Source organism: Epilithonimonas arachidiradicis (assembly GCF_003610695.1).
Taxonomy (GTDB): domain Bacteria; phylum Bacteroidota; class Bacteroidia; order Flavobacteriales; family Weeksellaceae; genus Epilithonimonas; species Epilithonimonas arachidiradicis.
The window spans coordinates 115,344-173,014 of the sequence record NZ_RAQH01000007.1; the positions used below are offsets into that span (position 1 = coordinate 115,344).

58 protein-coding genes and 1 tRNA gene (2 of these 59 cut by a window edge) are annotated in these 57,671 nt (G+C 35.8%); 34 read left to right on the forward strand and 25 right to left on the reverse strand.

Features of this window, described 5'->3' with window-relative positions:
- Together mobB and mobA are read right to left on the reverse strand one after the other, a co-directional pair.
- On the reverse strand, positions 1–384 hold the start of the coding sequence (gene mobB, locus BXY58_RS11980) for a conjugal transfer protein MobB (protein WP_120214097.1). It extends 876 nt beyond the left edge of the window; only the first 384 of its 1,260 coding nucleotides appear in the window; it begins with the start codon at positions 382–384; its stop codon lies off the left edge, out of view.
- Positions 385–391: 7 nt separating this feature from the next.
- Positions 392–820: a conjugal transfer protein MobA gene (gene mobA / locus BXY58_RS11985; RefSeq protein WP_120214098.1), complete on the reverse strand. Its 429-nt coding sequence runs from the start codon at positions 818–820 to the stop codon at positions 392–394.
- A gap of 618 nt (positions 821–1,438) precedes the next feature.
- On the opposite strand from mobA, the gene BXY58_RS11990 reads away from it, so the two are divergent.
- The 3 genes from BXY58_RS11990 to BXY58_RS12000 are packed head-to-tail and all read left to right on the forward strand — an operon-like array spanning position 1,439 to position 3,237.
- Positions 1,439–2,206, forward strand: coding sequence for a ParA family protein (locus BXY58_RS11990; protein ID WP_120214099.1), 768 nt, complete (start codon positions 1,439–1,441; stop codon positions 2,204–2,206).
- Between the two features lie 3 nt (positions 2,207–2,209).
- On the forward strand, positions 2,210–2,605 hold the full coding sequence (locus BXY58_RS11995; protein WP_120214190.1) for a DUF3408 domain-containing protein: 396 nt from the start codon (positions 2,210–2,212) through the stop codon (positions 2,603–2,605).
- 11 nt (positions 2,606–2,616) lie between these two features.
- A complete protein-coding gene (locus tag BXY58_RS12000; protein ID WP_120214100.1) occupies positions 2,617–3,237 on the forward strand; it encodes a hypothetical protein in 621 nt (206 codons plus the stop codon).
- A gap of 101 nt (positions 3,238–3,338) precedes the next feature.
- Here the strand turns inward: BXY58_RS12000 and BXY58_RS12005 are convergent, their stop codons facing one another.
- Positions 3,339–5,210 carry a hypothetical protein gene (locus tag BXY58_RS12005; RefSeq protein ID WP_120214101.1) on the reverse strand — a complete coding sequence of 624 codons (1,872 nt, stop codon included), beginning with the start codon at positions 5,208–5,210 and terminating at the stop codon, positions 3,339–3,341.
- A 169-nt stretch (positions 5,211–5,379) separates the two neighbouring features.
- Here BXY58_RS12005 and BXY58_RS12010 point away from each other — a divergent pair, with 169 nt between their 5' ends.
- From BXY58_RS12010 to BXY58_RS12060, 11 genes are all read left to right on the forward strand, one after another.
- Positions 5,380–5,685: a DUF4134 domain-containing protein gene (locus BXY58_RS12010; protein WP_120214102.1), complete on the forward strand. Its 306-nt coding sequence runs from the start codon at positions 5,380–5,382 to the stop codon at positions 5,683–5,685.
- Between the two features lie 10 nt (positions 5,686–5,695).
- On the forward strand, positions 5,696–6,028 hold the full coding sequence (locus tag BXY58_RS12015) for a DUF4133 domain-containing protein (RefSeq protein WP_120214191.1): 333 nt from the start codon (positions 5,696–5,698) through the stop codon (positions 6,026–6,028).
- Positions 6,025–8,535, forward strand: a complete 2,511-nt coding sequence (locus tag BXY58_RS12020; RefSeq protein WP_120214103.1) for a TraG family conjugative transposon ATPase — start codon at positions 6,025–6,027, stop codon at positions 8,533–8,535. Before BXY58_RS12015 ends, BXY58_RS12020 begins: the two co-directional genes overlap by 4 nt.
- A gap of 21 nt (positions 8,536–8,556) precedes the next feature.
- Entirely contained in the window at positions 8,557–9,189 is a 633-nt protein-coding gene (locus BXY58_RS12025; protein WP_120214104.1) for a DUF4141 domain-containing protein, read from the forward strand.
- A 1-nt stretch (position 9,190) separates the two neighbouring features.
- Positions 9,191–10,183 (forward strand): conjugative transposon protein TraJ, encoded by a 993-nt coding sequence (traJ, locus tag BXY58_RS12030; protein WP_120214105.1) that lies wholly within the window; start codon positions 9,191–9,193, stop codon positions 10,181–10,183.
- Positions 10,184–10,196: 13 nt separating this feature from the next.
- Complete coding sequence (gene traK / locus BXY58_RS12035; protein ID WP_120214106.1) at positions 10,197–10,820, forward strand: conjugative transposon protein TraK; 624 nt, start codon at positions 10,197–10,199, stop codon at positions 10,818–10,820.
- Between the two features lie 10 nt (positions 10,821–10,830).
- The gene (locus BXY58_RS12040; protein WP_229728443.1) at positions 10,831–11,100 is read left to right on the forward strand and encodes a hypothetical protein; all 270 of its coding nucleotides are present in this window, start codon (positions 10,831–10,833) and stop codon (positions 11,098–11,100) included.
- A gap of 3 nt (positions 11,101–11,103) precedes the next feature.
- Positions 11,104–12,402, forward strand: coding sequence for a conjugative transposon protein TraM (gene traM / locus BXY58_RS12045; RefSeq protein ID WP_120214107.1), 1,299 nt, complete (start codon positions 11,104–11,106; stop codon positions 12,400–12,402).
- 16 nt (positions 12,403–12,418) lie between these two features.
- Positions 12,419–13,321, forward strand: a complete 903-nt coding sequence (gene traN, locus BXY58_RS12050) for a conjugative transposon protein TraN (protein ID WP_120214108.1) — start codon at positions 12,419–12,421, stop codon at positions 13,319–13,321.
- Between the two features lies 1 nt (position 13,322).
- The gene (locus BXY58_RS12055) at positions 13,323–13,883 is read left to right on the forward strand and encodes a conjugal transfer protein TraO (protein WP_120214109.1); all 561 of its coding nucleotides are present in this window, start codon (positions 13,323–13,325) and stop codon (positions 13,881–13,883) included.
- A gap of 73 nt (positions 13,884–13,956) precedes the next feature.
- Positions 13,957–14,334: a DUF3872 domain-containing protein gene (locus tag BXY58_RS12060; RefSeq protein WP_229728448.1), complete on the forward strand. Its 378-nt coding sequence runs from the start codon at positions 13,957–13,959 to the stop codon at positions 14,332–14,334.
- A 726-nt stretch (positions 14,335–15,060) separates the two neighbouring features.
- On the opposite strand, the gene BXY58_RS12070 is transcribed toward BXY58_RS12060, so the two are convergent.
- The 4 genes from BXY58_RS12070 to BXY58_RS12085 are packed head-to-tail and all read right to left on the reverse strand — an operon-like array spanning position 15,061 to position 17,031.
- Complete coding sequence (locus tag BXY58_RS12070; RefSeq protein ID WP_120214112.1) at positions 15,061–15,288, reverse strand: hypothetical protein; 228 nt, start codon at positions 15,286–15,288, stop codon at positions 15,061–15,063.
- Positions 15,263–15,472, reverse strand: coding sequence for a hypothetical protein (locus BXY58_RS12075; protein ID WP_120214113.1), 210 nt, complete (start codon positions 15,470–15,472; stop codon positions 15,263–15,265). The genes BXY58_RS12070 and BXY58_RS12075 overlap by 26 nt, the downstream gene beginning before the upstream one ends.
- Before the next feature lie 48 nt (positions 15,473–15,520).
- Positions 15,521–16,594, reverse strand: a complete 1,074-nt coding sequence (locus BXY58_RS12080; RefSeq protein ID WP_120214114.1) for a DUF932 domain-containing protein — start codon at positions 16,592–16,594, stop codon at positions 15,521–15,523.
- Between the two features lie 35 nt (positions 16,595–16,629).
- Positions 16,630–17,031: a single-stranded DNA-binding protein gene (locus BXY58_RS12085; protein WP_120214115.1), complete on the reverse strand. Its 402-nt coding sequence runs from the start codon at positions 17,029–17,031 to the stop codon at positions 16,630–16,632.
- Between the two features lie 481 nt (positions 17,032–17,512).
- On the opposite strand from BXY58_RS12085, the gene BXY58_RS12090 reads away from it, so the two are divergent.
- The 10 genes from BXY58_RS12090 (at position 17,513) to BXY58_RS12135 (ending at position 27,584) form a co-directional block, all read left to right on the forward strand.
- Complete coding sequence (locus BXY58_RS12090) at positions 17,513–17,773, forward strand: helix-turn-helix domain-containing protein (protein WP_120214116.1); 261 nt, start codon at positions 17,513–17,515, stop codon at positions 17,771–17,773.
- Positions 17,774–17,798: 25 nt separating this feature from the next.
- A complete protein-coding gene (locus BXY58_RS12095; protein WP_221408302.1) occupies positions 17,799–18,125 on the forward strand; it encodes a hypothetical protein in 327 nt (108 codons plus the stop codon).
- Positions 18,126–18,298: 173 nt separating this feature from the next.
- Positions 18,299–18,814 (forward strand): phage tail protein, encoded by a 516-nt coding sequence (locus tag BXY58_RS12100; protein WP_120214117.1) that lies wholly within the window; start codon positions 18,299–18,301, stop codon positions 18,812–18,814.
- 11 nt (positions 18,815–18,825) lie between these two features.
- Positions 18,826–20,475, forward strand: coding sequence for a hypothetical protein (locus BXY58_RS12105; protein ID WP_120214118.1), 1,650 nt, complete (start codon positions 18,826–18,828; stop codon positions 20,473–20,475).
- A gap of 3 nt (positions 20,476–20,478) precedes the next feature.
- A complete protein-coding gene (locus BXY58_RS12110; RefSeq protein WP_120214119.1) occupies positions 20,479–21,417 on the forward strand; it encodes a hypothetical protein in 939 nt (312 codons plus the stop codon).
- A gap of 851 nt (positions 21,418–22,268) precedes the next feature.
- On the forward strand, positions 22,269–22,448 hold the full coding sequence (locus tag BXY58_RS12115) for a DUF3606 domain-containing protein (RefSeq protein WP_120214120.1): 180 nt from the start codon (positions 22,269–22,271) through the stop codon (positions 22,446–22,448).
- A gap of 308 nt (positions 22,449–22,756) precedes the next feature.
- The gene (locus BXY58_RS12120; protein WP_120214121.1) at positions 22,757–23,809 is read left to right on the forward strand and encodes a nucleoid-associated protein; all 1,053 of its coding nucleotides are present in this window, start codon (positions 22,757–22,759) and stop codon (positions 23,807–23,809) included.
- A 5-nt stretch (positions 23,810–23,814) separates the two neighbouring features.
- Positions 23,815–25,311 (forward strand): hypothetical protein, encoded by a 1,497-nt coding sequence (locus tag BXY58_RS12125; RefSeq protein WP_120214122.1) that lies wholly within the window; start codon positions 23,815–23,817, stop codon positions 25,309–25,311.
- Positions 25,256–26,293, forward strand: a complete 1,038-nt coding sequence (locus tag BXY58_RS12130; protein WP_120214123.1) for a nucleoid-associated protein — start codon at positions 25,256–25,258, stop codon at positions 26,291–26,293. The genes BXY58_RS12125 and BXY58_RS12130 overlap by 56 nt, the downstream gene beginning before the upstream one ends.
- Positions 26,294–26,306: 13 nt before the next feature.
- Entirely contained in the window at positions 26,307–27,584 is a 1,278-nt protein-coding gene (locus BXY58_RS12135; RefSeq protein ID WP_120214124.1) for a phosphoribosyltransferase-like protein, read from the forward strand.
- 10 nt (positions 27,585–27,594) lie between these two features.
- Here the strand turns inward: BXY58_RS12135 and BXY58_RS16865 are convergent, their stop codons facing one another.
- On the reverse strand, positions 27,595–27,777 hold the full coding sequence (locus BXY58_RS16865) for a hypothetical protein (protein WP_147366844.1): 183 nt from the start codon (positions 27,775–27,777) through the stop codon (positions 27,595–27,597).
- Between BXY58_RS16865 and BXY58_RS12140 the strand changes: the two genes are divergently transcribed.
- Positions 27,768–28,919, forward strand: a complete 1,152-nt coding sequence (locus tag BXY58_RS12140; protein WP_120214125.1) for a reverse transcriptase family protein — start codon at positions 27,768–27,770, stop codon at positions 28,917–28,919. The two genes, BXY58_RS16865 and BXY58_RS12140, sit on opposite strands and share 10 nt — an antisense overlap.
- A gap of 475 nt (positions 28,920–29,394) precedes the next feature.
- Entirely contained in the window at positions 29,395–30,066 is a 672-nt protein-coding gene (locus BXY58_RS12145) for a RipA family octameric membrane protein (RefSeq protein ID WP_120214126.1), read from the forward strand.
- Positions 30,067–30,349: 283 nt separating this feature from the next.
- Here BXY58_RS12145 and BXY58_RS12150 read toward each other — a convergent pair whose 3' ends face one another.
- The 3 genes from BXY58_RS12150 to crcB form a co-directional block, all read right to left on the reverse strand.
- Positions 30,350–31,567: a site-specific integrase gene (locus BXY58_RS12150; protein WP_120214127.1), complete on the reverse strand. Its 1,218-nt coding sequence runs from the start codon at positions 31,565–31,567 to the stop codon at positions 30,350–30,352.
- Between the two features lie 251 nt (positions 31,568–31,818).
- Positions 31,819–31,906 (reverse strand) — tRNA-Ser (locus BXY58_RS12155).
- Positions 31,907–32,017: 111 nt separating this feature from the next.
- A complete protein-coding gene (gene crcB, locus BXY58_RS12160) occupies positions 32,018–32,383 on the reverse strand; it encodes a fluoride efflux transporter CrcB (RefSeq protein WP_120214128.1) in 366 nt (121 codons plus the stop codon).
- A gap of 185 nt (positions 32,384–32,568) precedes the next feature.
- Here crcB and BXY58_RS12165 point away from each other — a divergent pair, with 185 nt between their 5' ends.
- Positions 32,569–34,080 carry an acyl-CoA dehydrogenase family protein gene (locus tag BXY58_RS12165; RefSeq protein WP_120214129.1) on the forward strand — a complete coding sequence of 504 codons (1,512 nt, stop codon included), beginning with the start codon at positions 32,569–32,571 and terminating at the stop codon, positions 34,078–34,080.
- A 58-nt stretch (positions 34,081–34,138) separates the two neighbouring features.
- Here BXY58_RS12165 and BXY58_RS12170 read toward each other — a convergent pair whose 3' ends face one another.
- Complete coding sequence (locus BXY58_RS12170) at positions 34,139–35,083, reverse strand: beta-1,6-N-acetylglucosaminyltransferase (protein ID WP_120214130.1); 945 nt, start codon at positions 35,081–35,083, stop codon at positions 34,139–34,141.
- 344 nt (positions 35,084–35,427) lie between these two features.
- On the opposite strand from BXY58_RS12170, the gene BXY58_RS12175 reads away from it, so the two are divergent.
- From BXY58_RS12175 to BXY58_RS12185, 3 genes are all read left to right on the forward strand, one after another.
- Complete coding sequence (locus BXY58_RS12175; protein WP_120214131.1) at positions 35,428–35,850, forward strand: cold shock domain-containing protein; 423 nt, start codon at positions 35,428–35,430, stop codon at positions 35,848–35,850.
- 78 nt (positions 35,851–35,928) lie between these two features.
- The gene (locus BXY58_RS12180) at positions 35,929–36,909 is read left to right on the forward strand and encodes a catalase family protein (RefSeq protein ID WP_120214132.1); all 981 of its coding nucleotides are present in this window, start codon (positions 35,929–35,931) and stop codon (positions 36,907–36,909) included.
- Positions 36,906–37,166 (forward strand): SemiSWEET transporter, encoded by a 261-nt coding sequence (locus BXY58_RS12185; protein ID WP_120214133.1) that lies wholly within the window; start codon positions 36,906–36,908, stop codon positions 37,164–37,166. The genes BXY58_RS12180 and BXY58_RS12185 overlap by 4 nt, the downstream gene beginning before the upstream one ends.
- On the opposite strand, the gene pdeM is transcribed toward BXY58_RS12185, so the two are convergent.
- From pdeM to BXY58_RS12220, 6 genes are all read right to left on the reverse strand, one after another.
- A complete protein-coding gene (gene pdeM, locus BXY58_RS12190) occupies positions 37,163–37,807 on the reverse strand; it encodes a ligase-associated DNA damage response endonuclease PdeM (RefSeq protein WP_120214134.1) in 645 nt (214 codons plus the stop codon). The two genes, BXY58_RS12185 and pdeM, sit on opposite strands and share 4 nt — an antisense overlap.
- Before the next feature lie 125 nt (positions 37,808–37,932).
- A complete protein-coding gene (locus BXY58_RS12195) occupies positions 37,933–40,377 on the reverse strand; it encodes a ligase-associated DNA damage response DEXH box helicase (protein WP_120214135.1) in 2,445 nt (814 codons plus the stop codon).
- Between the two features lie 174 nt (positions 40,378–40,551).
- A complete protein-coding gene (locus BXY58_RS12200; RefSeq protein ID WP_120214136.1) occupies positions 40,552–42,132 on the reverse strand; it encodes an ATP-dependent DNA ligase in 1,581 nt (526 codons plus the stop codon).
- A gap of 262 nt (positions 42,133–42,394) precedes the next feature.
- On the reverse strand, positions 42,395–43,414 hold the full coding sequence (locus BXY58_RS12210) for a ligase-associated DNA damage response exonuclease (protein ID WP_120214138.1): 1,020 nt from the start codon (positions 43,412–43,414) through the stop codon (positions 42,395–42,397).
- A gap of 87 nt (positions 43,415–43,501) precedes the next feature.
- Positions 43,502–44,008, reverse strand: a complete 507-nt coding sequence (locus BXY58_RS12215; RefSeq protein ID WP_120214139.1) for a pyridoxamine 5'-phosphate oxidase family protein — start codon at positions 44,006–44,008, stop codon at positions 43,502–43,504.
- Positions 44,009–44,044: 36 nt separating this feature from the next.
- Positions 44,045–44,908 carry an SDR family oxidoreductase gene (locus tag BXY58_RS12220; protein WP_120214140.1) on the reverse strand — a complete coding sequence of 288 codons (864 nt, stop codon included), beginning with the start codon at positions 44,906–44,908 and terminating at the stop codon, positions 44,045–44,047.
- A 146-nt stretch (positions 44,909–45,054) separates the two neighbouring features.
- Here BXY58_RS12220 and ku point away from each other — a divergent pair, with 146 nt between their 5' ends.
- From ku to BXY58_RS12240, 4 genes are all read left to right on the forward strand, one after another.
- A complete protein-coding gene (gene ku / locus BXY58_RS12225; RefSeq protein ID WP_120214141.1) occupies positions 45,055–45,834 on the forward strand; it encodes a non-homologous end joining protein Ku in 780 nt (259 codons plus the stop codon).
- A gap of 96 nt (positions 45,835–45,930) precedes the next feature.
- Positions 45,931–46,542, forward strand: a complete 612-nt coding sequence (locus BXY58_RS12230; RefSeq protein ID WP_120214142.1) for a DNA polymerase ligase N-terminal domain-containing protein — start codon at positions 45,931–45,933, stop codon at positions 46,540–46,542.
- A gap of 65 nt (positions 46,543–46,607) precedes the next feature.
- The gene (ligD, locus tag BXY58_RS12235) at positions 46,608–48,467 is read left to right on the forward strand and encodes a DNA ligase D (protein WP_120214143.1); all 1,860 of its coding nucleotides are present in this window, start codon (positions 46,608–46,610) and stop codon (positions 48,465–48,467) included.
- A 48-nt stretch (positions 48,468–48,515) separates the two neighbouring features.
- A complete protein-coding gene (locus BXY58_RS12240; RefSeq protein ID WP_120214144.1) occupies positions 48,516–49,247 on the forward strand; it encodes a DNA-binding domain-containing protein in 732 nt (243 codons plus the stop codon).
- A 283-nt stretch (positions 49,248–49,530) separates the two neighbouring features.
- On the opposite strand, the gene BXY58_RS12245 is transcribed toward BXY58_RS12240, so the two are convergent.
- The 7 genes from BXY58_RS12245 to uxaC all read right to left on the reverse strand — a co-directional run.
- Entirely contained in the window at positions 49,531–51,144 is a 1,614-nt protein-coding gene (locus tag BXY58_RS12245; protein WP_120214145.1) for a UxaA family hydrolase, read from the reverse strand.
- A gap of 52 nt (positions 51,145–51,196) precedes the next feature.
- The gene (locus BXY58_RS12250) at positions 51,197–52,654 is read right to left on the reverse strand and encodes a tagaturonate reductase (RefSeq protein ID WP_120214146.1); all 1,458 of its coding nucleotides are present in this window, start codon (positions 52,652–52,654) and stop codon (positions 51,197–51,199) included.
- Positions 52,655–52,658: 4 nt separating this feature from the next.
- Positions 52,659–54,188: an MFS transporter gene (locus BXY58_RS12255; RefSeq protein ID WP_120214147.1), complete on the reverse strand. Its 1,530-nt coding sequence runs from the start codon at positions 54,186–54,188 to the stop codon at positions 52,659–52,661.
- Between the two features lie 29 nt (positions 54,189–54,217).
- Positions 54,218–54,877: a bifunctional 4-hydroxy-2-oxoglutarate aldolase/2-dehydro-3-deoxy-phosphogluconate aldolase gene (gene eda / locus BXY58_RS12260; protein ID WP_120214148.1), complete on the reverse strand. Its 660-nt coding sequence runs from the start codon at positions 54,875–54,877 to the stop codon at positions 54,218–54,220.
- A 101-nt stretch (positions 54,878–54,978) separates the two neighbouring features.
- Positions 54,979–55,983, reverse strand: coding sequence for a sugar kinase (locus BXY58_RS12265; RefSeq protein WP_120214149.1), 1,005 nt, complete (start codon positions 55,981–55,983; stop codon positions 54,979–54,981).
- 38 nt (positions 55,984–56,021) lie between these two features.
- A complete protein-coding gene (locus BXY58_RS12270; RefSeq protein WP_120214150.1) occupies positions 56,022–56,369 on the reverse strand; it encodes a cupin domain-containing protein in 348 nt (115 codons plus the stop codon).
- 232 nt (positions 56,370–56,601) lie between these two features.
- Positions 56,602–57,671: the 3' portion of a glucuronate isomerase gene (uxaC, locus tag BXY58_RS12275; protein WP_120214151.1), read on the reverse strand. Its footprint extends 340 nt past the window's final position; only the last 1,070 of its 1,410 coding nucleotides appear in the window; its start codon lies off the right edge, out of view — the gene reads right to left on this strand; it ends in the stop codon at positions 56,602–56,604.

Below are 57,671 nucleotides of genomic sequence, written 5' to 3' on the forward strand. Positions count from 1 at the left end.
CTTCTTACCTTCTTCATCGACGCATACAGAGACAATATGAATGTGACTTCTGTCTATATCCGTATGTTTAAATACAACAAACGGCTGTTCACCATAGCCCATTTCCTGCATGTATTGCTGAGCCATTTGTCTGTATTTCCCATCAGAAACATTGTCTTCAGGATCTGGATTTAAAGAAATATGCAGGGTATGTTTTTCTGTATTTCGATTAGCTGACAAATAAGGTTCAAATGATTTCGCCAGCTGACTAGCAGTGTAGCTTCCATCTGCTGTTTCAATCATTTTGTTAGTCAGCAGAATTTCTCCTTTCTCCTTTTCTATTTTAAGATTATTGTAGGACAAAGTACCGAACAAATTACTGCTTCTTCCGATTTTAGCAACCATATGTTCATTAGTTTTTAAGATGTTTTTGATTAAACTCTTCAGTCAATTGAACTACTTTTCTGAAGATTTCCACCATTTCTATAGTCTGCTTTTCCAGTTTAAAAAGTAATGCCGCCGCTTTTTTCTCAGTAAAATGAGTGTAAAGCAGTTTTACAATCTGATTATAATTGACACCGACCGCACGGAACTGGCTGTGAAATGAGGTCAGTCTCATATAAAAATCAATGGTTCCTTTATCTAATTTGACAGTATTTATCGTCTTTTCAAAGATGCAGGATGTTATAAAATGAGCCTTGACGGACATCCCTGATTGGTCAAACAATTCAAGAAACCGGGAGTGTTCTAGCTCATTAAAAGAGATCGTGTAACGAATTTTAGCAGGGTCAGCCTTTGGACGCCGACCGGTTTTTTTCTGTTTATTATTCTGACCATTCATAATCCATCCATTTTACTTTATAAGACATCGACTTCGGAGATTGTTTTCCCAGCCCCCTGCAAGGGCAAGTTGTTTTCAGCATCCGAAAACGTTTCGAGATGCTCAAAACACAACTTGCCCCTTTCGGGTGAAAGGAAATTACCTTTCAATACGACGAATGTTGTTCACAAAAACTCCTTAGCAAAGTAAGTCACAGATCATTAAAAAGTCTTTATCGTAACCAGTGCCAAAAAGAGACATATACAGTCAAATCCAACCGCTAATCATCAGGTGTAACAGGTAATATCTTCATTTGTACCAGACGGTCAGCAAGTAAGAAATGCAGCCAGATGGTTATAAATCTTCAATGCTTGAAGGCTTGACGTCCTGCTTTCCAGAATGCCGTAAAGCTTGCATTCTAAAAAGACATCGATCACGAATCTCTTAGATACTGAGTCTCAGCAGTCGCTCAGAATTGATTGATCGATTGTTGGACTTAAGGTTGGAAGGCAATCCGGAAAGCTTGAATTCAGGTAGGCTTGCCATAGTTAATCCTTTCAATACAAGATGCGGTTGACAGTGCTGCTTATTACACATAGTAACCAACATCAATAAAGTTTAACAATAAAAACAAAAAGAATGGAAACAGGAAAAAAACCAACCATTATTGCTTTTTCAACTCAAAAGGGAGGCGTAGGTAAAAGCACTTTCACATCACTTGTTGCAAGTATATTGCATTACCGTTTAGGCTATCAGGTTGCAGTCTTTGACTGCGATTTTCCGCAGTACAGTTTAATACAAATGCGGGAAAGGGATTTAAAAACAGTGATGCAGAATCCGATTTTAAAAAGGATGGCGCATCAGCAGTTTACGACCATCGGAAAAAAAGCATATCCCATTTTCCAAAGCAAGGCTGATACAGTACTGGGAGAAATAGAAAATTTTATAAATGGTTCAGAAACAGTACCTGATATCATATTTTTAGACCTACCCGGTACCGTGAACACAGCAGGAATTTTAAGAACCCTTGCCCATGTTCATCATATTTTTTCTCCTATTACGGCAGACCGACTTATCCTTGAAAGCACATTAAGCTTTACGGATGTGCTGACCAATGTACTGATGAAAGAAAAGCAGACTGCAATAAAATCGATTCATCTTTTTTGGAACCAGGTCGATGGCAGGGAAAAGACCCACCTCTACGAAAACTACAGTAAAGTTATTACAGAGTTGGGACTACCATTAATGAAAGCATCTATTGCAGACAGCAAGAGATTCAGGAAAGAAGGAGAGACCGCTGCCAAAACAGTTTTCCGATCAACCTTGTTACCGGCAGACCCGAAGATGACGACGCAATGCCGGCTGGATCAATTCATGGAAGAATTTATAAGAATTATCAAGATTTAAATGATGGAAACCAATAGAAAGAACGGAGAAAAAAACAACATTGATGAGGACTACCTGATGTCCATTATGGCGGGGTCCACCAAGAAAGAATCTGCTAATGCAAAACAAGTAACATCAGACGAAACGCATTTGTCTAAACCAAAAACCAAAGCGAAAAAAACGAATGACATTAAATATGTGGAGCAGTTTCTGACTCATCAAACCATGAATAAACGTGGCGATAAAAGTATATACATCCGTCCCGAATACCACGAGCGACTGTCCCGAATCATTCAGATCGTAGCAGATGATCAGATTCCTTTATATGCGTATTTGGATAACATCCTTGCTCATCATTTTGAAATGTTTGAACAAGAAATCACTGAAGATTTCAACAATAAATACCGTCCCATTTTTTAAAATGCCTACTTATGGAATTAATTATAACAGGTCTTTTAATCATTATTATCCTACTATTATGGGATAAAAGATCTTTGAAAAGTCCTACATCTGAAACAAAAAGTGAAACAAAATCAAATCCCTCAACAATTATTGGAAAAATAAAACAAGAAGAAAGACAAGCATTGCCATCATCTTCTGCTCAACGCCAGTTTGTAACCGCAGAAGTAAGAACAGATAATTTTGATTCAGAAACCAAAGAGCAGGAGATTGACCAGCCTACTGACAAAAAATCATTAGAAGATATTCTGGTCAAAAGTGACGATTGGGAAGAAGAAGAGGAAGATTGGCAATACGAGAATTTTTCTGAGATTGAAAGCGGTTTTGCCACAGGGGTTACCTTTCAGGAGTTGAGTACTGTGGGGCAGCTCTTACAGGAAGAATTCCTGGAGCCTGCCTTAGAGCAACAAGCAGTCAATATTATTCAAAAAATTCAGGAAACCGAGCTTTTCAGTCTATTAGAAAATTCGTTGGAGGGTGCTACAAAACGTATTGCCGATTTATTAAGCCAAAGTATTTCCAATGCAGATATTAAGAGGTCACCCAATCGCAAAAATGAATCAGATGGTTTCGATATTGGGGAGTTTTTATAAATCTCCCCTTATTAAATATCTTTTAGTTATTTATAACATTAATTATCGTTTCATAATTAATTCCTGACAAAACAATTGATGAAATGAGCCTGAACCCTTAGCTATTTACTATAGATGGTTAATAGTGGTATATCTATAAGAATTGAAAAATTCAATCTTCCAACACTTGAATTAGTTTTTATGACGGTTGCTGTCATGTCTTCTTCGTACTTTATAGTTCGTAAATTAGGTATGTAATTGTAATGAAAACCAATTGTGACAGGACTTTTCTGAAAATTATAATAGAGTCCAAGTCCTGGTGAAAGAAAATGTTCAAATTTTAGTCCTGAATAGGAGTTCTCGTCGCCGCTTAATCTTACATTCACCATGGTTCCAAGATCAATAATACTTGCAAAGAGGGTATATCTGTTTTTTGTGAATGAAACACCAATTGGTGCTGCGAGACCAATATTTCCCTTTGTCTTATTACCAAAATCTGAATAAGCTGTTTCAAATCCTCCAGTAAGACCAACATAACCATTAAGTGAAATGTTAACAATACTGTTTCTTTTTATAGAAGCACTTCCGATTGGGAGTGCAAATGAATCAAGTGTAGCAGCGATATCCTCACTGGTTTCAGCAGTTCCAAGCTGGGCTATAAAATTAACGGCACGCATATTCTGTATATTGATATCTTCCGGAAAATAGGGGCCAAGTTCCGTAATAATCACAGGAAGTATATTCACATATTCGTTTTTGATAATTGGTGTATATAATTGAAGTGCTGTTTGGATGAATTCAACATACTTAGGGTCGATGTTATAAGTCGTTCGGATTAACTCATTATTAGAAAAATCACTAAAGGAAGCTATAATTTGGCTTGTGTACTTGATGTAATCATCCGAATCTGCTTTTAGTGATTTTTTTTCTCTAACAAGATTATAGGCAACATTAAATGTATTAAAACAAGAAATCAAATTTTGAATCTTATCAGCATAAGAAACCGTAGAAATACTGTTAAGCTGTGAAATGTTGTAGAATTTCAATTGCTGGTAGATTAATGCATAAAAAAAAGTTGTTGTCAGATCTTTGATAGAATTGGACTTTTTTGCACTGTATTTTAAATGCAGTAGGGGATTAACCCATTTAGTAGCACTTTGTGCAGAATCTCGTAATGCTATAGAAAGCAGATTCACCATAGATACAGTCTTTGTAATCTCATCATTTGTAAATTTTATCTTGTTGATTCGTTCAATAATTTCATCAATGGGATACTCTTGTTTTGAATACGTTGAAATGTAGTAACCCATCATCAGATAATCACCGCCATCTCCAGGTATTTTTTGTCTTATATGATCGGACTTTGCAATATTTTCGGGTGCATTTTTGAGGTCAGATATGATAATTTGTTTTAGAAAAATCAAATCAGAAGAATAGTATGTATTGGCATTTTTTGACGGATAGTATTTTTTAACCTGTTCCAAGGTCTTTGGAAACAAAAGCTGTATGTTCTCAACATCATTGGTTTGTATTCTGTCAAACATATTTTGTAGAACCGTATTAGCCATTTCAGCTTTAAATCTTTCCGCCATAAATGTCACTGTACCGTTAATCATTTTTGACTGCCAAGACAGTCCGGAAAGCTGTGAACTCTCCACATCACTGATCTTTTTAGATTTTTGATTATTTAATGCTATACTACCTGACTTGATTGGGGGGATTACTGCACCAGGTGCAATCGTTTCACTTACCACATATCTAATCAATTTTGTACTGATCTCGTTCTCTTTTAAAAATGGATTATCACTATTTTGATCTATACCATATCGTTGTAAAGTCTCGGAGTAACCCTCCAAGTTTGCTGAGTATGGATGCCTGATAAATTCCGAATAGATTTTCGCAAGTTTCAAGGCATCAAGGTATGTATTCTGAACATTCTGGCCATTTATTCCAAGGTAAAGGAATAAGAAGGAAAAAAATAATTTCTTTCTCATAAGTTGTTGTTTTAATGGTGTTTAATTTTCTTCTAAGTTAAAAAAAATAATATCAATAAGCCAGAAAAAGCCAAAATATTCCATTGTAAACCAGACTGTAAAATTAGATGTGTGTGTTTTTAAACTTTGCAGCATTGATACATAAAAATCCCATTAAAAATTATCTATTATGACAAAGCAAAGAAAAAAAATCCTAACAGTTGTTTTACTTATTTATACAGTAACAACAGTCTTAGCCCAAGGTAATGGCACTGCCGGCATCAATGAGGCAACCCAGATGGTCACCTCCTATTTTGAACCCGCCACCCAATTAATTTACGCTATCGGTGCGGTCGTCGGATTAATAGGTGGCGTTAAGGTTTATAACAAGTTTAGCAGCGGTGACCCTGACACCAGCAAGACCGCTGCCAGCTGGTTCGGGGCGTGTATATTCTTGATTGTTGCCGCGACAATCCTTCGCTCATTCTTCCTTTAAAATGATGAGTATGAATACCTATCATATCAATAAGGGAATAGGCAGGACAGTAGAATTCAAGGGACTTAAAGCACAATACCTTTTCATTTTTTCAGGTGGTTTACTGGGATTACTGATCTGCGTGATGATTATGTATATGGCTGGGGTCAATACCTATCTGTGTTTGATTCTAGGGGGAGCCAGCAGTGGATTGCTGATCTGGCAGACTTTCGCAATGAATGGAAAATATGGTGAACATGGATTGATGAAAAAGAGTGCACGCAAGAAGCACCCTCAGTATATCATCAACCGTAAGAGTATTTACCGCTATCTGAAAACAAACCGTAAAAAATCCACGTTATGAGAAATTCTTCCAAAGCAGCCACTTTGGAAAGTAAATTTCCATTGCTGGCGATTGAAAATGATTGTATCATTTCAAAAGATGCCGATGTTACGGTTTGTTTCAAAGTTAGGCTGCCTGAATTGTTTACCGTTGCTTCCACTGAGTATGAAGCTATGCATTCCGCCTGGTTCAAAGCAATCAAAACACTCCCTGATTTTACCGTTGTCCATAAGCAAGACTGGTTCATCAAGGAAAATTACAATCCAGACTTATCAAGAGAAGGCCAGAGTTTTCTTTCAAAATCTTTTGAGAGACATTTCAATGAGCGGCCTTTTTTAAATCATTACTGCTACTTGTTCATTACAAAAACCAGTAAAGAGAGAATGCGGATGCAGAGCAATTTTTCATCTCTCTGCAAAGGCAAATTGATTCCGAAGGAAATCAAAGATAAAGAAGTTGTGAGTCGTTTTCTCGAAGCTGTCGATCAGCTGGAGCGGATTATGAATGACAGTGGATACATCCATCTGGAAAGAATGACTGAAGATGAAATATCCGGAACTTCTGAACAGTCGGGATTACTGGAACAATATCTCACCTTATCCCGTGACATCAATCCGTCATTGCAGGATATCAAGTTAGGGTCAGAGGAAATGAGAATTGGCAATAACCGTATCAGTATGCATACTTTGTCGGATACGGAGGACTTGCCGGGTACTGTCTCATCGCACAGCCGTTATGAAAAGTTAAGCACAGACCGAAGCGATTGCCTCTTGTCATTTGCGTCTCCTGTGGGGCTTTTGCTAAGCTGTAATCATCTTTACAATCAGTATCTGTTCATTGACAACAGTGATGAGAACCTACGTCAGTTTGAAAAATCTGCAAGGAATATGCATTCACTGGCGAGATACAGCAGGGCAAATCAAATCAATAAAGAATGGATTGAGAAGTATTTGAATGAAGCCCATTCTTTTGGCCTTCAATCTGTCCGTGCTCATTTCAATGTGATGTCTTGGTCTGATAATCCAGCTGAATTGAAGCAGTTAAAGAATGATACCGGTAGTGCTTTAGCCTTAATGGAGTGCAAGCCCCGCCATAACACAACGGATACTGCTACTTTGTATTGGGCAGGAATCCCGGGCAATGCAGGAGATTTTCCAAGTGAAGAAAGTTTCTACACATTCATCGAACCGGCATTGTGTTTTTTCACTGAAGAAACCAACTATCAGGATTCACCATCACCATTTGGGATTAAAATGGCGGATCGTCTGACGGGAAAACCTATTCATCTGGATATTTCAGACTTGCCGATGAAGCAGGGGATCATTACGAACAGAAATAAATTTATCCTTGGACCGTCAGGAAGCGGTAAATCGTTCTTCACCAACCACATGGTTAGACAGTATTATGAGCAGGGCGCTCATGTGCTATTGGTCGATACCGGAAATTCCTATCAGGGATTGTGTGAACTGATTAAAGGAAAGACGAAAGGTGAGGATGGGGTTTATTTTACCTATACCGAAGACAATCCTATTGCTTTCAATCCATTCTATACCGATGACGGTGTCTTTGACATTGAAAAAAGGGAGAGTATCAAAACCTTGATTCTGACACTTTGGAAAAGAGATGACGAACCACCAACCCGTTCAGAGGAAGTAGCATTATCCAACGCCGTCAGCGGATACATTGAAAAAATAAAATCCAATGCCCAGCATCCTTCTTTCAATGGCTTTTATGATTATGTTAAAGAGGATTATCAGAAAGTATTGGAACAAAAGAAAGTCAGAGAAAAGGACTTTGATATTGCCAACTTTCTTAATGTGCTGGAACCTTATTACAGAGGAGGAGAATATGACTATCTGCTCAATTCAGAAAAGCAGCTGGACTTGTTATCCAAGCGTTTCATCGTTTTTGAAATCGATGCTATTAAAGATCATAAGATTCTGTTTCCCATTGTGACCATCATCATTATGGAAGTCTTCATTAATAAGATGCGAAGGCTCAAAGGAATCAGAAAGCTGATCTTGATTGAAGAAGCTTGGAAAGCCATCGCCAAAGAGGGGATGGCAGAGTATATCAAATACCTGTTCAAGACAGTAAGAAAATTCTTCGGGGAAGCCATTGTGGTGACTCAGGAAGTCGATGACATCATCCAGTCACCCATTGTGAAGGAAAGTATTATCAACAATTCCGACTGTAAGATTCTTTTGGATCAGCGAAAATATATGAACAAGTTCGATGACATTCAGGCGATGCTGGGATTGACTGACAAGGAGAAATCTCAGGTATTGTCGATTAATATGAACAACGATCCGAGAAGATTGTATAAAGAAGTCTGGATTGGTTTGGGCGGAACACACTCTGCAGTTTATGCCACCGAAGTTTCTACCGAAGAATATCTGGCTTACACCACTGAAGAAACAGAAAAGATGGAAGTGATGAATCTTGCATCAGAACTTGATGGCAATGTAGAACATGCCATCAAGCGGATTTCTCTAAAGAGAATCAAATCGAACACAAAAGACCATTAAATCATTTAAAATCTTAAAACAATGAAACAATTAATCATCAAAACAATGATGGTAGCATTCTTCGCTACCGTAACATTGGCAAAAGCACAATTCGTAGTGACCGATCCAGCCAACCTGGCATCAGGTATATTAAACTCTGCCAATGAAATTGTGCAGACCTCATCGACGGTATCTAATGTGATAAAGAACTTCAATGAAGTTAAGAAAGTTTATGAACAGGGAAAGGAATATTACGATAAGCTCAAGGCGGTCAACAATCTGGTAAAAGATGCCAGAAAGGTTCAGCAGACCGTTCTTTTGGTAGGCGATGTTTCTGAAATGTATGTCAACAATTTCGGAAAGATGCTGAATGACCCCAACTTCAATGCTCAGGAATTAGCTTCTATTGCCAATGGTTATTCTGCACTTCTGACCGAGAGTACAGAACTCTTGAAAGAACTGAAAGAAATCATCACCTCGAATGGTCTTTCTCTGAATGATAAAGAAAGAATGGATGTTGTTGACCGAGTGTATAAGGAGGTTAAAGCTTATCATAATCTGGTAAGATACTATACCAATAAAAATATTTCGGTAAGCTATCTAAGAGCTAAAAAGCAGAACAACACCCAAAGAGTGCTGAATCTTTACGGAACTTCTAATCAAAAATACTGGTAAGATGGAACCGAACAACTTACACGAAGTCCTGCGTTCCGTCTACGAAGAAATGATGCCGATGTGTGCAGATATGGCGACTGTAGCCAAAGGCGTTGCCGGTTTGGGAGCCCTGTTCTATGTGGCTTTAAAAGTCTGGCAGTCGCTGAGCCGCGCGGAACCGATAGATTTGTTCCCGATGCTCAGACCCTTTGCCATAGGGATCTGTATTATGTTCTTTACCACATTGGTCTTAGGAAGTCTGAATGGAGTGATGAGTCCTATTGTTCAGGGCAGTCATTCCATGCTCGAAAACCAAGTTCTTGATATGAATGATTTGCAGCAGAAAAAAGATCTTTTGGAACGAGAAGCCATGCTTAGAAATCCTGAGATGGCGTATTTGATTTCAAACGAAGAATTTGACAAAAAGCTGGAAGAGCTCGGATGGTCGCCGTCGGATCTGGTAACGATGTCAGGAATGTATATTGAGAGAGAAATGTTTGCGATTAAGAAAGATATCAGAGATGGTTTCCGTGAATTTCTTGAAATCCTCTTTCAATCGGCTGCATTGGTTATCGATACCATCAGAACTTTCTTTCTGATTGTACTTTCCATTTTAGGACCGATTGCCTTTGCGATATCGGTATGGGACGGTTTTCAGACTACTTTGAGCCAATGGCTGACAAGATACATCAGTGTTTATCTATGGCTTCCGGTTGCAGATATATTCAGCGCCATTCTTGCCAAGATACAAACTCTGATTTTAGAACGGGATATCGAGATGCTCGCTGATCCGACTTTTATTCCTGATACTTCCAATACAGTTTACATCATCTATATGGTGATTGGCATCATCGGCTATTTTACGGTACCGACCGTGACAGGGTGGATCATTCAGGCAGGTGGTGCGGGGAATTTCATGCGCAATGTGAACCAGACTGCTACTAAGTCGGGCAATGTCGCAGGAGCGGCATTAGGTTCAACAACAGGAAATATTTCGGGAAGATTACTAAAATAAAAAATACAGTTCTATGGAATTTAAAACTTTAAGAAATATTGAGAGCAGCTTTAAACAGATCCGACTGTTTACGTTTGTTTTTGCTGTACTGTGTTTTGGGGTCGTTGGGGTCGTCGTATTCAAATCCTATCAGTTCGCTGAAGAACAGCGCCAGAAAATATATGTCTTGGATAATGGCAAATCTTTAATGGTGGCGCTATCGCAGGATATGTCAATCAACAGACCCGTAGAAGCAAGAGAGCACGTCAGAAGATTTCACGAATTGTTTTTCACGATAGCCCCTGATAAGAATGCGATTGAAAGCAATGTAAAGAGAGCCTTTAATCTCGCAGACCAATCTGCATTTAATTACTACAAGGATCTTCATGAGAAAGACTATTACAACAGAATCATCTCCGGTAATATTCAGCAAAGGATTGAGATCGATAGTGTCGTTGCAAATTTCAACAGCTATCCCTATGGCGTGAAGACTTATGCCAGACAATTTATTATCCGGTCCAGTAATTTGACCATCAGGAATTTAGTGACAGACTGCTCCTTGGTTAATTCAGTAAGGTCTGACAGTAATCCGCAGGGATTTACGATTGAAAAATTCAATGTCATTGAAAATAGAGATATCGAAACTGTTGAACGCTAAAATGATCACAATGAAAAAGCTAAGAGATAAAATCGAAAATTTTGTTTTGAAGACAGAAGACCGTTGGAAAGTTTTTCCGATAGATAGACAGCGATTGTTGACGAAGGTTTTCTTTGGGGGATATTGTTTGCTGACTGTCATCGTCCTGATCCATATTATTGTTTCAACGGGGCAAAAAAGCAACACCATATCTATCGATCACATTGACGCCATTACTAAGAAACCGGTAGAAAAAGATGCAGGACAGATTGATACAACAGAAATACCCATTAAAGAATAGCATATGAAAGATTCAGAGAAAATTAAATTGACAGAAAATGATGTCCCTCAAAATTCTAATGATGTGAGTGATAATTCTAAGGTTCAATGGGAGAAAATGAAAAAACCGATTATATACTTCTTGATGACAGCAGTTTGTTTAGGTTGCTTTTATCTGATCTTTAAACCAAAATCCGATAATAAAATTGTTGAAGAAGCGGGATTTAATGCTGCTATTCCACAGGCGAAGGACGGTCAGCTGCAATCAGATAAACAAAAGGCTTATGAGCAGCAGCTGTTGGAGCAAAAGAATGAAGAGAAAAGGAATGCAATGACCACTTTGTCCGACTATTGGAATGATCATAACAGATTAAATAACGAAAATAGTCAATCACTTTCTACCCATAGTAAAAATGATCTTCAACAATCAGATCAGAATGCGGTCAACAGTTATCGTAATGCACAGCAGACCTTGAGTTCATTTTATAGTCGGGATGATCAGGAAGTCCATAATCTTAGGAAAGAAATTTCAAGATTAAAGAATGAAGCGAAGCAGAATAACGCTGCTCCGGCAGTTCTTGGAATGAACGACCAGTTAGAGCTGATGGAAAAATCATATCAGATGGCAGCTAAATACCTTCCAACGAATGCGAAGCAGGAAGAGCCAGCACCAAAAGAAGAGGATGAAAAGTCAATTGAAAAGAAGATTAAGCTGACACCCGCAAAACCAGCATTTAACAGAATTGTTTCGACATTATACAGAGAGTCCTCTGACAGTGCATTTATTGCAGGTTTGAATCAGAACAGATTTTATGAGACACAAAATAATTCAAAGAATTCAGCCTCATCTAAAAATGCGATACGGGCTACGGTCTATGAAACAAAGACTTTAGTTAATGAAAAAACATTATCCATAAGGCTTGCTGAGGGAATGCAACTGGGGCGTGCTGAAATTCCCGCTGGAAGCGTATTGATTGCTGCAGGGAAATTTCAGGGTGGAAGACTTCAGCTAAAAATTTCTTCCATTCAATACCAAGGGAATGTCTATCCTGTAGAAATCAATGTCCACGACAATGACGGACAGCCAGGGTTGTATATTCCTTATTCACCAGAACAAACAGCCGTAAGTGATATTGTCGCTAATATGAGTCAGACTTCAGGTACCAATATTATGATGACCCAGTCAGCAGGACAACAGATTGCCGCTGATCTGAGCAGGGGAGTTGTGCAGGGTTTGTCCGGCTATTTCCAAAAGAGGATAAGACAATCAAAGGTCATCGTAAAAGCAGGCCATCAGGTTTTGCTTGTACCCAAAGATAATTAATCAAAAAAATTAAAAAATGAATACACAAAAGAGCCATTATATTCTCATCATATTATTTCTGCTGTTTTTCAGCAAAGCACTTGGTCAGGATTCGGCAATGATCAATGTTTCTCTCGAAGAGGCAAGATTGGAACCTTACAGAATGCAGGTGACGTACAGTAAAACGAGCCACGTGATTTTTCCATCTCCTATTCGCTATGTTGATTTGGGAAGTGAATTGTTGGTTGCGAATAAGGCAGAACCTATCGGCAACGTTCTGAGGATAAAATCTGCAGTCAGAGATTTTGAAGAAGAAACCAATTTTTCGGTGATTACGGAAGATGGTAAGTTTTACAGTTTTGATGTCTTTTACAGCTCTTATCCTGATGTTCTCAGCTATGATCTGTTAAAGATGCAGAGAAGCAATGAACGTCAATACTCAACCGATGTACTTTTTGAAGATCTAAAAGGAAGTTCTTCATCTCTGACAGAATTGATTATGGAAAATCTTTACAAAAAAAGTCGCAAAACCGTAAAGTATATAGCCTCGAAAAGCTTTGGTATTCAGTTTTCAGTCAGAGCATTACACATCAATGACAGTAAATTCTATTTTACCATTGAAATTGATAACAGTAGTAATGTCGCTTATGATATTGAAATGGTCAACTTCAAAATTGTAGATAAAAAGAACTTAAAAAGAACAGTTGTTCAGGATAAGCTGTTAGAGCCGATTAGATTTTATTTTCCGGTGATGACCGCAATGCACCATTCTAAGATAAAGGGTGTTTACTTATTGGAGCAATTTACACTACTAAAAGATCAGGTCTTAGAAATTGAGATTCTGGAAAAGAATGGTGGACGACATCAAAAAGTTCAGCTTGAGAATACCGAGCTAATCAATGCGAAACTTATCAATAGCTTAAATTTCAAAACCAACTAAGATGAACAGATTATTGATAATAATGCTTTTCATTTTAACAATGAATGTACAATCATTTGCACAGCAGATGATTCCAAAGCAAAAGGGATTTGAAATATCCTACTCAGTATATCCTCATTCTCCTGAAAAGCAGAATTATGTATTAGCAGCTGGTCTTATTTCTTATGGTAAGAACGGTAAATATGTTTTTGGAAGGGCTGAATACAGCAGGAAATATTATAAGTACAGAAATTACGAAATACCGATTGATATCTATCTACTGAATGCTGGTTACAGTTTCTATTTGGTAGGTGATTCAATGCGAAATGTAAATTTGAATTTTGGACTCGGTGCTCTTGCTGGCTATGAAGTGGTTAACAGAAATAAACCACTAATTTACGACGGTTCCTTATTGAACACTACAGAAAGCTTTGTATATGGAGTTTCAGGTAAGTTATCTTTAGAAAGTTATCTGACTGAACACATGGTCTTTATTGTAGATGGTCAATTGCGGTTTTTGCAGAACAGCCAGCTTGGAATTTTACATTCTTTGATTGGATTAGGACTACGGTATAATTTTTAAAATATCTAATATGACAAATGCAACTAATTATAAAATACTAAATCTTTTAAAGTATCCACTTATCCTGGTTTTAATGGGTATAGTTTTTAATTCATGTCAGAATGATGATTTGGACATAAAGCAAAACTTTCCGTTCGATGTTAAGATGATGCCTATTCCCAGTAAGATCAAAGAAGGAGAAACAGTAGAAATAAGAATGTCTTTGAAAACATCTGCTAACTTTAGTGAAACTAAATACAGCATACGATATTTTCAATACGAAGGAAGCGGCAAACTTCAACATCATTATGATGTACCATATCTTCCAAATGATGAATATCTATTACCGCATAAACAATTCAGGCTGTATTATACTTCTGAATCACAAGAATCTCACCAATTCAGTATTTGGATCAAAGATAGTTTTGGTAATGAGAAGCAATTAGATTTTGAGTTTGGTAATGCTTCATAATAAAAATTGATGTGATGTTGATGGCTTGGTTTTAAACCAAGCCGTTTTTGGTATAGTTCTTAATTATCATTTACTAAACTAAACACAATTGCTATTTACCACACCGAATTTAAGCCTCAGGGACAAACAGGATTAAGACCATACAAAACATCTAATTTCTGACTAAAACGGATTGCTGAAGACAGCTTGTTTGAACTCCCTAGAAATGCACAATTTACATATATATTTCTAAGCTACAACAATGAGGGCTTTATTAAGCATTCAAGGATTGCAGAGATGATGTCAAGTATAGGAGAATATGCCTGTTCGTCTGTAAAATATCCTAAGTTCAAGAGTTGCAAAACGAATTCAAAGCAATACACAGAAGAGTATTTACATTGTTTAATTAAAGGTTAAAACCTGTTAAACCGCAACTTTTTCGAAATGAAAAGATCGTGCGATGGAACTCGAAAGTGTTGCTCCAAAAAAAATAAAAAAGATATTTTCAACCATAGAGCGAAATGATCTTTTTTTCGTCATTTTGATATGACACGTCAACTTTTCTACAACTTTTTTGAAATCGTCGCTGAAGTGATGGCAATTCAAATAGGTTGTGACATTATATGCAAAAAGACAATTCCGACTTAAGTCGGAATTGTCTTTTTGCCACATTTTTTTCAGTCAACTTTTAGCGGGTACATATTTAAATTGCTTTTAAGCACTATTTGATTTATATGGTTGACAAAATTAGTGTTCATTGTAATTGTTTTTTAAGATTGATTTTTTAGAATTACCGTTATAATTAACCTTGTAGCCATTGGATTGAATAATGGTCTCAAGTAAATTTCTTGCTTTCGTTAAATCTTCATCATCTATTTTTGTCATATTTAAAAGATGAAGATTTTCGAATTCTTTGATAATACGACCGATGATAGCTAATGCTTTGTATTCAGTCTTTTGAGATAGAACGCTCATTTTGTTTCTTTTTTAAGATGAGTAATTTTTCATAGATGTCAGTCCAGTAAGCTTTCTGTCTTTTATCAAATTCTGCAAAGCTTTTATCTTGATGAGAGTAGCCTTTGAAAGTTTCCGCTTGTTTAATCGCTTTTTCTAAATCGGTTATTTCAATACCTTTTCCGTGTAAGTCCTTAATTTTCATGATAGTGATTTTTAGAAGCAACCACCACACAGGCGGTTGCCTCTGAGATTAATTAAGATTAAAAACGTCTTTGCCCTCTTTTGCGAATCCTGTACATAATTCAAATGCTTTTTGCGATTTGATTTGTGCAGTTCCACCCATAACAATAGATTGTAGTTTGGCTTCATCATCTTTGTAGGTCTTTACATTTTGGTAAAAACCATTAACAGCGTTATAAGCACCGAACAAAGTCCCTTTGGTCGTTTCCATCTGCTGTGTATCGCTCATCATAGCATAGGCAAAAGCATCATCAACGGTATTTTTAAAGACAGTTGACAGTTCGTCAAAGTTTCCCTTTTGAAGATGATTTAAAGTTTCTTTGTTTGGGCAGAGCGCCAATTGAATTAACTTTTTCATTTCAGCGTCTCCGATGGTTATTTTTGACCAATAATTAAAAGTATTTTCCAATTCATTGCTCAATTTGTTCGCTAATCCCATTACCTTATGAGCATCTTCCAACCGTTGTTTTGCTCCTGCGGTATGTCTGATACGTACAACATTGCTCATGTTTTTGAGAGATGCGTTTAAAGTATTTTGGCAAACGATACGGATGGGTGTAAATGCGGCGGTAATGCTTCCGCTTCCATCATGTGAGGTTGTTAAGAAAATATATTTTTCTGTAATATCATCACCGTTTCCAACACGGATATAATCGGGAAGTTTGGCTGTAATAAAAATTCTTTCGCCATTTCCTAAAGCTCCTGCAGTCTCGTATAAAATACCGTTCCCACCGCCTACAATTGAATCAAAAAAAGAAAAGGCTTCACGATTTTGAACAATATGATAATCTTTTCCAACTACACCTAACACCATATTATTATCAGTTCGGATGTTGGCAAAATAGTTAGGAACTTCCAATTCCGAATCAATCATTTTAATTCCGTTGTCATTTTCTAAAATTCCTGAGCCTTTGGTAAATAGAGGAGATTTCTCTACATCATAGTCAAGTCCTGCAAACTTAATTGCTTCCTCACTCGTTGGGTGTTCATGCACAAGCTGTCCTAAGTTGTGCCATGCTTTTTCTTTAACAGTAAAAAATGAGTATTTCCCTGTTCTGTTGTTGAAATTTAATTGATGTGCCATGATAATAATTTTAAATGTTAATATTTTGATTGATTTTAGAATGGTAAATCATCGTCTTTGTCGTTTTCTGCTGATTTTGATTTTGCATTTTCTCCTTTAGTCTTAGGTATTGTACTATTACTATCCTTTTTACTACTGCTGTGGAGTTTAATCTGTGATGTAAGGAAATTCAGTCCTGCGTGTGCCTCTCCGTCTTTTCCTATCCATGCAGAACTATAGGCTCTACCGTTTAATTCAACTAAAGCTCCCTTAGTAAGAATTTCAGCCACTTTCGGAGAAATCCAATAAGAACATTCGAAATAGGTAGTTTGTTCGATTCTTTCGCCTTGTTTATTGCGATAATTGTCATTGGTAGCAATTGAGAAATTGACTACTTGTTTTTCATTAGATAGGATGCGCACTTCCGCATCTCTTGTCAGTCTTTCGATAATGTTCATAACTGTTTGTTTTTAAGATCGTACATTTTGATATGTTTTCAATCTCTTCTCCGTCCTTTCTTACAACCCTGTCGGGCTTCGCTAAATATTTTTCAAAAGAAAAACCGGAAAAAAGAAAGCAGATATGAAGTGTTGACAAGGAGAAAAGGCCAAAAGGAAACGGAATAATTGGAGGGCACCTTTAGGGAGGAAACCGTTTATGCCGTAGTCTTTTGGTGGAATTAGCTGACGGCTGGCAACAATACCTTAGTTGCCTTTTTACCGGTTTGTTATGGAAAATTTCCATATCCTATGATATTAAGTAGAATATCCACAAATAATTATTTGGTACAGACTCGAAATGCCAAAGTATTCTGTTTCTTACCCATTATCAGACAGCAATGGATTAAAATATACTTTTAACAAACGTTATTGAACAACATAAATGAAATATGATGTTGGTTAAAATAGACGTCTGTATAATAAAGAAAATGTGTAAATTATGGAAGTGAACTTGATCACAAAAGAAGACCTTCAGAAATTCAAAAACGAATTGCTGGAAGACCTACAAAACCTGTTTCAAATCAAGATTTCCCATCAGAAATTATGGCTCCGCTCTTCAGAGGTCAAAGAACTTTTAAAAATCTCCTCCGGAACATTACAAAAACTTCGTATCAATGGAAATTTATCTTATACCCGTGTTGGAGGAACTTTATACTACAATTACAAAGACATTGAAAAAATGCTAAATGGCAAAGGATAATTATTAGTTCCAAAAACGACCAAAAATGAATTATATAAAACATCTCACAGGTTTCTATGAAAAGGTGACTCAAGACAATACACTAAATCCTACACACATCAGCCTTTACTTAGCCTTGTTCCAGTTCTGGAATTTCAATCGGTTCCGAAATCCGGTCAGTATTTCCCGCGATGAGGTGATGCGGCTTAGTAAAATCCGTTCAAAAGCCACCTATCATAAATGCCTGAAGAATTTACACTCTTCAGGCTATATTGATTATCAGCCGTCGTATAATCCATTTCAAGGAAGCCAGGTAGTGATGGTGGAGTTTGGTGGGGAGTTGAAGGCTATCGGAAAGAGAAATAAAAAATAAATTTATTAGCTTTTCTTGATAGCAAATCAGAATCATATTGGGATATATACTGATTAACAAAATTGGTTACTTATACTTAACATCATCTCATTTAACCATCATAAATTTGTAATAACAGATGACTATTACTTAATAGTCTTTTTATAATTATTAAACTAAAATAAGAAATTATCATGAAAGATTTACAAATTGAATTTGGGCAAGTACCAATGGGAACCATTATACCTTTTGCACTTCCAATAAAATCACTTCCGGCGAATTGGCTCCTTTGTGATGGCTCGGAAATTTCTGCTAACTACCAATCCTTAATAACATTATTAGGCAGCACCAAAACACCCAATCTCTGTGGAAGAACGTTAATAGGTACAGGAATTCCTTCAAATGATCAACAAAGTGATGGTACAAAACCAAATTTTGATGCTTCAAACAATTGGCCATTAGCATATACAGGAGGAGAATACAAGCACCAATTGACGGTTGACGAGCTCGCTAAGCATAGTCATAAAATAAACGGGGGCAATTTTGGAATTCATTCACGGAGTTTTAAAGGGGAGGATGATAATGATCAACCTTTCGAAACTAATCCATCAACCAATATTGCCGGAACCGATGTACAAGGTAATGACCAAGCACACAATAATATGCAACCATATTATGCTGTAAATTTTATAATTTTTGCTGGTAACTAAAATATCTTGTTATGTTTAAAAAAAACGATCCAAAAACTTTTACAAAATATTGTAAATTATTAGACGGTTCCGACGAACAAAACAATACAATAGGAACTTTTTATGCAGAATACCAGGTTAATGCATATGACGATGTACAGGTTAACAACACACAATCAGTTACGAAAAGTAAGACAAGGAAATTTATTGTTCAGGTCTCTCAAAGAATTACTATTTACAATAAATCAGGTATGGATGTTAGTCCAGATACCAATTTAACAAGTTACGAACTTTATCCCGCCTTGTTAAATAGCATTATATCCATAAATAATACGACATCAGGGATAAATTATGAATTGCTTGATTATTCGCCACAAACTGTTAATACGAAGATTCAATCCTCAGGAACATCTGGTAATACTTCGGGTCAAACTTCAGGAACAAGTAAAAGTGATACTGTAGGGTCTTCAACATCACAGACTAATTCATATGGTACGTCTGTTACAGCAGGATTTCAAGGGGATATGGGTATGGGTAGCGTTACTTCTAGCTTTGAGCATTCAGAAACAAGTAGCCAAGAACGATCGCATACGAATGGATATGAATCTTCTAGAAGTAATAGTAACGAAAACTCTTCGTCAACTTCGATGAGTATGAAAGATTGGGGAGCTTATTCTTTAGTAAATCCCTTAACTAAAAATCCATCTTGGACTTTTGGACAAGAATATCCCTGGGATGTGATTGAGTGCAGAAAAACTAATGGTAAAACTTATCCTAATCCTGACCCAAAATATGCATACTTAACAGAGATTGTAATTCCATCATCTATGTCAGCAAGATTATATGATGGCGTTTCTCTATATCCACCAAGCCAGTTGGCAATGTTTGGTATAAATTTTATGATGAAATCGGTATGGTTGGTTACATTAGATGATAATTCAGATGATGAATTGGAATTAAATCATGATATTTTATTCTTCCGTGGTGCCCATTGTTTAAATGATAACATTACAGTATCTGCTTACCTTGAGAAAAATCCAACTATGTTACAAACGGTGCCTCCTAATGCTCTAATAACCAAAATTGACTTACCAATAATGGGATTAGATGTTTTAGGAAACCCTGTTAAAAGTGGGATAATAGGATTTGTGCCAAATAAATTTACTGTTAACCCAGTACCTGGAACTGATGTTGCTCCACCAATACCTTTCAAAATAATTTCTGGGTCCAATAATTTACTTATTAAAGATACTACAACATACCCGTTAAATTGTGGTTTAGGCGGTTTTTCCGTTTCAGAGACGGCATTAAGTACAGTGTTTTCAGTTAATTGTACTTCTCTTACTATGAGTTTGTTTTTCAAAATAACAGATAATGTAAATGACTACACTTTATATATCAAACATTGGAAAACAGGATCCATTGGAATTATGTTAACATTTATAATAAATGGACAGGAAGACAATAAGATTACAAAATATGTTGATGCACAAGAAGCAGAAGGCGGAGAAAACAATCTTTTATCAATAGCACTGAGAAATCAAAATTTTTCATCTGTTGATTATCACGACTATCTGCAACTAGGTTTGAATTTAATAGATATAAAAATTGAACTTATTGGATCTGATTATATTGCTGGGAACGGATATGCAATCAGAGCGGTATCAATAGAAAAGAGTTAAAGTATGCCTCCAAAAATAGTGAAAACTTCGGGAGGAAAGCCTTCGACTGCTTTAGCATCTAAAAAAGCTAAAAAAAAATCGACGAAGCTGATTGCAAATAAAAAACCATCAATACATCAGCTTATTATAAAAATAAAAAATTCGTTGGCAGTTTTAACAAAATCAACTTTTGAAAGACCTTCATTTAGCACAGCGAAAGAAAAGGCGGCAAGACTAGAGGCCGGATTGGCTACTGCTGATGATTGGATGAAGGCCAACCTAAGTATTAAAGATTTAGCAGCTCCACATAGAGCACCCTATTCTAAAATTAGAGATCTAATTTTAAATGGCAGCAGTGGTGATGTTGATAAACTTTGTTCAAGCCTAGTCAGGGCAAGTGTACATTGTGAAAATGCGTTTAAAACTATTAAAGATCCAACCGTGAGAGATAAATATATCGAACTGGCTGGTTTATATAGTAGTACAAGGAAGGAAGTAGAGGATGCACATAAACAATACAAGGAAGCAAGCCTTAATTCAATAAAAAAGGCCATATCGAAATTACAACTAATAAAAGCACTTAATAACTTAGCAAGCAATGCTCCAGGTCTGGGGCCACATTCAACTACAAACGCTATTGTTTCAGACAGATTGCATTTGCATCCTACAGATTTAACTGCCGAACCTATGACCCCAAGAAGTCGAGGTGCTGCCCTAGCATTTCCGTCAGAACCAATTGCAACAACGCTTTCATTAAAGCCAGATCGACAAGTTGTATCGGTTACGGGGGCTGAACATAGCTTGGCTGCTATTGGCACTCATACTTTTGAAGACGTTAAGGTTGGTACTAATATTTTTAGAGGAGCCTTATTTGTGGATATGAGTGGTAGGGTCTTTAAACCAAAAAATCCGTATAGTGCACCTAGTGGTAATTTCAGTAATGATTGGGAACAAGTTATATAACTAATAATATTTTTAAAATTTATCCCACATTATCTGTTCAAAATTAGTAATCTTTTACTTGCAAATCCGAACGAAACTTTCTACTTTTACTAAGTAAATTTTTATAATGGATTTTACTACTTATTGCAAATGCCTTATATAAGGCCTATTACAAGATGGTACAGCGAAACGCTTATCAATAAAAAGGACGAGAAGAAGTTACAAAAACCCTCACTATCTTCCTATCAAAATCAGTTTATTTAGATGTTTAATTTTTATACTTGTTTAACCAACTATTTGACTAATAACTTAATATTGACACACCATTCAATAGTGTACCAATAGTAGTAAATGTTTGCTTAGCAACATGAAAAATTCCATCTTCATGATTCTGCATATTTTACTAGTATAGCCTCATAGCTTTTTGCATTACTTAATTTTCTATTTACTGGAGACTAAATATTACTACAGATATTTGAAAATATCAATGAGATTTTAAAGCAAGACTATTGCTTATTAAGTTCTCTAATATTTCACCTGAATTCTTTTTTGGTCAGGGCCGTTTCACAGTTTGGTCTTGCTAAGTAACTTATAAAAGAATCTTTGTTGATCCAGCTTTTCACCATACATTCAAGTTGTTTCTAAAATAAATCAGAGCCAACTTAATTCAATTATAGCCGAGACAGCATGTTTAGAAGAAAAATCTAAAAATCAAAGTAACAGAAAATCCTAACTCTGGACTGCCCCTAAAAAGTGTCTAAACTTTTGGGTGCAGTCTACTCTAGTCAGGATTTTTTTACTTTACGGAAAACCGTAATGATATAATATAAAACCTCTTTAAATTTACTTTACTAACAAAAAATTATTTTATTATGAGTGATGACTTGAGAAAAAGAAGACCACAAGATGCTACAAAAATCAATGTGAACGAAAGCTGGGAACTTGACTATTGGTCAGATGAACTTGGTGTTACCAAAGAACGGCTGAAAGAAGCTGTAAGGGCAGTTGGAACTTCTGTCGCAGATGTGAAGCGTTATCTTGGAATAGTTTAAGTTTCAATTTAAGTAATAAATCCTGACGAGAGTTGGGATTTATTATTGCAGAGTGTATAGACTTTAAAATAACTAGAAAAATTCAGTAAAAACACTGAATGGAAATTTTCAACAGCTTTTTATTTTTATCATTTATGCAAAACCGTAATAAAAATGTATGCCGGTTCATATATTTGAAATCACTAAAAGATTTGTTATTCAAGAAAAATCAAATACTAAAACTAATTTATTATTTGTAAAAATTTAATTATCAGATATTTATTATATTTGATTTTACCTTAATAAGGATAGATCTAAAAACTAATAATATGCCTAAAGAAAGTGTTCTTACCCAAGCTGAAAAGGCTTCTGCTAAAATTGAGAAATTTATTTTTCACATTATAATTGAGTCTGAATTAAATCCTATTTTTTTAGATGAAGTGGATTTAACTGATGAACAGTTGGATTTTTTTCGATTACAGTTTTTGGAAGCAGCCGAAGGAACCCAGTTCGACTTTAATGATAATTCAACTTCAGAAGTTTATAAAAACTGTGAAAAGATTATTGAAAATCCGAATGGGAATTTCTTTAATATCTCAAAAGATTTAACTGCCTCTTTTAAATCACATCATAAAAAAAATATGAACGATGGTGTTTTTATTACAGCATTAGTTTCTATAAACGGTAGTAATAACTTAATTTTTCTATTGAAACTAGATAACAGGAAAGTTTTTGAATATAAGAGAACAGGTAATAAAGCTATTTTAGAGGAGATTAAAAACACATTTGTTGAAGACAAAAGATCAATTCAAAAATTAGCAATTATCGATGTTACTGACTATTACAAGTGGGATGTTTTAGCTTATGATCGAAGTCCTGGGGTAGGAAAGACAATAAGTGATTTCTTTAGAAACTTTCTAGTAGTGCATGAAAAGGAAACACCAACTACACTGACAACTAATACTGTTAAGGCTGTAACTAATTGGACTATCACAAATAGAGCGGATTTAGATCCAGCACAAGAGATCTCATCATACAAAAATCGAGTAATAGATTATTTGAATAATTGTTCAATGGTAGATTTTAAGAAATTGATTGATAGGGTAATTGATGACAGCGATTCTAGCAGAAAAAGGAAATTGAAAAGATCACTCAAGGAGTTTTTAGAAGGTCTTGGTTTATATGGACAATCATTTAAACCGAGTCGGAGTGTCCTTACAGCGTCTCAAAAGAAGAATATTAGAAAAACTGCGGAGGGAATTAAAATTGAATGGCAGGGAGATGCGAATGATGTAAATATTGATATTCCAAATGTTCCAAATAGCAATGATGGTTTTTATCATATTACGATAAAAACTAGAGAAATTAAAGTTGTTAACTAATTACCATGGATTTTGATAGATTAATAGAAATTATTGATTCGTTTGATTCTTTTAATATTAATGAATCATGGGGATATATTAAAATTGATAGTGATGTAGATAAAAAAGAGAATTTACAAAAAATAAAAATTTTAAAGGACTATTTGATTGCTGAAAGCTTTCCTAATTCTATATCAATACAAATTGATAGTGCTAGAGTAGAAGAGGATGAATTGGATTCCTATTTAGCGGGTGGTGTATCTAATTGGGAGATAAATATAAATAAAATTCCTTTCTTTATTACTGGCTCCGCTGATGTGATGCAAAATTTTTTCTATAGTATTGAAAAATTTCAAGAATGGCTTTCGGGACTCTCACCATTTGAAAAAGAAAATCCTTTCCATAAAAAGATTAATTTAATAATTAATGGTTTAGATCATGTCATTTTAGGTGATAAATTTAAAATTATACCATACAAATTTAATGGGAACATTGAGCGTTTTATAATTGGAGAATCACTTCCTGATTTAAATAGAATAAATGAAGTTGTTCATTCTCTTACAAGTGAAGAACTAATAATTAATCCTTTAAGTTTTGTATATCAAACAAAATCAAATAATGAAATTGTTATTGGTATTTTAAATAAACTCGCAAGTATTTCTTTATCTGCTAGTATAGTCAATGAAATAAAATCAGACGATTTTGTAACAGTAGATGGTATAAGACGCTTAAATCTTAAACTTTTTGATGAGCATGATATTTATAAAAAAGAATTTTATAACGATCTTCTAAAAGTAGTTAAGTGGATATATGAAGAAAAAACTGTAACTCGTCAAAAACTTTTTAATGATAGGATAAGTCTTGAGCTAGATGAATCCAAAACTTATATTAACGCTTTGAGTATTCATTCAAAGAGTTCATTATCTCAAGCAAGTCAAAGATATAATTTTGTAATTTTAGAAAGAAAGGATAAATATATTTCAGAACTAAAAGATTTATTAAAAGATGTCAGAACTCAATCTGATTTATACGCTCAGAAAATACGGACATTATTAAATAATCTTCTGAGAGATATTTTAGCGGCTATTGTTTTAGTCGGTTTTACAATCTTTACAAAATTTTCAGACAATTTGCAGTTAGATAAAGTGTCATTATTAAAATATGTATTTTACTTTTTAGCAATATACTATATTTTATCAGCTGTTATACAGGCTATAGTTGATATTACTGATATAAATGTGTCAAAAAAAGAAATCTTATATTGGAAGAATACGACTAAAGAATTAATACCTGAAAAAGACTTCAAAAATCATATTAAAAATTCATTGAAAGGCAGGAGGAACAGTTTACGAATATTATATCCTATTATAATTTTGCTTTACTTTTTGTTATCCATCACTTGTTATAAGTTCCCAACGTATTTTCATTCAATTTCTACTGAGATATCTAATAAAGAAAAAATAAGTAATGATAAAGTTTCTAAACATACAAGTCAGCCAAGTAGCGGTTCATCAGGTAGGTAATAAGTCTCTTGATGAGCAAGTTAATTTTTCAGATAGACTAGTTGATATTTCCGATGAGAGATTAGTAAGAATATTCTTAAAATATTTTCTTTCTTCATTTTCTGGAAATGAGATGTATGATTTTTTTAATGAAGTAGGAATTGAACAAAATGAAATTTATATTTTAATAAAAAGAATTTTCGAAAACCCTAATGATTTATTTAATCAAAGTAAGATAATTGCTCAACATTTATATAATTGTAGTACTCATCCTAAAATTAAAAATGGAGATTTATTTATAGTCTATTTTAATAATATTATAATAGATAATATTAATACGGATGCGATTGGTATATTTAAATCAGAGAGTAAAGAAAACTATTTAAAAGTAGATTTAGAAAAAAAATCTCATTTCGTAAACTATGATGAAGGTACTAATATAAATAAACTGGATAAAGGTTGTTTAGTATTTAAAATTGACGAAAGTTTTAAGGTTTGCATTATAGATAATCTAAATAAAGCCAGTGAAGCTTCTTATTGGAAAGATGATTTTTTGAGTATTAAGCCAGTTAAAAATGAGTATCATCAAACAAACGAGTTTTTAGGTATTGCTAAACAATTCGTAACAAAACAATTAGATGAAGAATTTAAAATCTGCAAGGCAGATAAAATCGATTATTTAAACCGTTCTGTGGATTATTTTAAGAGTCATGGTATTTTTGATAAACAAGAATTTGAAGAATTGGTTTTTGAAGATAAAAGTGTGATTGAGTCATTCAGAAATTTTGACCAAGCTTATAGACAAGAAAATGAAATAGAGTTATATGATAACTTTGATATATCAACCCAAGCGGTAAAAAAACAAGCAAGAGTTTTTAAAAATGTCTTGAAGCTTGATAAAAATTTTCATATTTATATTCATGGTAATACAGATTTGATAACCCAAGGAGTTGATGAAAATGGAAGAAAGTATTACAAAATATTTTATGAAAACGAAAACTAATTAATCTTAGACAATGAGAAGTACCTACAAATATACAGAGGATTCGATTAGACAAATTGAGTATTTAATACCCCGCCTTAAATACTCTTTGTACCCAACGAAAATAATAAAATGGTTGGAAAATTTTGATGAATCTGACGTACCTTTTGCTTTAGATATTCTTAGAATATTTGAATACATTAGTTTTCCTGAATTTATGTCTCGTTTGGATAGTTTATTAAAGGAATTATTAAAAGAAATACCAAAAGAAGATAAAATAATTGTATTTCCTTACGGAAAAGTTGGCAAAAGTGGTACATTGGTAACTTATCCTTTACGAAATACAACAGCATTTAAAAAGAGAAGCACAAATATCTTGCTCAGTCACGACTTTGAATATATTGAATCTCCTGAGCAATATAAACATATTATTTTTTTAGATGATTTTATTGGAAGTGGAAAAACTTTTTGTGATGAATTTGAATCTTCCGGTATTAAAAATTGGTTAACAAAATACAAAATCAAGAATATTTATTTACTATCCGCAATTATTATGAATGACGGAAAGAAAAAAATAGAAACAAACTATGCAAACATTACGATAGTTTCGGAAGTACGACATAACCTATTTGACGATAAATTCTCTCCATACAAAGCATTTTCAAATGATACATTTAAATCTGTAAGAGCTATCGTCAATAAGTATGGAAATAAAATACCCGTAAATAGACCTCCAAATCAATTCTTACCTATGGGATATGAAAATAGCGCAAGTTCAATTGCTTTTTTTCATGGTACACCTAATAATACAATTTCTTTAATTTGGGGCAAAACTAAAGATTGGAATTCTTTATATCCAAGAAGAGCAGATGTAAGAATGTCTGAGGCGCGTGAATTAAAAAAAGAAATAAATTATTATCTGAGCATTTGTGACAAATTAGGTATTAACCTTACCTCAGGTATTAATTTAATTGGTGAAAGACCTGATATGAGACAAGATTCAACAAAAAAAATTAGAGAACAAAATCATGCGGCTATAACATTACTTTTTTTAAAAAACAAAGGCTACGAAAATATCTTTATATGCCAAATTCTAGGTATTACTCGTGAAGAAATTAGGTATCTATATATAGAGTTAAAAAATAAAGGGCTGGTAACTAATAATTTTAGAACAATAACAAATGAGGGAAAATCATTACTTTTTAAATTAAGTAGAGTAACTAAGAGTAAGAAAATAAGAAATGAAACAGAAAATAATTTAATAATCAAAAAATATTTATATTTACCAAAAATGTTCAAGGGGTTGACTTAGGTTAGCTCTGTTATCTGGAAAACAGATAGTCTCGGTGCCTTGTGCCGAGAGATAATAAGGATCCTTTATAAACCATTATTGCTTTATATGCTTTTTGTAAAATCATCATTACAGCCGCCGGATTCCTTCCAATAATGATTCTCCAAAGAGAATATACATCATACATCCAAGTAAGAAGTAACCATGAAGCCATTTCCCTTTGAACAATTTATTACCAATGCAATTAAAGAAGATCGATCAAACGATTTTATTGAAGAATGCTTACGATATGCATATAAATTAGAAGTTAAAAACTATCCAGTATTATTTTCAATACAACATCTGGCGATGGCCATGGGTGTTAAATCCCAGTTTTTACTTGCATTAATCGGTGAGGATAAACGAAATATATTTGATTATCTAACTGACAATAGAGCAACAATAAAACATTATAATCATTTTTTTATAAAGAAAAAAAGGGGAAATTACAGAGAAATAATGGCTCCTCATAAAGATTTAAAGTATATTCAGAAGTGGTTATTGTTCAACATATTGAGCAAATTTCCTTTAGCAGAATCTTGTAAAGGTTTTCGTTCTGGAATCTCAATATATGATAATGCATCTTTACATAATAATGCAAAAATTATTTTAAAAGTTGATCTTTTAAAATTCTATGATACAATTACCGAGAAAAGAGTTTATGGTGTGTTTGCGAAAATGGGGTACGCAAAAAACTTAGCATATTCCCTAGCAAAACTTTGCACAGCGAAACATCATGAAAAATACTGGTCTGATTTTAATCTTAATGATAAAGAAGTACTTTCTTATTATTTAGAATTTAAACCTCCAATCTTGCCTCAAGGGGCACCAAGTAGTCCTACATTAGCAAATATAGTTGCAACTAACATGGATAAAAGATTTGAGGGCCTGAGTAAAAAATTAAAATTTTCTTACTCACGTTACGCTGATGATTTAACTTTTTCAATTAAAGATATTGGTACTCTACCATCTCTCGATCTGATTAGAAAAATTATTAATGAAGAAAATTTCTATATCAATGAAGATAAAATCACATACATGCATCGAGGTAGTAAACAGTATGTTACTGGGTTAACAGTTACCAACGGTGTACATACCTCAAAAAAATACAGAAAAAAAATTGCCAGACACATCTATTTTTGTAGGAGATATGGTGTGGAAAATCATTTAATAAAAAATATTGACCATTTTCCTAATTATAACATTTTAAAATTTCATGACTGGTTATATGGTCATATATGTTTTATAAATTCAGTAGATAAAGAAGCCAGTAAAAGATTATTGAATGATTTTAATAAAATTATCTGGCCACTGTAATTTATAAGTCTTTCACATTCTGAAATTGTTATGCAAAAAAATAAGTTTAAGAAAAAGGAGTATTTTTTATCTATAAATTAATAAAGTTTGTAAGAATAACTTTTTTAGATTTTCAAATGAAAGATAGAATAATATATGCACCACAATAATCATACTATAAAATTATTTTATAGATTTTATCTTAAAATACATTATTATGACTTTGCTAATTTTTTGCTAGATTAAGTTATGATATAGTGCGCAGATAAATAGTTTTGCATTATCCAAATAAAGGAATTATATCAGTTGTATTCATAATTTTTTTTTAAAGAGAACTTGTAGCCTAAGTAACTGTTATGAAAAATTATTCGCTAAAGAATGTTGAATACTAATTAAAAAGTAAGGTACATTCATAGTCAATAATTTTTTATAGTAAGTTTAAATCTTAATATAAAGTTTGCACAGGAAGTAAATATTTAAACATATTATTCATCATATGAAAGAAAGGAAGAAATTAGAATTTGAAAAAGCTCTTGAATCGAGACAATTTGAGATTAGTAATTTTTGGTCTCGAGGATGGTTTTTCGGAGCATTAATCTTAGCACTAATTGCAGGATATTTTGAAAATTCGTCTGCAAAAGAATTTATTTTTCCTCCAGTTTGTATTTCATTTTTAATAACCTTATTTTCACTAATACAAACTCTGATGAATAGAGGTAGTAAATATTGGCAGGAAAGGTGGGAGTATATTACTAAAAATAGAGAATCATCTTTAAGAATTGATGTTACCAAAACAATGAAATATGATAATACTGAAAAATACTATATAGATAGAAGTATTCTTTCTAAGGGAGAAAGCTGGTTAACACGAGGGCAAAGGTTTTCAGTATCTAAATTAGCATTTATAGTCTGGGATATTATTTTTCTAACAGCAACTTTATGTTGGATTAATGACATTATTCAATGTACAAATTTCAATAAGATTAATACCGAATTTACAGTGAAAATTATTGTATTTCATACTGTAATAATTATTTATATTATTATTTTTTGGAAAAGAGGTCGGGTCTTTGAAGACATTAGAAAAACACAAAAAGGCACTCTCGAGAATTCTCAACCAAATGAATATTATGATGATTGCAATAAATATATAAACAACAATTTATAATATTCTAACTTTTTTAAAGCAATAAATTAATAGATAAAGTATCCTGCTATCAATTTCAACTTCTTATACCAAACGAGAATGTACATAATTGTTTACTATGTATAAGATTTGTGCCTATTCAAAATTAGGCATTGTTCTAAACAAATTTATACTTATTTTTGAAGAAAGGCTCAGATTATAAAATCTAAGCCTTAACTTTTTAAATTACACATTTTATGGAAGAGTGTCGCTGAATTAGTCAATACTTAATCTGCGAGTTACAATCAAATTAATATTGACTGATTTAATTAGTCTTAAGCCTATTTCTTAAAACCGCCATATCATCACTCACCTTTTTATCCAGAATCTTTGCATAATGCTGAGTAGTTTTTATATTCGTATGCCCAAGCATCTTACTCACACTTTCAATCGGAACACCATTGGATAGAGTAACAGTAGTCGCAAACGTATGCCTTGCGATATGGAATGTTAAATCTTTATTGATACCACAGACACTCGCAATTTCTTTAAGATAAGAATTCATTTTCTGATTGCTTAGAACAGGGAGCAGGACATCAGAATTGACGCATTGAGGGTGGTTCTCATATTTTAAAACCAGCTCCTGAGCTAAAGGCAATAACGGAACTCTGGTTGACGTATCGGTCTTTTGACGATGGGTAAAAATCCATTTGTCACCATCAATCCCGATATTGATATTAGACTTAGACAGTTGCTTGACATCCACATAGGCCAGGCCCGTAAAGCAGCTGAAAAGAAAGATATCGCGAACCTGATTCAACCGGTCTGATGCAAATTTCTTTTCATAGATCATTTGTATTTCTTCTTTTGTAAGATAAGGTCTTTCCACAGCTTTGATCTTTGCTTTATAGCCTAGAAAAGGATCTTTGGTGATCCAGCCGTGCGCCATACATAATCGGATAATCTTCTTGAAATTCTTAAGGTATTTTACAGCGGTATTGTTTGCGCATTTTCTTACACTGCGCAGCCAGAAATCATAATCGCTGACAAAACCGTGATCGATTTGCGTGATATCAATATCAGAAACTTTGTATTTCCAATTAATGAATTCCTGCGTATGCTTTAAAGAAGTTTTATAACGCTCCAATGTGCCTGGGGCAAAATCTTGGCCAACCAGGGCTTCCACTTTATCATTATGCTCCTGGAATATCGGAATAAGCATTCTTTGCTCAATATCCGTCCCAAGCAGTTTAGATTTTAAACTCTCTGCAGTAACAGCAACTTCCTCTTTCAGCATCAAGAAGTGGAAATCATATACTTGTTGTTCTAAAGTTTTAAGATAAGAGTTCAGTGTCTTAGCTTCTTGGCTATTACCTACAGCTTTCTGTGCTTTATTATCCCATTTCTTTGGGTCTATATACCTTTTAGCCGCAATCTCTGCTGCCTTGCCGTCTATCGTGATTCGTAAGTAGATGGGAGCGGTTCCGTTTGTTCTGATTTTATTCTTTTTGATGTAGAATAACAGGTTGAATGTTTTGTTCATTGTGTGATAACTTTAATTGTTTAATAATTTACTTTTTGTCACCACTTTTTGCAAGATGTTCAATCATTAAACTGCCTATTGGTCGGGTTTTCCGAAGATTTCAGTGACCTATTTTTGATATTTTTACGATAGGTCACTGAATAGGTCACTTTTAATATGGCCTTTTTTGATTTTTTTTGATACTGCGCTAAAACAAAAAACGCTGTAAACATTGATGTTTACAGCGTTTTAGCTTATTTTGGTTTCTAACCTGGCGGAGAGTGAGGGATTCGAACCCCCGGACCTGTTACAGTCAACAGTTTTCAAGACTGCCGCAATCGACCACTCTGCCAACTCTCCTTACTTTCTACGATCTCTCGTTTTCAGTGGTGCAAATATAGAAAGCTTTTGTATGATGCGCAAATTATATTTGAAAAAAGTTTTTAATTCATTAATTATCAAATGGAAAAATTAATTTCTGACAATCTGAAAACCCATAAAAACCATCAAAAGCCCTATAATAAGGCTTAATAATGCATACAAAACCAATATGCCGTAATTTCCATTTTGCCACAGTGAAAAATTCTCAGCAGAAAATGTTGAAAATGTAGTATAACCACCACAAAGGCCTGTAATCAAAAGATATTTCAAAGAATTATCAACTTTTAGAAAATAAGCAGATAAAATCCCGATCAGAAAGCATCCTGATATATTGACTATAAAAGTTCCCATAGGGAAACTATTGATATTCCATAGTTTTTGGGTGTAATTGGATATTAAAAAACGCATTATACTTCCAAAACCACCGCCAAGAAAGATGTAAACTAAATTTCTCATTATGCTAAATTATAAATAATCATTGATTTCTAAAATAACTCTGGATTATTAATAGTATCTTTGGCACAATATCATACATTATGAAGCAAACAATATTAGATGTCTAATGTTTGTTGCCATTTGCTTCACTTTATAATTTTTTATGTTGCACAAATGGCTTGCAGCGGTTTTTTATTTAATCTATTATGAATGCACTTGCATTGGACGCTTCGGTAGTTTCATATCCGGAATTTCTCAGTCGTTTTAAATCTTCACTTTCATCTCTTTTTCAAAAAGAAAATATTGATGAATTAAGTCTTTCCAGAGGTTTACCACCCAATGTTTGGAAAGAGATTTTGAATTTAAAACCATTGTCGGTTTCGATCCCGAAAGAATTCGGTGGGAGGGGTGCAAAAGTTAAAGAATGTTTGGGCGTTTTATCGGCTGCAGCTTATGAATCGTTGCCTTTATCATTGACATTTGGGATTAATATCGCTTTGTTTTTAGAACCATTGGCAAAATATGGAAATGAAATTATCAAAGGTGATATTTTCAAACATTTCCTGGATTTTGGAGCAATGGGCGGATTGATGATCACAGAACCGGATTTTGGGAGTGACGCATTGAATATGAAAACCCAAAACGAACTGAAAGATAATACTTACCATATCAAAGGAACTAAACACTGGCAAGGTTTGACAGGTTTAGCAAATTATTGGTTGGTAACTTCCAGAAATATCAATGCTGACGGAAATCTTGCCAGAGATGTTGACTTTTTCGTTGCAGATACACACAAACCGGAACAAAATATCGAAGTTTTGGAATATTACGACAATCCTGGACTTTATATGATTCCTTACGGATTAAACAAAGTGGATATCAAAGTGCCTGAATATAATAAATTGATTCCTGAAACAACAGGTCTTAAAATGATGTTGGACATTCTTCACAGAAGCAGATTCCAATTCCCTGGAATGGGAATGGGATTTCTCAAAAGAATGATGGATGAAGCGATGAAACACTGTAAAGAAAGAATCGTTGGGACCTGCAATTTATTTTCCTTGGATCAGGTTCAATATCAGATTGCAAAATTACAGTCATTTTTCGCATTATCTTCAGCGATGTGTGCTAAAAGTACAAGTGTAAGTGGTATTGATAAAGATGTTTCTGCAAGTGGTGTTCACGCCAACAGTATGAAAGCTTTTGTAACTGATATGATGCAGGAAGCAGCTCAGATGTTGGTTCAATTATCTGGTGCAAAAGGTTACAGAACCAGTCATATCGGTGGGAGAGGAATTATGGATAGCCGTCCGTTCCAGATTTTCGAAGGCTCTAATGAGATGCTTTATACACAGATTTCGGAAGGAATTTTGAAAGATATGAAAAAGAAAAAAACGGATAACCTCGGAGCGTATCTTTCTATTAACGAGATTACAAAAGAAGCTGCAAAATTATATGCTAAAGAACTGGATGTAACAATTAACGGTCCATTATCACAAAGAAAAATGATCGATCTTGGGAAAATTATCTCCAGAGTTGTTACTGTTAATGATTTAATTGAACTGAATGAGGCTGGATTTAATCAGGAATTGACAGACAATTCTATCGAGATTGTAAGACAGGAGATTGTAACGCTTTTTGCATCATTCCAACATCATAAGGCAATTAGTGCTTTGGATGATATAAGTGATAAAAGCGATTGGATGACGTTTTTCTAATCAATCATTAAGATAGATGAAAAAGACCTTTAAAAAAACAATTAAAGGTCTTTTTTATTTAATTATTTTGACGATCATTAATCCTTAATTCCCGCTCTATCTCATCAATGTCAGGTAATTTGGTATTATAGTTTTCTTCGATATATTGCAAAACGGACTTATCAGTTTTACCATCTATTTTCCTGATGAAAAGGTGGTTATTAGATCTTAAATAATTAATGATTGCATCCGGATTAATCTTATTTAGTAAAGATTTTTCCAATACAGCTCTTTTGTCATCATTTACAATCACATCGTGAAAATCCGTATTCATAAGAACGGTCTGAAAAAACGATTCTCCGGGCAAATAGGTGTTAATATAGAATTCTTCGAAAAGCATCACCTTTTTATTGTTATTAAGAAAAGCACAGGTGTCTCTTGTGAAAAGAAACCACTTACCACCTATAAAAGGGATAACGTTTTTCATAAATTCTCTTTTGTAAATGAACGAGGAGATTTTATAAGCCATTTCTGTAAAATGGTTTTGTATTCTTTGGAGTGTGTCGGGTCTGTAAAACTTTTGGTCATAATAAAAAAGATAGTTTTTACCATTGTTTTCAGATAAAAATTTGCGGATAATATTTTGAGATTTCAAAGGAAAGTCATCGCAGCTTAGATTAATAAAATAATCCCAATCCGGACTTGCATTCAGGAGAAATTCCATTGCGTTAAGTTCTGCTTGGACAATGCTAAAACCGCCTGAAGTTATGTTCATACTTTCTAGTAGAAAGGCATTTGGAAACTGTATTAAAAATAGTTGAATCGCCTCAGTTATCTCTGGCTTAGCTTTTCTGTCAATATGAATGAGGTAGAACTGATCTCTTGTGTATATTTTTTTGAATAGTATGATAAATTTCTCAGTTTCGTTATGAACCATTATGAAATATGCAATCCTTAATGACTTATCATTTTGATTTTGAGAAGTTTGGGGTTGAGGTTGTGTTGAAGAGAAAGAATTCTGCATTTTATATGGATTTCAAATTATCCACACTTGCAAATAACTTATTTATTTAAATTTACAAATATATTTTTGATAATCAGTGAATTAAAAAATAATATTTTCTGCATATTTTATTGTATCTTTGTATTATAATTTATAATGGGTTTCTGTATTGCTAATCAGTAATATATATTTCTTTTAATTCTTGTGTATTTTATGCCTAGAAGGCGCAACAAAATTTCCTCGGATAATAAAGACAATTACCTTTTAATCTTATACCAGTCGATTTCAAATTCATTTCTACGAAGATTTTAGAATTTCAATTGATTCATTTTCACTACATTAATTTAAAATAATAGCAATAATTTATGGCAGATTCTTTCTCAAAAAAAGAAAACTTCAAGAAAAAACAACAAAAACAAAAAGAAAAAGCACTTCGTCGTGAAGAGCGTAAAACCAACAACGACAAAGGAAAAGACATCGAGTTTATGTATGTTGATGCATACGGAAGATTAACATCTACACCGCCTGAGGAAAGGGTGGAGGTTGATTTGGATAACATTCAGTTAGGAGCAGCGCCAGTGGAAGCAGAAGAAACTGTGAAAACAGGAATCGTAACTTTCTTAAGTGAGAAGGGTTATGGATTCATTACGGAAAACAAAACTAACGAGAATATCTTTTTCCATAGTAACAACTGTGCTGTGCCGGTTAAAAAAGGAAACAAAGTAGCTTTCGAAAAAGAAAGATCTCCAAAAGGTTTTTCGGCAGTCAATATCGAACTAGTCAAATAAGTTTTTGATTTTAAAATATTTATAATAAGCTCCAGTCGGAGCTTATTTTTTTGGCTTCATTTTAGTTTGGGAAATGATATGGCTTCCAAAATAAAATATAATCCTGACTTCGATTCTTTGACTTCCAAAGAGCTTAAACTCTTGGAAAAAGCTTGTGAAACTATTAGAAAGTTCGTTTCCAAATCGGATAAAATCAATCAGGTTAATTATAAAACCAGAGATGCTCACGTTACAGCTTATTCGACTTTGAAAGGAACTTTTGTTACCAATGAAAATTTTGAGGAACATTCTATTTTTCCAAAGCAGGAATTAGATTGTTTGATTAGAATTTCGAATGCACATATGAAATTGGTTTCTCAGAAAAGAACGATTCCGGCTTATGGATTTTCGGTTAAAATTTCTGATAAAGCTGATACTATTGCCAATTTTCCATTAGTGAATTTCCCATTATTTCCAATTAATAATGTCTCACGATTTCTTAAAATTTTCATAGCGATTAATCGATTTTTTGCTGGAAATATTTTGCAAAAATTCTGGAATTTAATGAAGCTAACCAAGAATTTTTTTCTAGTTTCTCCATCCTTTTTTCATCCTTCTTTTATGGCTGAGGTTTTTAAATTGCTCATAAATCAAAACAATTTTATTTTGTCCTTTGATTACCATTCCATTGGCGTTTATAGATTAGGAAATCATCTAGTTAAGTTGAAATTAGTTCCTAAGAATGTTCCAACTAAAATTGACGAAAATAGAATTGATATTTCAATCAAAAACTATCTCAAGAATAATGATTATGAGTTGGAGTTAATGGTTCAATATTGTTACGATTTGGAAAACCAGCCTGTCAATCAATTAAATAAAATGTGGAAAAATTCTGAATTTGTATCGATTGGAACAATTAAAATCACAGAATTGATTGATAAAAATAATCAATGGGTTGAGAATTTATCATTCAATCCTTTTGAAAATATTGAAGAATTACGACCAGTCGGGAGGATTCAGAAATTACGGGATGAAGCTTACAAAATATCTTTTACAACAAGAAAAAATAATGGTTTATGAATACAGAATTACTTGGTCTAATTGCCGGAGGAATCACATCTATCGCAATGATGCCACAACTCATCAAAGTTATCAAAGAAAAAAACGCCAAAGATATTTCCGTTATGATGCTTTTGGTTTTGATTACAGGATTATCACTTTGGGTTTGGTACGGCGTTTTACAGGACGAATTACCAATTATTTTATCTAATGGTTTTTCAGTTTTAGTCAATTTAACTTTGCTGATTTGCTGTATTATTTTCAAAAAGAAAAACTAAATCTCATAAATCTCAGCATCCGTAAACACATAGAATCTTCCTTTTTTAGGGAGATTTTTTGTATCTAATCCTGTAAACTCGCTGAAAGCAGGAAGCAATAATTGATTTTCTGAGACAACAAAACAAGGTAGTTTGATATTTTTCACTGATGAATTGATAACAAATCCCGGATGAATATGTCCGGTAATCTGAAATTTCTCATTCTTTTTCTGAAAATCGTGAACGAAAATAAATTCATCAATTTCGAGAAATTCATCTCTGAAATTCAGGCAGAGTTTGGCTTCCAGCTTTTTTGAAATTCTGTCGTGATTTCCTTCTATCAAATGAAATTCAAGGTTTGGAAATTGGTTTTTCCATTCGCAGAATTTGTCGACACCAGAATTGTCTCCGGCGTGCAATAAATCACCGACCACAAGGAATTTTTCGGGTTTAAAATATTCTATAAGAACAGATAGCCGTTGCAAATCGTTTTCGAAAACCTGGTCGGAGAGAGCAATCCCGTTTTTGCGGAAATGAGCCGTTTTTCCGATGTGCAAGTCGGAGAGAATCAACGCTTTTTCTTTTTTCCAAAACAACGCACGCTGATTGGTTAAGGTAAAAACTTCGTTTTGGATGTTGATATTTTTTGTTGCTATTTTCATAATTAAATAAACATAATCTTTGTCATTCCGTAGGAAACCTAGCGTAGCGGTTCGACGAAGTCAATCTAAACAGCTGAGATTCCTACGGAATGACAAAAACACTGCAAAATTCACAAAAACAAATATTATTTTTTCTTCGCCTGTTGAATCAATTTTTGAATTCTGGAATCCAAATCTTCACTCGTCAAAGTCTGTCGCAAACTGTCTACTTTTATCGGGAAACTCAGTGGCGTAAAAGCGTTTGCAAATTTCAGGATAATTTTTGATTTTTCGATTCTTTTGAATGCTTCCACAAGTCGCTGTTCCTGCAACTGCATATTGAAAACTTCCGTATAAGCCTGTCGTACAAGGAAATGATTCGGGTCGTGGTCTTCCAGAACTTTGAAAATAAGACCTGCCGAACTTTGCAGAGATTTGTTGGAGCGCTGTTGTCCGGGAAAATTCTGAACAACCATCCCGGAAATCACCGCAATATCCCGGAATTTCCTTCTTGCCATTTCTGCCGCATTGATGCTGGAAATCACATTGGTCATCAGGTTTTCCCTCGTTAAAATTTTGTCTAAATTTTCTTCATTAAGCGGAATCTCTTTATCACTGAACAATTCAAAACCATAATCATTCATCGCCATCGAAAAAGAAATCGGAGCCAGCTTTGAAATCCGGTAAGCAATCAATGCAGCCATTACTTCGTGCACCAAACGACCCTCGAAAGGATACATAAACAGATGATAACCTTCACGGTTCTTAATCAATTCCACCAAAAATTCATTATCCTTCGGAATGTGCGACCGTTCTTCCTGATTAACCAGAAGCGGATGCAGGAATTTCAGTTCTTTTTCAGAAGCTTTCGGATTAAGCGCTCCGGATAATTTTTCACGTAAAAACTGACCGAGATTAGAACTCAATGGTAATCTTCCGCCTAAATAACTAGGAGCCTGCGCTTTTCCTTTCGAAGCCCGAACGAAAACCGTCATATCTTTGATCATCGCCACTTCCAAAACTCTTCCGGCCAAAATAAATTTCTCTTCTTTCTTTAATCTCGAGATAAAATATTCCTCCACCATTCCAATATATCCGCCGGAAATAAATTTTACTTTCAGCATCGCATCGCTCACAATTGCGCCCATATTCATCCGGTGCAGCATCGCTATTCTTCGGGAAGTTACTTTGTGCAGACCGTCTTCCATTACCACGACTTTATGGTATTCTTCGTAGCTTTTCAGCGCGCTTCCGCCAATTGTGAGAAAATCAATCATCGATTTCCATTCTTCGTCCGTCATTTCCTGAAAAGTGTAAACCTGCTTGATTCTTTCATAGGTTTCTTCGGGATAAAATCCGTCGCCAATCGCCAAAGTCATCAGAAACTGAACCAGAACATCGAAGCATAAAACCTGCGGTTCACGAGGCTCAATCACATTTTGTTTGACGGCTTCTTTCAAGGCTGAAACTTCAATCAATTCCAAAGAATGGGTCGGAACACAATAGATTTTTGAAGTTTCAAAAGGGGAGTGACCACTTCGTCCGGCACGCTGCAAAAACCTCGCAACACCTTTTGCAGAGCCAATCTGAATAACCGTATCAACAGGTTTAAAATCAATTCCTAAATCCAGAGACGACGTTGAAACAACGGCTTTCAGTTTTCCTGAACTTAAATTTTCCTCAATCCAGATTCTCAGATGTGCATCAATCGAACTGTGATGAATTGCGATTTGTCCGGCAAAATCAGGATAAGCGTTCAGTAAAAGCTGATACCACATTTCACTTTGGCTTCTCGTATTGGTAAAGACAATCGTCGATTTTGATTCGAGAATGATCGGAACGACTTTATCTGCTAATTTTTGTCCGAGATGTCCTGCCCAAGGCAAAATTTCTACTTCATTCGGAAAAACGGAAAGAATCTCAATTTTCTTATGTTCTTTGGCGGTAACTTTTGTTTTTTTAATTGGATAAGGAATCAGAACTTCCATCGCTTCATCGAGGTTTCCGATTGTTGCCGTAATTCCCCAAATCTTCATTTTGGGAACATAATTTCTTAATTGTGAAATCCCCAGTTCCACCAAAACGCCACGTTTTGAACCCAATAATTCGTGCCATTCATCGATAACAATCGTCTGTAAATTCGTGAAAAAACGCTGATGATTTTTCTGTCCGAGAAGAAGCTGTAAACTTTCTGGAGTTGCCACGAGAATTTCGGGCATATTTTTGACCTGCTGTTGTCGGACTTTTGGGTCGGTGTCGCCGTTTCTTACTCCGACTGTCCAATCCAATCCGATTTCGTCAATCGCTTCCTGCATTGCCTTGGCAATATCTTTCGAAAGGGAACGGAGCGGCGTAATCCAAATCATTTTCAGTCCCTTTTTGTATTGGTCGGGATAATTTAGAAAGTCTGAAATTAAAGCTAAGAAAACGGAATACGTCTTCCCAAATCCGGTTGGCGCAACCACCATCCCGCTGTAACCGCTCCCAAATTTCTGCCAAGTCTGAATCTGAAACTTGAATGGCGAAATACCTTTATCACTCATCCAGTTTTGAATGATTTTGTAGCCGTCGGTATTTTCGAAGTTGCTCAATTTTTTTTTATTTTATACTTAATTCTTCTTAATAAAATAAACTCGTTTATTTCTTCAACATTAAGAATTTAAGAATATTGAATGAAATAATTTATTAAGAATCAATAAATTGATTTTGTTTAAAAACATTAAGTAAAAATTAAAACTTAATGCCTTAATGTTTAATATTCAAATTCACTGTATTAATTTCTTAATCTCTTCCAAATCATCAATCTCATCCACTGTTTTATCTTTTCGCCATCTCAGGATTCTTGGGAAACGCAATGCAACACCACTTTTGTGGCGATTACTGAAACCAATTCCTTCAAAGGCAATTTCGAAAACCAGTTCGGGTTTTACGGTTCGAACCGGACCAAATTTTTCAATCGCATTTTTGTTGACGAACTTGCTGACTTCCATAATTTCTTTATCCGTCAAACCAGAATACGCTTTGGCAATCGTGACCAATTTATCTTCGTTTTTTACGGCAAAAGTGTAATCGGTGTAATAAGCACTTCGTCTTCCGCTGCCTTTTTGGGCGTAAATCAAAACGGCATCAATCGTCAACGGATTGATTTTCCATTTCCACCAGTCGCCTTTTTTTCGCCCGGAATGGTAAGGAGAATTTTTCTGTTTCAGCATCAGACCTTCACTGTTGATTTCTCTGGAATTTTCCCGGATTTGGTCTAATTCGTTCCAGTTTTCAAATTCAATCTGCTGAGAAATTTTGATGTTTTCAGGATTTTCATTTAATAATAATTCTTCCAGCATTGCACGTCTTCCGACAATCGGTTTTTCTCTTAAATCAGTATTTTCAAGTTCCAATAAATCATAAGCGAAAACCTGAATCGGAATTTCGGAAAGCATTTTCTTCGTTAAAGTTTTTCGGTTGAGACGTTTCTGTAATTCGTTAAAATTTAAAACTTTACCATCTTTTACAGCCAGAATTTCTCCGTCAATCACAAAGTTACCTTTCATCTGCTGAACGACGTCTTTGATTTCTGGAAATTGTTCGGTGATCAGTTCTTCACCTCTCGACCAGATAAAAACTTCATCATTCCGTTTGATAATCTGTCCGCGGATTCCGTCCCATTTGTATTCAATCAGCCATTCATCGGGCGTTCCGAGTTCTTCCAAATCTTTTTCCAAAGGATAAGCCAGACAAAAAGGATAAGGTTTTGAGTTGTCCGGATTCACATTTTCTGCTGAAATTAATTCCTGAAACGAAACTTCATTCGGCAGCCATTTTCCCATTAAACTGTGCATTAATGCACTGGATTCCTGTTCGGAAAATTTGGTCAGGGCATTAATCAAAGTTTTATCTGAAACCCCGATTCTGAAACTTCCGCCTAATAATTTATTGAAAATCAATCGCTCTGTATAATTCAAACCGTTCCAGGAATTTAAAACAAATTCTTTTTTTTCGAGGTCAGTTTTATTTTTCAAATCGGTAATGTCATTCATCCATTCCGATAAAGTACGTTCGATTTTTTCGGTTGGAGGCGGAAGAATTAACGATAATGTTTCGCCCAAGTCGCCGACCGAAGAATAACTTTCCTGAAACAACCAGAAAGGTAATTGAGTAATTTCCAACGCCCATTCTTTCATATAATTGGTGTTCACGTTTCGTTTCGGCCGTTTTCCCGTAAACAAAGCGATGAACCAGACTTTATCTTCATCAGGTGCGCGTTCCAGGTAATCGATGATGGCATCGATTTTAGCGTTGGTTTTGTTGGTGCTTTCGAGAGCGTTGATGAGTTCAGCGAAATGTCTCATTTCTAAATTTTTATTATTTTGGGCAGCTTAATCTGCCTTCCGTTCCCAAACCTAACGGAGTGTTTCGACGTAGTCCATCTTTTTTACAAGACATTTTCAAAATTTTAGTCCAGCAAAAAAAGAATTTCCACTCAAGTCGGGCTGCGAGAGATTCTCTGCTTTATATGCTGTTATTAACAGGTCGCTCCTACGGAGCTCCGCTTTACCATTGATTCTTTTTGCTATTAACAGTAAGTTCCTACGGAACTTTTCAAGCATTGCTTTAATCTTTGATAATCTCTTTTTCAGTTTCTTCTTCGTCATCGTCGCCGTACAATGTTTCAACAACATCAGATTTGATTCCGATTTCATTTAAATATTTAGAAAAAACTTCGGTTTGTCCGTGCGTAACGTGTACGATTTCTGCTTCGGTTGCTTTGATGGCTTGTAAAAGTCCTTTCCAGTCAGCGTGGTCGCTCATTGCAAAACCAGCATCCGCACTTCGCCATCTTCTGGCACCACGAACCTGCATCCAGCCGGAACAAATCGCTGTGGCCGCATTCGGAATTTTCTTGATGACATTAGAATCCAACAAAGCAGGCGGAACGATGACAATATCGCCTTCAACGTGTTTGATACTTTCCCTAAAATCAGGAACCTCGTAATCGGGAAGTTGAATTCCGACTTCCTCAAAAGCCTGATTGAGCTTGCCAATAGAGTAGTGGACGTGAATTTTCCCTATTCCCTCCACCGCTTTCATTACTCTTTGCGCTTTTCCCAAAGAATATCCTATGAATACAGAAGTTTTTTGATTTTCCTGATTCCGCAGAACCCAGCTCTGCATTCTTTTGTTCAGGTCATCCACTTCCAGCCAGTTGTAAATCGGAAGTCCAAAGGTGCTTTCCGTGACAAATTCATTGCATTTTATGAGTTCAAAAGGCGTACTCAAACCGTCATCCTGAACTTTGTAATCCCCGGAAATCACGCTCACATAACCTTTATATTCCAACCGAATCTGCGCAGAACCGATAATATGACCAGCCGGATGAAGTGAAAGTTTTACGCCGTTGATGTTGAGAATTTCGCCATATTCCAATGTCTGACATTCGATATCTTCGGCAATTCTCTTTTTTAAAATCGGTTTCGTAAAATGATGACAAAGGTATTTTTTCATTCCCCAACGGGCGTGATCGGCGTGTCCGTGCGTGATGACTGCCAAATCGACAGGTCGCCAAGGGTCAATATAAAATTTCCCTTGCGGACAGTAGATGCCTTTGTTTGTGAATGTGATGAGTTTCGCCATTTGTAGTTTGTATGGAATGGAAAATAAAAGTCACAAAGTTTATTGGATTATAATTTTCTTTGTGACTTAATTTCAGTTTAAAATTAATTAAATTTTTGCAGTTCCTTCCACACCATCAGAATTATCGGTTTTGTTTCCGGTAATTGCTGCTGCAGCAAAGCTTAACAAGCTGACTAATTTTCCTGCTTTTGTATCCCAATAATAAGTTTCTGAAGGTTCCACACGAATGATTGAAACGTTCGGATCATCTTTTCCATCGAACCAGGCATTGGCCATTGGTGACCATTTATCCTCGATTGTTGACCTGTCTTTATAAATGTAAGCATTTCCGTAAATCGAAAGATATTCCGAGTCGCTATTGTTCATAAAATACAGCTGTACACGGTTATCTTCCTTGATTTCAAAATTCTTATTGCTGGTTTCACTACTGATGAACCAAAGATATCCGTTCTCGTCAGTTTCCTGCAGAGACATTGGTCTTGCATTCACGGGCAGCCTGTCCAGTTCGGTACAAAACATACAGATCCTGGCTTTTTCCGATAGTTCTTTGATTTTCTTGATAGCTTCCTGATTGGTAAGATTTTCTGTTGACATATTATTTTGATTTTTGATGTTATAATTAATTATGAATTATCCATTAACAATTTCCCCGCCATTCGGGTGTAAAACCTGTCCGGAAATAAAACTGGAGTCGTTGCTTGCCAGAAAAAGAAAGCTTGGTGCGACTTCATTCGGCATCCCGGCGCGTTTCATTGGTGAATCGCTTCCAAACTCTGAGTTTTTTTCTTTATCAAATGATGAAGCAATCAGCGGTGTCCAGATTGGACCGGGCGCAACGGCATTTACACGGATTCCTTTATCAATTAGGTTGGCAGATAGACTTCTGGTAAAGGCAACGATGGCACCTTTTGTCGAAGCGTAATCAATCAACTGAGCGCTTCCCCTGTAAGCCGTGACGGATGTTGTGTTGATGATACTTGCTCCTTTTTCCAGATATGGCATTGCGTATTTTGTGGTCCAGAAATAGGAGAAAAAATTATTCTGGAAGGTTTTCGTGAGCTGGTCAGTTGAAATATCTTCAATCGATTCCGATTCCCAATGCAATGCAGCATTATTGACCAGAATGTCGATTTTTTTATAGGCTTTTATAGTGTCTTTTATAAGTTTTTTACAATGATTTTCATTACTCAAATCACCTTTGATTACAGTACATTTCCTGCCGAAGGCTTCCACTTCTTTTTTAGTAGTTTCAGCATCTTCTGTTGCATTGAGATAGGCTATTGCAATGTCTGCACCTTCTTTTGCGAATAACAGAGCGACGGCTTTTCCGATGCCACTGTCACCGCCGGTAATGAGAGCGACCTTATCTTTTAATTTTCCTCCTCTCGGATAATCAATAGGTTTGGTTTCCGGAACTGGCGTCATTTCTTTTTCCAGACCAGGCCGGCTCTGTTCCTGTTTCGGTCTGATTTTCTTTTTAGTTTCTTTTTCCATTTTACTTTTTATTTTTTTTAAGCAGTTACAAATAATGTGCTATTTAATTTATTTCAGAAATTTTATCTACTTTATAGTAATGGAATGTTTGTTGTAGAAATAAGGTAATAAATCTTCATTATTAATATCAAATCAAAATTCTAATTATGAGAGCAATTTGGAATGGTGCAATTGGTTTTGGGTTGGTTAATATTCCCATCAAATTGTATTCGGCGACAGATTCGAGCACTTTAGATCTGGATATGCTGGACAGTAAAGATCTTAGCAATATCAGATTCAAACGTGTTAACGAAAGTACCGGGAAAGAAGTGGTTTGGGAAGATATTGTGAAAGGTTATAAAATAGAGGATAAATATATCGTTCTGGATGATAAGGATTTTGAAGCGGCAAGCCCGGAAAAATCTAAGGTTCTCAGTATTTCTCAGTTTGTCAAGGAAGCGGAGATCGATCCTGCTTTGTTCGAGACGCCTTATTTTCTGGAGCCACAGAAAAATGGTGAAGCTGCTTATAAATTATTATTAAAAGCTTTAACCAAAACCAAAATGGCGGGAATTGGTTCATTTGTTCTGAGAGAACGCGAAATTCTTTGCCTGATTCGCCCTTATGAAGATAAAATTTTAATGGTTAACAGGATGCGTTACCCCGAAGAGATGCGCGACTTTGAAGACTTAAAAATTCCGTCCGGAAGCGCACCCAAACCTGCCGAGCTGAAAATGGCGGAACAGCTCATCAAATCCCTTGCAACGGAATTTGACCCATCAAAATATAAAGACACTTATAATGCAGACCTTTTGAAAATCATTAAACAAAAAGCAAAAGGCAAAAAAATCAAATTGACCGAAATTAAAGAACCAGAAGGTAAAGCAACCGACCTGATGGCAATGCTGAAAGCAAGCCTGGAAAAAGGAAAGAAAAAAGTGGGGTGATTTAGGTTATGGGTTACAGTTTTAGAATTTAGGCTCGGAGTTAATATTTTTCAATTATAAAGTATCATTCATCATTTATCATTTATTATTACTGTTATGGCATTAGAGGATTATAATAAAAAAAGGAACTTCAAGGAAACAGCGGAACCGGAAGGTAAGGCTAAGGCTAGCGGAAAGAAATTAAAATTCGTAATTCAGAGACACGCTGCCACAAGGCTTCATTACGATTTCCGCCTGGAAATGGAAGGTGTTCTAAAAAGCTGGGCGGTTCCCAAAGGACCTTCTCTCAATCCTGCGGATAAACGGCTGGCGATGATGGTGGAAGATCACCCGTATTCTTACAGGACTTTTGAGGGCTCTATCCCGAAAGGTAATTACGGAGCTGGCGAAGTGGAAATCTGGGACGAAGGAACGTATGAACCCATTGAAACGGTGGAAGGTAAAAGTGACGATCTGGTAATGCGGGCTGAACTGCATAAACAGTCATTGAAATTCATTCTTCACGGAAAAAAACTCAAGGGTGAATTTGCATTAGTGAAAATCAAAAGTTCTAAGGATGAAAACGCCTGGCTGCTTATCAAACATAAAGATAAATATGCCGTTGATGAAGACTACGACGCTGAAGAACACACGCTGAAAACCTCCAAAGTCACCGCTTATCTCGAAGAGAAAGAAGGTAAAAAAAAAATGACTCGTCGGGAGGAGTAAAACATTTTAAGAATTATGCGCCGGCACTTTCGGGCGCCAAAAAGTTATCGGAATTCATCAAACCTATGCTTTGCAAAGTGTCCGATAAAGCCTTTGATGACAAGGAATGGGCATTCGAAATCAAATGGGACGGTTATCGCGCGATTGCTGATTTGAGCAAAGATGGCATCCGATTGTATTCCCGGAACGGTATCGATTTTTCCCAGAAATTTAAAAAAGTTATTAATTCGCTGAAGTTACAGGAATACAATATGGTCCTTGACGGTGAGATTGTTGCTTACGATGACAAAGGAAAACCTAACTTTCAATGGCTGCAGCAGATTGGCGATAATCCAAACCTGGCACTGACATTCCAGGTGTTTGACTTGCTTTGGCTCAACGGACATTCGACCGAAAATCTATCTTATCTTCAACGGAAAGAATTATTAAAAGATGCTCTAATCGAGAATGAAATCATTAAATATAGTGACCACATCCTGGAAAACGGGAAAGAGTTTTTCCAGGCTGCAAAAGATTTGGGACTGGAAGGAATTGTAGCCAAAAAAACCGAAAGCCTTTACAAAGAAGATGTCCGAAGTTCGGAATGGCTGAAAATTAAAATCCATAAGAGTGATGAAGCGATTATCTGTGGATTTACAGCGCCAAAAGGCTCAAGGAAAAAGTTCGGAGCCTTGATTCTGGGTAAATATCTGAATGGTGAAATGGTATTTTGTGGTCATACAGGCGGCGGTTTTAACGACAAATCCCTTTCCGAGGTTTATGATAAAATGCAGCCTTTGATTACTGAAAAATCCGTTTTCAAAATCACACCAAAAACCAATACCAAAGCAACTTGGATAAAACCCGAGCTGGTGGCTGAAATCAAATTTACAGAACTGACAAAAGACCTGATTTACAGGCACCCGATTTTCCTCAGACTCCGAGATGATATAGAGCCTGATGATGTGACATTCAATCCAGAAAAACCTTCAAAAAAAGAACCCGTGAAAAAAGCAGAACCTAAGAAAAGAACAGGAAAAGACGATGTCGAGAAAAAAATCGGAAAGCAAAAACTGAAACTTACCAATCAAAACAAAATCTATTTTCCCGATGATGACGTGACGAAAGGCGATGTGATTGATTATTATCAAAGCATTTCGAAATATATCTTACCACATCTGAAAAACCGCCCACAATCTATGAACCGTTATCCGAACGGTATCAAAGGAATGAGCTTTTACCAGAAAGATGCTGCTGAGGAAACGCCAGAGTGGATAGAAACGCAGAAGGTCTTCTCGGAAAGTACCGATAAATATATCAATTACATCATTTGCAATGATAAGGAAACAATGGCCTATCTGAACAATCTTGGTTGCATCGAGCTAAATGTCTGGACCAGTAAAATCCAAAAAGCGGATAATCCCGATTATCTTGTTCTGGACCTGGACCCGTCCGAAAAGAATACCTTCGAAGATGTGATAGAAACCGCTCAGGCTGTGAAGGAAGTTTTGGATTTGGCAGGAATCAATGGTTATCCCAAAACTTCCGGCAGTTCGGGCATACACGTTTATATCCCAATGGGTGCAAAATATTCTTATGAGCAGGTGAAAGATTTCGGACACTTGCTAATGCAGATGGTTCAGCAGAAGTTACCCGATTTGACAACGCTTGAACGCAGCCTTCAGAAAAGGGATAAGAATAAAATCTATCTCGACTATCTACAAAACAGAAGAGGACAGACTCTTGCAAGCGTTTACAGTCTTAGGCCGAAAAAAGGTGCACCTATCTCAATGCCTTTGGAATGGGACGAGGTCAAAAAAGGACTAAAGCCGACCGACTTCAACATTCATAATTCATTAGACCGTCTCAAAGAAAAGGGCGACATCTTCAAACCCATTTTAGGAAAAGGAATTGATATGCTGAAGACAATTAGAAAACTGGAGTAGTAGTTCTTAAAATAATTGTATATTAGGGATAACATAAATGATTAAATTATGCCCCTTCTACATACAATTAATGCTCATCTTTATGAGAATCTTTTAACAAAAAATGATTCTGCCGATTATCTGGCGCGTACCATTAGTGAAGAGTCGCTCAATATCAAACAAATCTGTGAGGCTGCTGTCAATAGGGGCGGAGCAGATATATCTGCATCGGCAATGGAGTATGCTGCAACGCTTTTTCTGAAAGAGATGGCTTACCAGCTTTGCGATGGTTTTACTATTAATACCGGCTATTTTACGGCAGGTACCAAGATTCGCGGTGTTTTTAACAGTCTGTCAGAGACTTTTGACCAGAATAAGCATAAGATTCTTTTCCAGTTCAATCAGGGTGAAAGAATGAGAGCAATGATTCCCGACATCCAGGTTAATATTCTTGGTGTAGCCGAGAAGGGATCTGTCATCTATCAGGTGACAGATATGAAGAGTGGTTCCATTAATAATATAATCTCACCCGGCAGAAACCTGAAGATCAAAGGCAAAGGGATAAAATTAGCCGGAGATCATCCTGATAATGGGATCTACTTCGTTAATAGCGCAACTAATGATAAGACAAGAGTTCCTGCAGATGATATCGTAGTGAACAAAGCATCAGAGTTGATCATCATTATTCCTGAGCTTCAGACTGGCAGCTACTATTTGGAGGTTACCAGTCAGTACTCCGGAAGTAACTTGTTGAAAGCTTCCAGGACCGCAGCATATAATAAGGTGTTGAGTGTGGAGTAGGATCTCTTTTGTGGATGATGAGTCTTATCGGGGCATAAGTCTTACTCTTATCGGGGCATGAGTCTTGGTCTTATCGAGGCATAAGTCATACTCTTATCGGAGCATAAGTCATACTCTTATCAAAGTATAAGCCTAAATTTGCCTTAACGTATAGTGGTGATTTAGCTGAATAAAATTGATAAGCGAATTGCTCAGTCTTTGATAACATCGATTAAAAAATAAAGAGCACTCTTCAAAAAGAAGAAATGCCCTTTAAAAATAAAAACCTTAAAAATTCAAATATTTATAATGATACGCCTCGTTTCCAAGGAATAAACACATCTTGTTTCAGCTGGTCTGCTTTTGTTTCTACGTTTCCGCTTGCCAATTCGATGATATAATCTACGATTTCTTCGCCCACTTCTTGGATACTTTTTTCGCCTGTAATCACCGTTCCGGCATTTACATCAATAATGTCAGACATTCTGTTGATCAATGCGGTGTTAGACGATATTTTCACAACCGGAGCGATTGGATTTCCCATTGGATTTCCTAAACCTGTGGTAAATAAAACGACTGTTGCACCTGCGCCGACTAATCCTGTGGTACATTCGGCATCGTTTCCTGGTGTATTCAATAGATTAAGACCTGGCTTCGAAATATATTCGCCATAATCCAAAACGTCTACAATAGGAGCGGTTCCTCCTTTTTTTGAAGCGCCTGCAGATTTCATTGCGTCTGTAATCAAACCGTCTTTGATGTTGCCGGGAGACGGATTCATATCGAATCCAGAACCTGCATCCACAACGGATTTTTCGAAGGCTTTCATTAATGATAAGAACTTATCCGCTTTTTCCTCATCCACACATCGGTTCATTAATTCCTGCTCTACACCGCACAATTCCGGAAACTCGGCCAAGATTGTTTTTCCGCCCAATGCAGCAAAAATATCTGAAACAACGCCTAACGCTGGATTGGCAGATATTCCTGAGAATCCGTCAGAACCGCCACACTCCAGACCAATGCTCAGTTTGGAAACTGGTGCAGGTTTGCGTTCTATTTTGTTGGCTCTTTTGATCGCTTCGAAAGACTCTTTGATGACCATTTGGAACATCTTGTCCGTCGTCCCGATTTTCTGTTGTTCAAAGATCAGCACTTCTTTATCGCTGTTCGGGCTCATTTCTTTCAAAGCATTTTGAAAAATATCAACCTGAAGATTCTGACATCCTAAACTCAAAACCGTTGCACCAGCCACATTGGGGTTGTTCACATAACCGGCAAGCAGTTTTGCCAGCAGTTCAGAATCTTGTCGGATTCCGCCACAACCACCTTGATGATTGATAAATTTCACTTCGATATTATCCAGAAGATTTTCGTTCCTGGATTGGTCTTCCACTTCTTCCACGCTTTTTTCTTCTATCAGAGAGCGTAAGAAATTCTTGTAAGAAACTTCTTTTTTCGGCAACAATTCGTTTTCGAAAATATCTTTCAGTTTCTCGATATTTTTGTTTTCACAAAACACCAAAGGGAAAAATAACCAGACATTTTTGGTTCCAACTTGTCCATCAGAACGGTGATATCCATTGAAGGTTTTGTCTTTCCATTTGTCTACATTCGGCGGCGTCCAACCTAAATCTCCTGTCTTTTTGAAAACCTCTTCGCTCTCGTGTTTTACGTTTTCAGTCGTAATCACTTCACCTTTTTGAATTGGCTGATTCGCTTTTCCAACGATGACGCCGTACATAATGATATGGTCGCCAACCACAAAATCTTCCGCCGCGAATTTATGTTTTGCTTTCGTATCTTTCAGAACCGTGTAATCTGCACCGTCCAGATGCACGATGTCTCCGGCAGGCAAATCCGTCAGAGCAACAATGATGTTGTCTTTTGGATTGACTTTTAGAACTTTCTTTTGCATAATTTTCAGATTAAAAATTATCTTATTCTTTATTATAAGATGAATTCGAAGATTACTGAATAAAACTTTTATATCCTTCTTCAATTCCTGTGGAATCGATTGCACTTAAAGCCTTGGTTACAGCTTCTGTTAATCCTGGTATTTGAGTCAAATCTGTATCCCAGAAACTCACTTCTGACAATGCATTTTTCGCTACTTCTCCAAGGTCGTTGGTTGACCAGATTTCTTTGAATCTTTCCAAAACCGGCGCATCATCGTTTACAGGAAGTTGTTTTCCGTCGAATTCACCTTGATAAAATCTAATCAACGCTGCTAAAGCAAAAGTCAAATTAGTTGGTAATTCATTTTTGATTTCAACATATTTCAACAAACTTGGCAACACTCTCACTTTGAATTTTGAAACCGAATTTAGTGCAATACTAGAAAGCAAATGTTTCAGGAACGGGTTTCTGAATCTGTCAAAAACTTCATCCGAAAACGCCGTCAATTCTTCTGTTGATAAATCCAGAGTAGGGATGATTTCGTTATAAACCGTATCGGAAATCCATTGTCCTGCAAAGTCCGCATCAATAGCTTCTTTCACAGTTTCTTTTCCGTCAAGGATAGAAAATGCCAACATTGCGGTGTGAGCACCGTTCAGGATTCTCACTTTTCTGGTTCTGTAAGGCGTGATATCATCCACAATCAAAACCTGGTCATCAATTTTATCAAACGGAATCAAAGCTTTCAGTTTCTCATCACCTTCGATTACCCAAAGTAAAAATGCTTCACAAACTACCATCAGATTATCATCATAATCCAACTTAGCTTCGTATTCATCTTTTTCTTCTCTTGGATAACCTGGAACAATTCTATCCACCAAAGTATTGTGGAAATAGTTGCTATTCTCTATCCAAGCAAAAAAATCTTCTTCAAGATTCCAAATCTGAGCATATTTCAGGATATATTCTTTCAATGTCAGGGCATTGTTTTCAATCAATTCGCAAGGAATGATATGAAGACCTTTTTCCGTATCGCCATTAAAATGCTTGAATCTCTCGTAAAGGAAAGCTGTCACTTTCGCAGGGAAATTCTTGTGAGGACCAGAAGCTAAAGAAGTTTCAGACTCATCAAAAGCAATTCCTGCTTCGGTAGTATTAGATAAAATGAACTGTAAATCTTCGCCTTTCGCCAGCTCAAGATATTCAGCATAATTTTCATAAGGACTGAATGAACGCTGGATTGCAGAAATCACTCTCTGGTCATCTACGATTTGTCCTTTTTTAACGCCCCTTACGAAAAGCGTGTAAAGATTATCCTGTTCTTCCAACATATCGACAAGACCACCAACAGTCGGCTGAACAACAGCTACACCAGCATTGAAACCAGCTTCTTTGTTCATCTTGTCGATAAGGTAATCTACAAATGCACGAAGGAAATTACCTTCCCCGAACTGTAAAAATTTGATGGGAAGTTTCTCAGTTGAACCTGAGTTTTCACGGTTAAGTTTTTGTTTAGTTTGATATTCCATTTCTTTATTCTTTAATGATTTTGTATTTAGGAACCAATGATTTCATCACGAACCACGCAATCAGATAAGCTACTGCGCAGATTGAGAAAATAATCATATATCCTTTATCGATACCGTCTGAGATGACAGCACCGGAATTTTTCAATTGAATCAACAGATCATCAGGAAGCCTTGTATCCTTGAATTCGGGATATTTTTCTAAAAGTGGAATCCCGTCAATAGTTGTCCAGGCTTTGTGGGCGTGGTCAAACAATAATCCAGAACCTTTATTAATAAGAAATGAACCGATTCCGCCAGCCATTCCACCGATTCCCGTAATCGTAGCGATTGCTTTTTTCGGGAACATATCGCCAACCGTTGAGAAAATATTAGCCGACCAAGCTTGGTGTGCTGCACCTGCGATTCCGATAATCAAAACCGGAAGCCAATAAGAGATAGTTCCCGCTGGTTGTGCCACTAAAGCTAATAATGGAAAGAAAGCGAAAATTAACATCGCACGCATTCTTCCTGCATAAGGATTCATTCCTTTTTTGTCCACGAAATATTTTGGAAGCCAACCTCCTACAATGGAAACCAAGGTTATCATATACAAAACGAAGAGTGGTAATGCACTTTGCGTGCTATCCATTCCGTAAACTGAGCTCAAGTAAGCCGGAGTCCAGAACAGGTAAAACCACCAGACACCATCTGTCATAAATTTACCAAAGATAAAAGCCCAAGTCTGTCTGTATCCAAAAGCTTGTTTCAAGCTCATTTTTTTCTGAGGAACTTCTGTTGTTTCTTCTGCGACATCGTCCTGGTCCTGTTGGATGTAAGCCAATTCGTGTTCGTTAACTTTCGGATGCTGATGAGGTTTTTTGTAATAGAAAATCCAAAGTCCCATCCAAACGAATCCAAGCGCACCAATGATGATAAAGGCCATTTCCCAACCCATCGATTTGGCGATGAAAGGAATAGTAACTGGCGCAGCTAATGCACCAACAGTTGCTCCAGCATTGAAGATACTTGTAGAAAACGCTCTGTCTTTTTTAGGGAAATATTCTGCAGTGGTTTTAATCGCTGCAGGAAAGTTTCCCGCTTCACCAACCGCTAAAACAAATCTTGCAAAGATGAAAAGCGTCACACTTGTGCTTGTAACAAGCGATATATTGTTGAGAGTTCCAATGATTTCTTTTGATTCTGCAAATCCTACCAACCAGTTTCCTGTTAAGATTCCCGAAGTTGCAATACCACAGAATGCGTGTAAAATTGCTCCAACCGACCAAATGAAAATCGCCCAAAGAAATCCTTTTTTCGTATCCATCCAATCCACAAATTTCCCGGCGAATAACATACTGATTGCATAGAAAATGGAAAATAAGGCCGTGATGTTTCCATAATCATTATTATTCCAATGGAACTCTGGCTGGATAAAATCTTTCCAGGTCAAAGAAAGAACCTGCCTGTCAAGATAATTAATCGTTGTAGCAATGAACAGAAGCCCACAAATAGACCATCTGAAATTACTAGGTTTTAAGGATTTGACTGAACTCATATTGGTTTTAAGAATTTACTTTTCAATAATTATTTGATGGATTGGATGATATCCAATACTTTTTTAGTTTCGTTTTCGATGGTTGCGTAATCTTTGGAAGCCATTAGTTCTTTACTGACTAACTTACTTCCCATTCCAACAGCGGAAACGCCGGCTTTGAACCAGCTTTCGATGTTTTCTTTGGTTGTGTCAACACCGCCGGTTGGCATAAATTTCAGATTTGGAAAAACATCTTTTATGGCGCTCATAAATCCAGTTCCCAGTGCATTTCCCGGGAATAATTTCACAAAAGTTACACCTGCATTTTCAGCTTCGATGATTTCTGTTGGTGTCATACAACCTGGGCTGTATAGCAGATGTTTTGAGATCAAAAATTCTGCGACTTCTGGAACAAATCCAGGACTGATGAAGAAATCTGCGCCTGCTTTTTCATATTCCTCAGCTTGCTTCAAATTCTTAATTGTTCCAATTCCAAGAAGCATTTCCGGCATTTCCGCATTTCGTAATTCTACCATTTTGGTGAAATTCGAAAGTGCATTTTCGCCACGGCTAGTATATTCTACTGCGCGGATTCCGGCTCTGTAAAGTGATCTTAATATATCTAAAGTTACCGCTTCGTCAGCGTTATAATACAAAGGCAAAATCCCTTGATTTACAATCGCATTGGTAACGAGTTGAATCTTTGTCATTTTTTTGACTTTTATTTTTTTTTATCTCTTGCAGATTGTTCTGATTTAGCAGATAATTAAAAATTTGCCCAATTTGCTTAATCTGCGAGAGAATTTAATCACTATCTTTTAATTCTTCCTCCTAAATTGCCATTCATTACTTCCAGAATATCATTAACGCTACTCAGATTTACATCACCCAAAATGGTATGTTTGATGGCGCAAGCTGCATTGGCAAACTTCAATGCTTTTTCATCGTCGAAGTGAATTAAACCATAGATCAAACCTGCCGCAAATGCATCTCCGGTTCCGATTCTGTCCACAACGGGATTCACTTCCAGGCTTTCGGTTTCGAAATATTGTCCGTTAACCAAAGCTCTTCCTTGAGTTGCCTGATTACTCGCAGTAACTCCAATTCTTGTTTTGTCAAACACTTTTTTGATAGAAGGGATTTCTTTCATTAATGTTTCTGCAGCTTCGATAAAACTGTCTTTATCATAACCGAAAGTTGTTCCCAGTATTTCATTAATTTCGTTCACACCGCCGATGAAAATCGTAGAGTAGGAGATGAGTTCTTTAAGAACCGTGAATCCTTCTTTTCCGTATTTCCAAAGATTGGAACGATATGCAGGGTCAGCCGTGATTTCGATTCCTTTTGAGTAAGCTAATTGTAAACCTTGCTTCAAAGTTTCGTAAGCACCTTCTGAAATTCCGGGAGAAATGCCTGTCCAGTGGAAATATTCAGCACCTTCCAATGCTTTTTCCCAATCTACTTGTTCAGGTTTGATATTGGCAAAAGAACCGTTTAATCTGTTGTAGGAAATTCGGCTTGCTCTCATTGCAGAACCAACTTCCAGGAAATATAAACCAATCGGATGTTCTGTTCTGTTGACGAATTGCGTATCAATCCCGTAACTTTTCATTGTCGCAATCGCAGAATCTCCAATGAAACAATCGGAAACATTGGTGATGTGTCGCACCTCGCATCCCATAATGGCTAAAGACGCACCGACATTCATTTCTGTTCCTCCGAAGAAGAATTCCATTTCACGGCTTTGTCTCAGCATTTTGCTGTCGGATGGAGATAATCTCATCAGTACTTCGCCAAAGGTTACAACTTTGCTCATTAATTTTTATTTTTTCTAAACCTTGAAGGTTTCAGTTTTTACTTTATAAAATCTTCTCTAAATGGACTGAAAACATCTACCAAAATCCCGTCTTCCAGACATTCGACGCCGTGAAGAACATTGGAAGGAACGAAGAACGAATCGCCTTTTTTCAGGATTGAAATATCTTCGCCGATGTTGACTTCAAACTTTCCTTCTGCTACATAAGTCACCTGAATATGAGGATGCTTATGCTTGTATCCGATTCCTCCTTTTTTGAAACGGACATTCACCATCATTACAGATTCGTCGTAGCCTACAATTTGGCGGTCGATATAGTCATCGATTTTCTCCCATTCTGTTGAATCGGATTTGTAATATATTTTGGATGATTGTTTTGTTTCCATTTTATTTTGAACACAAAGTGTACAAAGATTTTTTATTTAATTCTAATGTTTTTAAGTTCACAAAGTCCTTCGACTCCGCTCAGGATGACAACTCTCAGACTAACTTTTTAATCCGCAAATCACTCGCAGCCCGACTTGAGCGGGAGCCCTTCGTCAAGCTCAGGATAAACTACAGGCGGATTAAGCTGCCCTAATTATTCTGAAATCCTTCGAGAGCCTCAGGATGACAATATTAAAAGTTGAAATATTCTTTAGCGTTAAAATAGCAAATATCTGCCACAACTTTTCCTACCAAATCCAAATCCTCAGGAAGTTCGCCAGACTCAATTTCGTTTCCTAAAAGGTTACACAATACACGTCTGAAATACTCGTGTCTTGGGAACGAAAGGAAGCTTCTGGAATCAGTCAACATTCCTACGAAAGTGCTGATTAATCCCATATTGGAAAGCGCATTCATCTGTTTTTCCATTCCGTCTTTTTGGTCCAGAAACCACCATCCAGAACCGAATTGCACTTTTCCTTTCACAGAACCATCGTTGAAATTCCCAATCATTGTTGCCATAATCTCATTATCGGCAGGGTTTAAATTGTAAATAATCGTTTTAGTCAATTTATCTTTGGAATCCAATGTATTTAGGAATCTCGAAAGGTTCGCAGCCTGACTGAAATCGCCTATGGAATCCCAACCTGTGTCTGGTCCAAGAACTTTCAACATTCTTGCATTGTTGTTTCTCAAAGCGCCCAAATGATATTGCTGAACCCAACCAAATGAATGGTAAGTCTCACCCAAGAACAGCAAAATTGCTGTTTTGAACTGCTCAATCTGATGTGGCGTTAAGGTTTCTCCTTTTCTCTTCGTTTCAAAAATTGAGTTGATTTCTGAATCTGTGAACGTTTCAAAAGAAATGTTATTCAATCCGTGGTCACACAATCTGCATCCGTTGGCGTGAAAGTATTCAATCCTTTTGAGTAGCGCATCCTGTACATCCTTGTACGATTTGATTTCGATGCCTGCAGATTCTCCTAATTTATCGATGTAGGAATTATAATCATCATTGTCAATCAAAATCGCTTTGTCCGGACGGAAAGCTGTGCTGACTGTAATTCCAATGTTGTTTTGTTTGATTGTTTTATGATATTCTAAAGTGTCAATCGGGTCTTCTGTCGTACAAACCGTTTCCACATTTCTCATTTTCAACAATCCGTGAACAGATTTATCAGGCGTCTGAAGTTGAGCTGATACATTTTCATAAACTTCTTCAGCATTTTTTTCGCTCAGCAAATCATAAACGTCAAAATATC

What these genes read in the sequence shown, in the direction of transcription:
- mobA (WP_120214098.1), bottom strand. Translation starts at nt 820, where the DNA reads ATGAATGGTCAGAATAATAAACAGAAAAAAACCGGTCGGCGTCCAAAG.
- BXY58_RS11990 (WP_120214099.1), top strand. Translation starts at nt 1,439, where the DNA reads ATGGAAACAGGAAAAAAACCAACCATTATTGCTTTTTCAACTCAAAAG.
- BXY58_RS11995 (WP_120214190.1), top strand. Translation starts at nt 2,210, where the DNA reads ATGGAAACCAATAGAAAGAACGGAGAAAAAAACAACATTGATGAGGAC.
- BXY58_RS12000 (WP_120214100.1), top strand. Translation starts at nt 2,617, where the DNA reads ATGGAATTAATTATAACAGGTCTTTTAATCATTATTATCCTACTATTA.
- BXY58_RS12005 (WP_120214101.1), bottom strand. Translation starts at nt 5,210, where the DNA reads ATGAGAAAGAAATTATTTTTTTCCTTCTTATTCCTTTACCTTGGAATA.
- BXY58_RS12010 (WP_120214102.1), top strand. Translation starts at nt 5,380, where the DNA reads ATGACAAAGCAAAGAAAAAAAATCCTAACAGTTGTTTTACTTATTTAT.
- BXY58_RS12015 (WP_120214191.1), top strand. Translation starts at nt 5,696, where the DNA reads ATGAATACCTATCATATCAATAAGGGAATAGGCAGGACAGTAGAATTC.
- BXY58_RS12020 (WP_120214103.1), top strand. Translation starts at nt 6,025, where the DNA reads ATGAGAAATTCTTCCAAAGCAGCCACTTTGGAAAGTAAATTTCCATTG.
- BXY58_RS12025 (WP_120214104.1), top strand. Translation starts at nt 8,557, where the DNA reads ATGAAACAATTAATCATCAAAACAATGATGGTAGCATTCTTCGCTACC.
- traJ (WP_120214105.1), top strand. Translation starts at nt 9,191, where the DNA reads ATGGAACCGAACAACTTACACGAAGTCCTGCGTTCCGTCTACGAAGAA.
- traK (WP_120214106.1), top strand. Translation starts at nt 10,197, where the DNA reads ATGGAATTTAAAACTTTAAGAAATATTGAGAGCAGCTTTAAACAGATC.
- BXY58_RS12040 (WP_229728443.1), top strand. Translation starts at nt 10,831, where the DNA reads ATGAAAAAGCTAAGAGATAAAATCGAAAATTTTGTTTTGAAGACAGAA.
- traM (WP_120214107.1), top strand. Translation starts at nt 11,104, where the DNA reads ATGAAAGATTCAGAGAAAATTAAATTGACAGAAAATGATGTCCCTCAA.
- traN (WP_120214108.1), top strand. Translation starts at nt 12,419, where the DNA reads ATGAATACACAAAAGAGCCATTATATTCTCATCATATTATTTCTGCTG.
- BXY58_RS12055 (WP_120214109.1), top strand. Translation starts at nt 13,323, where the DNA reads ATGAACAGATTATTGATAATAATGCTTTTCATTTTAACAATGAATGTA.
- BXY58_RS12060 (WP_229728448.1), top strand. Translation starts at nt 13,957, where the DNA reads ATGGGTATAGTTTTTAATTCATGTCAGAATGATGATTTGGACATAAAG.
- BXY58_RS12070 (WP_120214112.1), bottom strand. Translation starts at nt 15,288, where the DNA reads ATGAGCGTTCTATCTCAAAAGACTGAATACAAAGCATTAGCTATCATC.
- BXY58_RS12075 (WP_120214113.1), bottom strand. Translation starts at nt 15,472, where the DNA reads ATGAAAATTAAGGACTTACACGGAAAAGGTATTGAAATAACCGATTTA.
- BXY58_RS12080 (WP_120214114.1), bottom strand. Translation starts at nt 16,594, where the DNA reads ATGGCACATCAATTAAATTTCAACAACAGAACAGGGAAATACTCATTT.
- BXY58_RS12085 (WP_120214115.1), bottom strand. Translation starts at nt 17,031, where the DNA reads ATGAACATTATCGAAAGACTGACAAGAGATGCGGAAGTGCGCATCCTA.
- BXY58_RS12090 (WP_120214116.1), top strand. Translation starts at nt 17,513, where the DNA reads ATGGAAGTGAACTTGATCACAAAAGAAGACCTTCAGAAATTCAAAAAC.
- BXY58_RS12095 (WP_221408302.1), top strand. Translation starts at nt 17,799, where the DNA reads ATGAATTATATAAAACATCTCACAGGTTTCTATGAAAAGGTGACTCAA.
- BXY58_RS12100 (WP_120214117.1), top strand. Translation starts at nt 18,299, where the DNA reads ATGAAAGATTTACAAATTGAATTTGGGCAAGTACCAATGGGAACCATT.
- BXY58_RS12105 (WP_120214118.1), top strand. Translation starts at nt 18,826, where the DNA reads ATGTTTAAAAAAAACGATCCAAAAACTTTTACAAAATATTGTAAATTA.
- BXY58_RS12110 (WP_120214119.1), top strand. Translation starts at nt 20,479, where the DNA reads ATGCCTCCAAAAATAGTGAAAACTTCGGGAGGAAAGCCTTCGACTGCT.
- BXY58_RS12115 (WP_120214120.1), top strand. Translation starts at nt 22,269, where the DNA reads ATGAGTGATGACTTGAGAAAAAGAAGACCACAAGATGCTACAAAAATC.
- BXY58_RS12120 (WP_120214121.1), top strand. Translation starts at nt 22,757, where the DNA reads ATGCCTAAAGAAAGTGTTCTTACCCAAGCTGAAAAGGCTTCTGCTAAA.
- BXY58_RS12125 (WP_120214122.1), top strand. Translation starts at nt 23,815, where the DNA reads ATGGATTTTGATAGATTAATAGAAATTATTGATTCGTTTGATTCTTTT.
- BXY58_RS12130 (WP_120214123.1), top strand. Translation starts at nt 25,256, where the DNA reads ATGATAAAGTTTCTAAACATACAAGTCAGCCAAGTAGCGGTTCATCAG.
- BXY58_RS12135 (WP_120214124.1), top strand. Translation starts at nt 26,307, where the DNA reads ATGAGAAGTACCTACAAATATACAGAGGATTCGATTAGACAAATTGAG.
- BXY58_RS12140 (WP_120214125.1), top strand. Translation starts at nt 27,768, where the DNA reads ATGAAGCCATTTCCCTTTGAACAATTTATTACCAATGCAATTAAAGAA.
- BXY58_RS16865 (WP_147366844.1), bottom strand. Translation starts at nt 27,777, where the DNA reads ATGGCTTCATGGTTACTTCTTACTTGGATGTATGATGTATATTCTCTT.
- BXY58_RS12145 (WP_120214126.1), top strand. Translation starts at nt 29,395, where the DNA reads ATGAAAGAAAGGAAGAAATTAGAATTTGAAAAAGCTCTTGAATCGAGA.
- BXY58_RS12150 (WP_120214127.1), bottom strand. Translation starts at nt 31,567, where the DNA reads ATGAACAAAACATTCAACCTGTTATTCTACATCAAAAAGAATAAAATC.
- crcB (WP_120214128.1), bottom strand. Translation starts at nt 32,383, where the DNA reads ATGAGAAATTTAGTTTACATCTTTCTTGGCGGTGGTTTTGGAAGTATA.
- BXY58_RS12165 (WP_120214129.1), top strand. Translation starts at nt 32,569, where the DNA reads ATGAATGCACTTGCATTGGACGCTTCGGTAGTTTCATATCCGGAATTT.
- BXY58_RS12170 (WP_120214130.1), bottom strand. Translation starts at nt 35,083, where the DNA reads ATGCAGAATTCTTTCTCTTCAACACAACCTCAACCCCAAACTTCTCAA.
- BXY58_RS12175 (WP_120214131.1), top strand. Translation starts at nt 35,428, where the DNA reads ATGGCAGATTCTTTCTCAAAAAAAGAAAACTTCAAGAAAAAACAACAA.
- BXY58_RS12180 (WP_120214132.1), top strand. Translation starts at nt 35,929, where the DNA reads ATGGCTTCCAAAATAAAATATAATCCTGACTTCGATTCTTTGACTTCC.
- BXY58_RS12185 (WP_120214133.1), top strand. Translation starts at nt 36,906, where the DNA reads ATGAATACAGAATTACTTGGTCTAATTGCCGGAGGAATCACATCTATC.
- pdeM (WP_120214134.1), bottom strand. Translation starts at nt 37,807, where the DNA reads ATGAAAATAGCAACAAAAAATATCAACATCCAAAACGAAGTTTTTACC.
- BXY58_RS12200 (WP_120214136.1), bottom strand. Translation starts at nt 42,132, where the DNA reads ATGAGACATTTCGCTGAACTCATCAACGCTCTCGAAAGCACCAACAAA.
- BXY58_RS12210 (WP_120214138.1), bottom strand. Translation starts at nt 43,414, where the DNA reads ATGGCGAAACTCATCACATTCACAAACAAAGGCATCTACTGTCCGCAA.
- BXY58_RS12215 (WP_120214139.1), bottom strand. Translation starts at nt 44,008, where the DNA reads ATGTCAACAGAAAATCTTACCAATCAGGAAGCTATCAAGAAAATCAAA.
- BXY58_RS12220 (WP_120214140.1), bottom strand. Translation starts at nt 44,908, where the DNA reads ATGGAAAAAGAAACTAAAAAGAAAATCAGACCGAAACAGGAACAGAGC.
- ku (WP_120214141.1), top strand. Translation starts at nt 45,055, where the DNA reads ATGAGAGCAATTTGGAATGGTGCAATTGGTTTTGGGTTGGTTAATATT.
- BXY58_RS12230 (WP_120214142.1), top strand. Translation starts at nt 45,931, where the DNA reads ATGGCATTAGAGGATTATAATAAAAAAAGGAACTTCAAGGAAACAGCG.
- ligD (WP_120214143.1), top strand. Translation starts at nt 46,608, where the DNA reads ATGCTTTGCAAAGTGTCCGATAAAGCCTTTGATGACAAGGAATGGGCA.
- BXY58_RS12240 (WP_120214144.1), top strand. Translation starts at nt 48,516, where the DNA reads ATGCCCCTTCTACATACAATTAATGCTCATCTTTATGAGAATCTTTTA.
- BXY58_RS12245 (WP_120214145.1), bottom strand. Translation starts at nt 51,144, where the DNA reads ATGCAAAAGAAAGTTCTAAAAGTCAATCCAAAAGACAACATCATTGTT.
- BXY58_RS12250 (WP_120214146.1), bottom strand. Translation starts at nt 52,654, where the DNA reads ATGGAATATCAAACTAAACAAAAACTTAACCGTGAAAACTCAGGTTCA.
- BXY58_RS12255 (WP_120214147.1), bottom strand. Translation starts at nt 54,188, where the DNA reads ATGAGTTCAGTCAAATCCTTAAAACCTAGTAATTTCAGATGGTCTATT.
- eda (WP_120214148.1), bottom strand. Translation starts at nt 54,877, where the DNA reads ATGACAAAGATTCAACTCGTTACCAATGCGATTGTAAATCAAGGGATT.
- BXY58_RS12265 (WP_120214149.1), bottom strand. Translation starts at nt 55,983, where the DNA reads ATGAGCAAAGTTGTAACCTTTGGCGAAGTACTGATGAGATTATCTCCA.
- BXY58_RS12270 (WP_120214150.1), bottom strand. Translation starts at nt 56,369, where the DNA reads ATGGAAACAAAACAATCATCCAAAATATATTACAAATCCGATTCAACA.